The sequence below is a fragment of the Janthinobacterium sp. GW460-12-1-14-LB5 genome, assembly GCF_059423585.1.
In genome coordinates this window covers 125374-182684 of the sequence record NZ_JBWKYD010000014.1, presented here as the reverse complement: position 1 = coordinate 182684, position 57311 = coordinate 125374, and the positions used below count along the sequence as shown (strand labels likewise).

Annotated in this window: 55 protein-coding genes (1 of these 55 running past the window's edge); 21 read left to right on the top strand and 34 right to left on the bottom strand. The window is 63.8% G+C overall.

Annotation, left to right across the window (positions count from 1 at the left end; genetic code table 11):
* Together AC07X6_RS16425 and AC07X6_RS16420 are read left to right on the top strand one after the other, a co-directional pair.
* Window positions 1–2628: the 3' portion of a DUF2339 domain-containing protein gene (locus AC07X6_RS16425; RefSeq protein ID WP_494791647.1), read on the top strand. The gene continues 591 nt to the left of window position 1, outside the view; 2628 of the gene's 3219 nt are visible here — the last part of the coding sequence; its start codon lies beyond the left edge, outside the window; the stop codon is at window positions 2626–2628.
* Window positions 2625–4136 carry a DUF3999 family protein gene (locus AC07X6_RS16420; protein WP_494791646.1) on the top strand — a complete coding sequence of 504 codons (1512 nt, stop codon included), beginning with the start codon at window positions 2625–2627 and terminating at the stop codon, window positions 4134–4136. The genes AC07X6_RS16425 and AC07X6_RS16420 overlap by 4 nt, the downstream gene beginning before the upstream one ends.
* 88 nt (window positions 4137–4224) lie before the next feature.
* On the opposite strand, the gene AC07X6_RS16415 is transcribed toward AC07X6_RS16420, so the two are convergent.
* Complete coding sequence (locus tag AC07X6_RS16415; protein ID WP_230541043.1) at window positions 4225–4968, bottom strand: helix-turn-helix domain-containing protein; 744 nt, start codon at window positions 4966–4968, stop codon at window positions 4225–4227.
* A 147-nt stretch (window positions 4969–5115) separates the two neighbouring features.
* Here AC07X6_RS16415 and AC07X6_RS16410 point away from each other — a divergent pair, with 147 nt between their 5' ends.
* From AC07X6_RS16410 to AC07X6_RS16400, 3 genes are read left to right on the top strand one after another with little or no spacing between them, the layout of a single operon-like run.
* Window positions 5116–5538: a hypothetical protein gene (locus tag AC07X6_RS16410; protein WP_326456809.1), complete on the top strand. Its 423-nt coding sequence runs from the start codon at window positions 5116–5118 to the stop codon at window positions 5536–5538.
* A 19-nt stretch (window positions 5539–5557) separates the two neighbouring features.
* Complete coding sequence (locus AC07X6_RS16405) at window positions 5558–5971, top strand: hypothetical protein (RefSeq protein WP_230541045.1); 414 nt, start codon at window positions 5558–5560, stop codon at window positions 5969–5971.
* Window positions 5972–5976: 5 nt separating this feature from the next.
* Window positions 5977–6762 (top strand): DUF2145 domain-containing protein, encoded by a 786-nt coding sequence (locus AC07X6_RS16400; protein ID WP_494791645.1) that lies wholly within the window; start codon window positions 5977–5979, stop codon window positions 6760–6762.
* On the opposite strand, the gene AC07X6_RS16395 is transcribed toward AC07X6_RS16400, so the two are convergent.
* The 26 genes from AC07X6_RS16395 to AC07X6_RS16270 form a co-directional block, all read right to left on the bottom strand.
* Window positions 6759–7382, bottom strand: coding sequence for a 4'-phosphopantetheinyl transferase family protein (locus AC07X6_RS16395; protein ID WP_494791644.1), 624 nt, complete (start codon window positions 7380–7382; stop codon window positions 6759–6761). The genes AC07X6_RS16400 and AC07X6_RS16395 overlap by 4 nt on opposite strands.
* Window positions 7383–7514: 132 nt before the next feature.
* Window positions 7515–8111 carry a hypothetical protein gene (locus AC07X6_RS16390; RefSeq protein WP_230541048.1) on the bottom strand — a complete coding sequence of 199 codons (597 nt, stop codon included), beginning with the start codon at window positions 8109–8111 and terminating at the stop codon, window positions 7515–7517.
* Between the two features lie 103 nt (window positions 8112–8214).
* Window positions 8215–8664, bottom strand: a complete 450-nt coding sequence (locus AC07X6_RS16385) for an excinuclease ATPase subunit (protein WP_494791643.1) — start codon at window positions 8662–8664, stop codon at window positions 8215–8217.
* Window positions 8665–8737: 73 nt separating this feature from the next.
* The gene (locus AC07X6_RS16380; RefSeq protein ID WP_230541050.1) at window positions 8738–9970 is read right to left on the bottom strand and encodes a beta-ketoacyl-ACP synthase; all 1233 of its coding nucleotides are present in this window, start codon (window positions 9968–9970) and stop codon (window positions 8738–8740) included.
* Window positions 9967–10692 carry a 3-oxoacyl-ACP reductase FabG gene (fabG, locus tag AC07X6_RS16375; RefSeq protein WP_442908081.1) on the bottom strand — a complete coding sequence of 242 codons (726 nt, stop codon included), beginning with the start codon at window positions 10690–10692 and terminating at the stop codon, window positions 9967–9969. The genes AC07X6_RS16380 and fabG overlap by 4 nt, the downstream gene beginning before the upstream one ends.
* Window positions 10685–11158 (bottom strand): hotdog family protein, encoded by a 474-nt coding sequence (locus AC07X6_RS16370; protein WP_494791642.1) that lies wholly within the window; start codon window positions 11156–11158, stop codon window positions 10685–10687. The genes fabG and AC07X6_RS16370 overlap by 8 nt, the downstream gene beginning before the upstream one ends.
* The gene (locus AC07X6_RS16365) at window positions 11155–12345 is read right to left on the bottom strand and encodes a beta-ketoacyl-ACP synthase (RefSeq protein ID WP_494791641.1); all 1191 of its coding nucleotides are present in this window, start codon (window positions 12343–12345) and stop codon (window positions 11155–11157) included. Before AC07X6_RS16365 ends, AC07X6_RS16370 begins: the two co-directional genes overlap by 4 nt.
* On the bottom strand, window positions 12346–12900 hold the full coding sequence (locus tag AC07X6_RS16360) for a DUF3261 domain-containing protein (protein ID WP_494791640.1): 555 nt from the start codon (window positions 12898–12900) through the stop codon (window positions 12346–12348).
* On the bottom strand, window positions 12900–15284 hold the full coding sequence (locus tag AC07X6_RS16355; protein WP_494791657.1) for an MMPL family transporter: 2385 nt from the start codon (window positions 15282–15284) through the stop codon (window positions 12900–12902). The genes AC07X6_RS16360 and AC07X6_RS16355 overlap by 1 nt, the downstream gene beginning before the upstream one ends.
* 5 nt (window positions 15285–15289) lie before the next feature.
* On the bottom strand, window positions 15290–15901 hold the full coding sequence (locus AC07X6_RS16350; protein WP_230541055.1) for a LolA family protein: 612 nt from the start codon (window positions 15899–15901) through the stop codon (window positions 15290–15292).
* A complete protein-coding gene (locus tag AC07X6_RS16345; protein WP_494791639.1) occupies window positions 15898–16353 on the bottom strand; it encodes an acyl-CoA thioesterase in 456 nt (151 codons plus the stop codon). Before AC07X6_RS16345 ends, AC07X6_RS16350 begins: the two co-directional genes overlap by 4 nt.
* Complete coding sequence (locus AC07X6_RS16340) at window positions 16346–17914, bottom strand: HAL/PAL/TAL family ammonia-lyase (RefSeq protein ID WP_494791638.1); 1569 nt, start codon at window positions 17912–17914, stop codon at window positions 16346–16348. Before AC07X6_RS16340 ends, AC07X6_RS16345 begins: the two co-directional genes overlap by 8 nt.
* Window positions 17901–18872, bottom strand: coding sequence for a lysophospholipid acyltransferase family protein (locus tag AC07X6_RS16335; protein WP_494791637.1), 972 nt, complete (start codon window positions 18870–18872; stop codon window positions 17901–17903). The genes AC07X6_RS16340 and AC07X6_RS16335 overlap by 14 nt, the downstream gene beginning before the upstream one ends.
* Window positions 18869–19624 (bottom strand): glycosyltransferase family 2 protein, encoded by a 756-nt coding sequence (locus tag AC07X6_RS16330; protein WP_230541059.1) that lies wholly within the window; start codon window positions 19622–19624, stop codon window positions 18869–18871. The genes AC07X6_RS16335 and AC07X6_RS16330 overlap by 4 nt, the downstream gene beginning before the upstream one ends.
* Window positions 19617–20705: a class I SAM-dependent methyltransferase gene (locus AC07X6_RS16325; protein WP_494791636.1), complete on the bottom strand. Its 1089-nt coding sequence runs from the start codon at window positions 20703–20705 to the stop codon at window positions 19617–19619. Before AC07X6_RS16325 ends, AC07X6_RS16330 begins: the two co-directional genes overlap by 8 nt.
* Complete coding sequence (locus tag AC07X6_RS16320; RefSeq protein WP_494791635.1) at window positions 20699–22528, bottom strand: ApeI family dehydratase; 1830 nt, start codon at window positions 22526–22528, stop codon at window positions 20699–20701. Before AC07X6_RS16320 ends, AC07X6_RS16325 begins: the two co-directional genes overlap by 7 nt.
* Entirely contained in the window at window positions 22521–23066 is a 546-nt protein-coding gene (locus AC07X6_RS16315) for a COG4648 family protein (protein ID WP_494791634.1), read from the bottom strand. The genes AC07X6_RS16320 and AC07X6_RS16315 overlap by 8 nt, the downstream gene beginning before the upstream one ends.
* Before the next feature lie 3 nt (window positions 23067–23069).
* A complete protein-coding gene (locus AC07X6_RS16310; protein WP_494791656.1) occupies window positions 23070–23336 on the bottom strand; it encodes an acyl carrier protein in 267 nt (88 codons plus the stop codon).
* A 20-nt stretch (window positions 23337–23356) separates the two neighbouring features.
* Window positions 23357–23611: a phosphopantetheine-binding protein gene (locus tag AC07X6_RS16305; protein ID WP_230541064.1), complete on the bottom strand. Its 255-nt coding sequence runs from the start codon at window positions 23609–23611 to the stop codon at window positions 23357–23359.
* The gene (locus tag AC07X6_RS16300; RefSeq protein WP_230541065.1) at window positions 23604–24395 is read right to left on the bottom strand and encodes a lysophospholipid acyltransferase family protein; all 792 of its coding nucleotides are present in this window, start codon (window positions 24393–24395) and stop codon (window positions 23604–23606) included. Before AC07X6_RS16300 ends, AC07X6_RS16305 begins: the two co-directional genes overlap by 8 nt.
* A complete protein-coding gene (locus AC07X6_RS16295) occupies window positions 24388–25050 on the bottom strand; it encodes a beta-ketoacyl synthase chain length factor (protein ID WP_494791633.1) in 663 nt (220 codons plus the stop codon). Before AC07X6_RS16295 ends, AC07X6_RS16300 begins: the two co-directional genes overlap by 8 nt.
* A gap of 877 nt (window positions 25051–25927) precedes the next feature.
* A complete protein-coding gene (locus AC07X6_RS16290) occupies window positions 25928–27001 on the bottom strand; it encodes an ABC transporter ATP-binding protein (RefSeq protein ID WP_474292195.1) in 1074 nt (357 codons plus the stop codon).
* 20 nt (window positions 27002–27021) lie between these two features.
* A complete protein-coding gene (locus AC07X6_RS16285; protein WP_494791632.1) occupies window positions 27022–28812 on the bottom strand; it encodes an ABC transporter permease in 1791 nt (596 codons plus the stop codon).
* Window positions 28813–28881: 69 nt separating this feature from the next.
* A complete protein-coding gene (locus AC07X6_RS16280) occupies window positions 28882–29979 on the bottom strand; it encodes an ABC transporter substrate-binding protein (RefSeq protein ID WP_230541069.1) in 1098 nt (365 codons plus the stop codon).
* A 46-nt stretch (window positions 29980–30025) separates the two neighbouring features.
* A complete protein-coding gene (locus AC07X6_RS16275; RefSeq protein ID WP_494791631.1) occupies window positions 30026–31012 on the bottom strand; it encodes a Bug family tripartite tricarboxylate transporter substrate binding protein in 987 nt (328 codons plus the stop codon).
* 3 nt (window positions 31013–31015) lie between these two features.
* Entirely contained in the window at window positions 31016–32077 is a 1062-nt protein-coding gene (locus AC07X6_RS16270) for a porin (protein WP_230541071.1), read from the bottom strand.
* 214 nt (window positions 32078–32291) lie between these two features.
* Between AC07X6_RS16270 and AC07X6_RS16265 the strand changes: the two genes are divergently transcribed.
* Genes AC07X6_RS16265 through AC07X6_RS16255 form a run of 3 tightly spaced genes read left to right on the top strand, consistent with a single transcriptional unit; the run spans window position 32292 to window position 34926 of the window.
* Window positions 32292–33026, top strand: a complete 735-nt coding sequence (locus AC07X6_RS16265) for a response regulator (protein WP_230541072.1) — start codon at window positions 32292–32294, stop codon at window positions 33024–33026.
* Window positions 33027–33028: 2 nt separating this feature from the next.
* A complete protein-coding gene (locus AC07X6_RS16260) occupies window positions 33029–34537 on the top strand; it encodes a sensor histidine kinase (RefSeq protein ID WP_494791630.1) in 1509 nt (502 codons plus the stop codon).
* A 23-nt stretch (window positions 34538–34560) separates the two neighbouring features.
* Complete coding sequence (locus AC07X6_RS16255; protein WP_474292198.1) at window positions 34561–34926, top strand: ribonuclease E inhibitor RraB; 366 nt, start codon at window positions 34561–34563, stop codon at window positions 34924–34926.
* Window positions 34927–34987: 61 nt separating this feature from the next.
* On the opposite strand, the gene AC07X6_RS16250 is transcribed toward AC07X6_RS16255, so the two are convergent.
* Window positions 34988–36310 carry a homoserine dehydrogenase gene (locus AC07X6_RS16250; RefSeq protein WP_230541074.1) on the bottom strand — a complete coding sequence of 441 codons (1323 nt, stop codon included), beginning with the start codon at window positions 36308–36310 and terminating at the stop codon, window positions 34988–34990.
* A 72-nt stretch (window positions 36311–36382) separates the two neighbouring features.
* Window positions 36383–37612: a pyridoxal phosphate-dependent aminotransferase gene (locus AC07X6_RS16245; protein WP_077407489.1), complete on the bottom strand. Its 1230-nt coding sequence runs from the start codon at window positions 37610–37612 to the stop codon at window positions 36383–36385.
* A gap of 423 nt (window positions 37613–38035) precedes the next feature.
* On the opposite strand from AC07X6_RS16245, the gene AC07X6_RS16240 reads away from it, so the two are divergent.
* From AC07X6_RS16240 to AC07X6_RS16180, 13 genes are all read left to right on the top strand, one after another.
* The gene (locus AC07X6_RS16240) at window positions 38036–38428 is read left to right on the top strand and encodes an Mth938-like domain-containing protein (protein ID WP_070311121.1); all 393 of its coding nucleotides are present in this window, start codon (window positions 38036–38038) and stop codon (window positions 38426–38428) included.
* Window positions 38425–40098, top strand: a complete 1674-nt coding sequence (locus tag AC07X6_RS16235; protein WP_230541075.1) for a glycosyltransferase family 39 protein — start codon at window positions 38425–38427, stop codon at window positions 40096–40098. Before AC07X6_RS16240 ends, AC07X6_RS16235 begins: the two co-directional genes overlap by 4 nt.
* A gap of 205 nt (window positions 40099–40303) precedes the next feature.
* Window positions 40304–41440: a DegT/DnrJ/EryC1/StrS family aminotransferase gene (locus AC07X6_RS16230; protein WP_494791629.1), complete on the top strand. Its 1137-nt coding sequence runs from the start codon at window positions 40304–40306 to the stop codon at window positions 41438–41440.
* A gap of 11 nt (window positions 41441–41451) precedes the next feature.
* Window positions 41452–42447 (top strand): glycosyltransferase, encoded by a 996-nt coding sequence (locus AC07X6_RS16225; protein ID WP_230541077.1) that lies wholly within the window; start codon window positions 41452–41454, stop codon window positions 42445–42447.
* Window positions 42447–43364, top strand: coding sequence for a formyltransferase (locus AC07X6_RS16220; RefSeq protein WP_230541078.1), 918 nt, complete (start codon window positions 42447–42449; stop codon window positions 43362–43364). Before AC07X6_RS16225 ends, AC07X6_RS16220 begins: the two co-directional genes overlap by 1 nt.
* Before the next feature lie 21 nt (window positions 43365–43385).
* Window positions 43386–44438: a bifunctional UDP-4-keto-pentose/UDP-xylose synthase gene (locus AC07X6_RS16215; protein WP_230541079.1), complete on the top strand. Its 1053-nt coding sequence runs from the start codon at window positions 43386–43388 to the stop codon at window positions 44436–44438.
* Entirely contained in the window at window positions 44438–45397 is a 960-nt protein-coding gene (locus AC07X6_RS16210) for a polysaccharide deacetylase family protein (protein ID WP_494791628.1), read from the top strand. Before AC07X6_RS16215 ends, AC07X6_RS16210 begins: the two co-directional genes overlap by 1 nt.
* Before the next feature lie 75 nt (window positions 45398–45472).
* On the top strand, window positions 45473–45943 hold the full coding sequence (locus AC07X6_RS16205; protein WP_034750445.1) for a peroxiredoxin: 471 nt from the start codon (window positions 45473–45475) through the stop codon (window positions 45941–45943).
* Window positions 45944–46232: 289 nt separating this feature from the next.
* The gene (locus AC07X6_RS16200) at window positions 46233–48020 is read left to right on the top strand and encodes a PhoH family protein (RefSeq protein WP_494791627.1); all 1788 of its coding nucleotides are present in this window, start codon (window positions 46233–46235) and stop codon (window positions 48018–48020) included.
* A 139-nt stretch (window positions 48021–48159) separates the two neighbouring features.
* Window positions 48160–48834, top strand: coding sequence for a site-2 protease family protein (locus tag AC07X6_RS16195; RefSeq protein WP_494791626.1), 675 nt, complete (start codon window positions 48160–48162; stop codon window positions 48832–48834).
* Between the two features lie 60 nt (window positions 48835–48894).
* Window positions 48895–49305, top strand: coding sequence for a membrane protein insertion efficiency factor YidD (gene yidD / locus AC07X6_RS16190; protein ID WP_494791625.1), 411 nt, complete (start codon window positions 48895–48897; stop codon window positions 49303–49305).
* Window positions 49306–49573: 268 nt separating this feature from the next.
* Window positions 49574–50515, top strand: a complete 942-nt coding sequence (locus AC07X6_RS16185; protein WP_230541084.1) for a bestrophin family protein — start codon at window positions 49574–49576, stop codon at window positions 50513–50515.
* Between the two features lie 82 nt (window positions 50516–50597).
* The gene (locus tag AC07X6_RS16180) at window positions 50598–50798 is read left to right on the top strand and encodes a heavy-metal-associated domain-containing protein (protein ID WP_230541085.1); all 201 of its coding nucleotides are present in this window, start codon (window positions 50598–50600) and stop codon (window positions 50796–50798) included.
* Between the two features lie 49 nt (window positions 50799–50847).
* Here the strand turns inward: AC07X6_RS16180 and AC07X6_RS16175 are convergent, their stop codons facing one another.
* The 5 genes from AC07X6_RS16175 to AC07X6_RS16155 all read right to left on the bottom strand — a co-directional run.
* Entirely contained in the window at window positions 50848–51576 is a 729-nt protein-coding gene (locus tag AC07X6_RS16175) for a glutathione S-transferase (protein ID WP_494791624.1), read from the bottom strand.
* A 21-nt stretch (window positions 51577–51597) separates the two neighbouring features.
* Window positions 51598–52017, bottom strand: coding sequence for a Cu(I)-responsive transcriptional regulator (cueR, locus tag AC07X6_RS16170; protein WP_230541087.1), 420 nt, complete (start codon window positions 52015–52017; stop codon window positions 51598–51600).
* Between the two features lies 1 nt (window position 52018).
* A complete protein-coding gene (locus AC07X6_RS16165) occupies window positions 52019–54454 on the bottom strand; it encodes a heavy metal translocating P-type ATPase (protein WP_494791623.1) in 2436 nt (811 codons plus the stop codon).
* A 91-nt stretch (window positions 54455–54545) separates the two neighbouring features.
* Window positions 54546–55304 (bottom strand): FecR family protein, encoded by a 759-nt coding sequence (locus tag AC07X6_RS16160; RefSeq protein ID WP_494791622.1) that lies wholly within the window; start codon window positions 55302–55304, stop codon window positions 54546–54548.
* Window positions 55273–57311, bottom strand: a 2039-nt coding sequence (locus AC07X6_RS16155) for a YDG domain-containing protein (protein ID WP_494791621.1), incomplete at its 5' end; no start/stop codon positions are given. The genes AC07X6_RS16155 and AC07X6_RS16160, both read right to left, overlap by 32 nt.

The following is a 57311-nucleotide window of genomic DNA, read 5'->3' as shown; positions in this document are numbered from 1 at the left end:
CTGCTGGCCTGGGCCTGGCGCATCCGTCTCAGCCGCCCCGGCATCAGCTTGCCGCTGCAAGGCACGGCCCTGGCGATATTGATGCTGGTCACGTTCGGCGCCTTCCGCCTGTATGAACTGATCCCGGCGGGCCTGGCGTTTGCCGTGCTGTTCGTGCTGACGGCATTTACGTGCCTGCTGGCCGTGCTGCAGAACGCCGTGTGGCTGGCCGTCTTCGGCATCGTCGGCGGCTTTGCCGTGCCCCTGCTCGTCTCGACGGGCAGCGGCAACCATATCGGCCTGTTCAGCTATTACGCGCTGCTCAATGCGGGCGTCTTCGCCATCGCCCTGAAACGCGCCTGGCGCGTGCTGAATGTGCTGAGCTTTGGCTTCACCTTCGTCGTCGCCACCACCTGGGGCCTGCTGCGCTATACGCCCGAGCACTACCTGTCGACGCAACTGTTTTTGATCCTGTTCGTGCTGTTCTATATCGGCATCGCGATCGCCTACTGCGCGCGCCAGGCGCCGCGCCTCAAGCATTACGTGGATGGCACGCTCGTCTTCGGCACGCCGCTGGCGGCCATGGGCCTGCAATACGGGCTGGTCCGGCACTTTGAATTTGGCCTGGCGTTTTCCGCCCTGGTCGCCGGTTTGACGTACACGGGGCTGGCCGTAGCACTGTGGCGCAGAAACGGTTTCAAACTGCTGGCCGAAGCCTTCCTCGCGCTGGGCATTGTCTTCGGCACCCTGGCCATCCCGTTTGCCCTCGACGGCCGCTGGACGTCCGCCGCCTGGGCACTGGAAGGCGCGGGCATCGTCTGGGTCGGCTTGCGCCAGCGCCAGACCCTGGCCTGGGTCTTCGGCCTGCTGGTGCAGGCGGCCGCCTGGCTTGCCTTCCTCGGTACCATCCAGGAACTCAATACAGCAGCTGCCCTGCAAGCCAATATCTGGCTCGGCTGCACGCTGCTGGCCGCGGCCGCGCTGGTGATGGCGATCAACTTCCGCCGCCAGCGAGGCGTGGCGCATGCCAAATTGCCCGCGGAACTGATGCAAGGCCTGTCGGTGGTGTTCCTGAGCGGTGCCACCGCCTGGCTGCTTGGCGGCTTGTGGACCGAAATCATGCTGCGCACCGACGCCATCACACAGCTGAACCTGCTGACCATCAGTGCGCTGGCAGTTGCCGCTGGCCTGTTCTGGCTGGCGCAGCGATTGCAGTGGACCGCGCCGCGCCTGCTGCTGCTGCTGGTGCAACTGCTGGCCGGTGTCGTGTTGTTGCTGCGCATGGGCATGGACTGGAATGAGCAGTCGGCCAAGCTGTTCGACGGTACCTTTATCAGCGCGCTGCTGCTGGCCGCCGCGGCGCTGGCCAGCGCCTGGTTCACGCAGCGCCAGGCGCGCGTGGAAGCCGATGCGAAGCTGTCGCTGGCCGCGCTGCCGCTGCTGCAATGGAGCGGGCTGCTGTGGTTTATCGGCGTCCTGTTCCCGCTCTCCATCTCGCTGCTGCACCTGGTCGATGGCGACGAGCGCATGCATCCGCAAGCGGGCGAACACTTGCTGGCGCTGTATTTGATTGCGGTGAGCCTCACCACGCCGCTGTTCGCGCTGCTGGCGCGCCGCCTGGCCTGGCCGCAGCTGCGCTGGTTCACGGTGGCCGTCTGGCTCGGCCTGGGTTTGTGGAGCGCCAACATGCTGCTGGTGCTGTACCTGAGCGTGTCCGTGCCAACCGGCTTGTCCTGGCTGGCGCTGGCCTGCGCGCTGGCCTGCGGCGAGTTCATGTTGCATACCTGGCCGCGTGCCGGGTGGAACCTGAGCCTGCGCGTGCTGCGCCTGCTGCATACCGTGCGCACGGCCGGGCCATGGCTGATGCTGTGGCCGGTCGGAGCCATCCAGCTCGACGCCTGGCTGGCCGAGGCGGGGCGGGCCGGCGCCGTCAGCCCGGCCTGGTCGCGTTATCTGCCGGCCTGGGCCATGATGCTGGCACTGGCCTTGCTGATCCGCCGCTGCCGCGCGGGCGGCTGGCCGGTGGCGCCGATTGCCAGCTGGTATCAGCGCACCCTGATCCCGCTGGGAGCACTGGGTTCGCTGCTACTGATTGCAGTCTGGAATTTCATTGACAACGGCGCCATGCAGCCCCTGCCCTATCTGCCCCTGCTCAACCCGCTGGACCTGAGCAGCGGCTTTGCGATCCTGCTGGGATTTGCCGCGTACCGCCTGCTGCGTGCCGGCCAGCCGCTGTGGCTGGACCGATTCCAGGCACGCGTGCCGGTCATCGCCGCCTGCTGCGTGTATGGCTGGTTCAACCTGATGCTGCTGCGCACGGTGTCGAACTACCTGGGCGTGCCTTATACGGTGGAGGACATGATGGCCTCGCAATTCGTGCAAGCTATGCTCTCGCTGGTGTGGAGCGTCACGGCCCTGCTGCTGATGCGCCACGCGGCGCGCCACCAACGGCGCCAGCAATGGAGCCTGGGCGCCGTGCTGCTGGTACTGGTGGTCGCGAAACTGTTCCTCATCGACCTGTCGAACGTGGGCGGCATCGCCCGCATCGTGTCGTTTGTCGGCGTGGGCCTGCTGATGCTCCTGATCGGCTACCTGGCGCCGTTCCCCAGGGCAGAAACCGTAACCGAACCGACACCGGAGAACGCATGAAATTTCCCTTGCTGATCTGCGCCGGCCTGGCGTCCGCTGTGGCGGCCAGCATGGCGCTGGCGCAAAATGCGCCTGACCACCCGTCCAGCTATGGCTGGAGCATGCCGGTGAGCGTGCCAGCTGGCGCGGGCGTGGTGCGCCTGCCGCTGCCGAAGGAAGTCTATCTACATGCGCGCACCGGCAACCTGGCCGACGTGCGGCTGCTTGACCGCGACGGCCAGCGCCTCTCGTTTGCCATCAGTACGCCGCCAGCACAGTCCAGCACGCAGCGCAGCAGCGTTGCCGCGCGCATTTTCCCCGTGACGGGCGGCGCAGTGGACAAAGGCGGCTCGCAACATGTGGAAATCCGCACCGGCAACGACGGCCAGCTGCTGTCGGTCAGCGCCGGCGCAGGCAGCGGTGCTGCCGGCAAGGCCCTGCAGGCGCTGATCCTCGACCTCGGCCAGCAAGCACCGAGAAGCCGCATCGGCGCGCTGCGTTTGACGCCGCCGGCCGACGCCGGCGATTACAGCGCCCGGGTGCTGCTGGAGGCAAGCGACGACCTGAAGCAATGGGACGCGGTCGGCACCACCACCGTGAACTGGCTGCGCAGCAGCGATACGCAAACCTTGACCAACGACAGCATCGCCTTTGCGCCGCGCGCTTTCCGCTACGCGCGCCTGAGCTGGCAGGAAGGCCAGCCGCTGGTGTTTGCGGCGATTGCCGCGCAAGCCGTCAGCGAAACCGAGGTAGCGCCGCCACGCGCGAGCATCGTGCTGCGAGGTGCTCCAGACAAACTGACCTCCGATTGGGTGTATGCCACGCCGATCGCGATTCCCGCCGACAGCATTGCGCTGCAATTCAAGGAGAGTAACGTGGTGCTGCCCGCCACGCTGGGCGTGTATCGCCAGAATAGTTATGTGCCGCAGCGCCGGCTATCCCTGCACCGGCAAACGCGCGCGGCCAATGGCGAATATTTTGACCCGCTGCTGACCACCAGCTTTTACCGCATCAGCGAGGCGGGCAAGGAACGCGTCTCCGGCGACCTGTCCATGCCGGTGGTGCGGACGACGCAATGGGTGCTGCGGCCCGAGTCGCAAAGTACGGCCATGCCGACCAGCGCGCCGCTGTTGCGCCTGGGCTGGACGCCGGAAACGCTGGTATTCCTGGCCGGCGGCAAGGGGCCATATCGCCTGGTGTTCGGAAAAGCCGGCGCGCAGCCGGTGGCGCAACCGCTGTCACAGGTGGCGCCAGGCTATCGTGACGGCGAATTGCAGGCGCTGCCGATTGCCACATTGGGCGCCTTGACGGCGCACGCTGGCGCAAGCGATGCCGCACCGGCACCGGCTGGCATAAGCGCGCCATGGCGCCTGGCCGCGCTGTGGGCGGCCCTGCTGCTGGGCGTGGGCGTACTGGGCTTTTTTGCCTGGCGCTTGCTAACGCAGATGAAACAGGAGCAGATGAAACAGGAGCAAACGACGGAACAAACGGGCCAGCAGCAAACGGATGGCGAAAAACAGCGCGACTAGCGGCGCGGCTAACGGCGCGGCTAACGGCCAAGGGAAACCTTGCCAACAGCTTGCCGGCTGCTGGCTTGCTGACTTACCGACTTCTGGCTCACTGCCGCAGCAGCGCCTTGAACGTCTGCGGCATCCAGGGACGCGCCGCCAGCATGAAGCTGATGGCCAGGCGCTCGTCGCCAGGCAGGCGTGCGTCTTCCTGATGCTGTTGCGAAAACTCCACCGCCACTTGTTTCAGGCGCTCCAGCAAGGCCGCCGTGGATTTTTTCGACAGCATCACGTTCACCAGGCGCAACAATTCCGTCTCGCCATCGAATTGCGAATTCAAATAGTCGCCATAGGCTTCCTTTTTGAAATACGTGTGGATGGGACCATTCGGTATCCACGCAAACGTGCGCGCCACCAGCAGTTTGACCCGGTTATTCGGCAGCAGTTCCAGGAAACCGATCTTGTCGAGTCGCAGCAGGTATTTCACGGCTTGCGCCTCGCTGATGTCATAGATGGCGACGATCTGTTCCAGCGGCAGCAGGTTCAGGGCGGAGACGGCCACCACGAACAGCCGGGTGTCGTCGATGATTTCCTTTTCCTGCGCATACGTCAGCCCCGTGATCAGGGTGGGTGCCGCCTGGGCCGACTGCACCGCCAGCGCCAGCTGCTGGAAGTCGCTGCCGATGGCCACCAGGATCTGGTCCAGGCGCTGCAAGGAGAATTGTTTCAGGGAGAACATGCGCTTGACGCTGGCTTCGGACATGCCGATGCGCTGCGCCAGTTCGGCATAGGTAACGGAACGCGCTTTCAACAGACGTTTCAAGGCTTCGATCAAGGCGTGGGTTTGCGGCATTACTATCCTTTACACATGGCAGAGCAGCATAGTATCAAATAGTAATACTAAGAGTATGGCCCGCCACTACGAGTAGCGTTCTGATTGACTGCGGCGCTGCGTTCGACAATCATACCCTTGCCAATCAGGCACATAAAGGAGATACCCATGAAACGCTTGCTGCCCCTCTGCCTGTCCCTGTCGCTGTTGACGCTCTCCGTGGCCGCTCCCGGCCTGGTCCATGCCGCCGCCTCGGAGAACCTGTCGAAAGGCTCGCAAAACCTCAGCCAGGGCTCCGCCATCGTCGTCGCCGGTTCCATGTCGATGCTGGTCGCCTCCGGCCAGGTGGTAGTTGCCAGCGTGGAAACGGTGGGCGAAGGCATCGTCATCGTGCTGAAAGGCGCGTCCGAAGCGGGTGGCGCGTCCATCCAGATGAGCACGCAAGCGGCCAAGGGCCTGTCGCTGGCGGCCGGCACCGTGGTCAACGTGGTGGCGCTGTCCACCGGCCACATGCTGGTCCTGTCCGGCAAGGCAATCGCCTTCATCCCGAACGAACTGGGCAAGGCACTGCTGCACCACTCCAAAGCGTAATACCGACAACAGGACATCCATGAAACACCTACTCGCCATGACCCTGCTATGCGCCGCCAGCGTGGCGCCGCTGGCCCAGGCCAACTCCGATACCACCAACGCGTCCGACAACGCCAGCATGGCCTCGGCCATCGTGCTGATCGGCTCCATGTCCGTGCTGGCCGTCGCCGGCGACATCGTCATCGACAAGGTGGAAGATGTGGCCGACGGTAGCGTGCTCGTGCTCAAGAGCGCGGCCAACGGCGCCTCGCAGGCGGCCACGGCCTCCGTCAAGCTGAGCCAGAAGGCCATGCAAGGCCTGTCGCTGGCGGCCGGCACGGCCGTCAAGATAGTGGCCGTCTCGACGGGCCACATGCTGATGCTGTCGGGCAAGGCCATCGCCTATGTGCCGAACGCGGCCGGCAATGCCATCCTCCACCATTCGAAAGCGTGAACCCCATGAAACGTCTGACCGTGATTGCCATCAGCCTGGTTCTGGCCGGCGCCGCCCATGCGGGGCGCTCGTGCGAGGAAAAGCCAACGGATGCGACTACCCTCGTCAAATCGATGGACCTGGCGCAAAAGACCCTGCAGGCGCTCGATGCCTCGGGCGCGCAGGTGGCGCTGCTGGCGCGCGCCGGGCAAGACCTGTCGAAGTACAATTTGCGCTACTCGCACATGGCGCTGGCCTGGCGCGACCACCCGAAGGGCCGCTGGCTGGTGGTGCATGAGCTCAATGAATGCGGCACGGCGCAATCGTCGCTGTACAACGAAGGCCTGGGCAATTTCTTCATGGACGATGTGTTCATGTATGAAAGCATGATCCTGATTCCGGGCCAGGATATGCAGCAGCAACTGGCGCGCCTGTTGACGTCGAACACGCCCAAGCGCCTGCATGAAGCGCACTACAACATGCTGGCCTACCCGTTTTCCACCAAGTACCAGAACTCGAACCAGTGGGTGCTGGAAACCCTGGCCGCCGCCAGCAACGAGCCTGGCAAGATCGAAACGCGCGCCGAAGCGCAAGGCTGGCTGCGCAGCGCCAGCTACGCGCCGCAGACGCTGAGCATACCCGCCGCCACGCGCCTGGGCGCGCGCATGTTCCGCGCCAATATCGCCTTCGACGACCACCCGTTCGAGCGCCGCATGACGCGCCAGATCGACGTCGTCACCGTCGATTCCATCGTGCGCTTCATGCGCCAGCGCGAACCGCAGGTGCAGGAAATCGTCGTGCGGGGGAATTAGTCTGGCGTCAGGCCGGACAATAACAAGTCGGGCGCCTGCGCCAGCGGCGCCGCGCTGCACAGCACGATGGACAGCTCGGCATGCGCCAAGGTCACGCAGCTTGCCGCATCCATGCCCAGCTTGTAGCGCGCCTCCGCCTCGCTCCAGCGCTGGCAGAACAGCGCCAGCCGCTCATCCGCTGGCAAGCCTTCCAGCTCGGCGGTCACAGCCGCGCCAAACGCCTGGCGCGCCAGCGCCAGCACGTCGCGCTGCGGGTCGCGCAACTCAATATCGAGTCCCAGCCGCGTAGTACCGCTCAGCGCGCAGGCGATCCAGTGGCCGCTGTGCGAAATACTGAAGTAGGGACCGCCTGCGGGCGCCAGCAGCCGCGGCGCCTGGCCCGGACGCTCCTCGAGCGCGATGGCCGCCGGAGACAGCCCCAGCATCCATCCCATGGCCGTTCGCAGCAAGGCGCGCCCGAGCAGGAACTGGCGCCGTCGCAGCGGCCGCGCAAACCGCGCATAACGGTCCGCTTCCGTCGTACCCAGCCACGTTTCATATTGGCTGATCTCCGCGAGATCAATGCTGCGGGAATCGAGCAGCCAGATGCTGGCGCCGTTACCGGGGAAGGCTGGTGGCATGACAATATTTGGATACGTAAAGGCGCAGTCTGCCACAAATTGCCAGCATGCATGCGGCAAAAAAATGGCCGCGCGGTTGCCCGGCGCTGCCATTCTCAGCAGGTCTGCTGGCGCTTGCGCGCCGCGCCCATCTTAGTTCGTCATTGCTGCTTCGACCGCTTTATTATCGGCGCCAGTCGGGCCGCCTTCGGCACGTACATAGTTGGCCTTGATGTAAGCGCTGGTCAGGTTGGCGATGCGGGTCAGCATCAGGTTATCGTGCACGCCAAACGTGAATCCGGCCGCCATCGCGTCGGCGCGCTGGAAGAACTCTGGCGTCGCGACCAGGGCGCCCTTGTTGTCGCGGATCATGACGCGCATGCGCACGCCGGAGCTGCCGGCCAATGGTCCCAGGAATACACGCTTGGCGCCGCTCTTGAACTGGATTTCCTCGACGATAGGCTCGATGATCAGCACGCGGCCATTAGCCGGGGCGGCATTCCAGCTGGTCAGCGATTCGGCCAGGTCCTTACGAATATTCTCGTCGATTTTCGCCATGGCGGCCTGGTTGCCGTTGTAGCCCTCGGCAAAGACTGTTGACTTGACTTCAATGCGGCCAAATGACGAGAAAGCCTCGCTCGGCGGCGGATTGGCCGTCGACGATGCCTTGATGCGCGTGGCGCAGCCTTGCAACATGGTCAATGCCAGCAATGCGCCAGCCAGGACGACAGTTTTCGATACTTTTTGCATATTCTCTTTCTACTTTTTATTGGAATGGCTTCCAGGCGCCAGCCTACCTGCAAGCGGGCACCGGTTACCGATATGAACGAATTTCCTGCTACTTCTTTGCTGCCTACTTACTTGCCTTCAACTTCACGAACTCACCCTTCAAGGCCACGCCCGTCATCATCGTGCCTTCGTGGCATTCGAATTCCGTGGCGCTGGAATTTTCGATGTTTTTGTAATTGCTGACGATATTGACGACGGCATCGGCGCCCACCGACTGGGCGCGCTTTTGCAGCGCCAGCATGGCCGACAGGAAAGCCCAGTTGCAGGACGTTTCCGCGGACTTGCCGACGCCATTGGTTTTCTGGCTCGTCTTGTCGCTGCTGATGCGCGTGGCAATCGGCGGCGTTGCCTGGTCACCAAAATAGAATTTGACGCTATCGCCAAGACGGGCCTGGGCATCGTTGGCGGACATCGCATTGGCGATCGGCATCATGTGCCTGGTATCGCCTGCCTGGGCCGGCAAGACAACTGTCAGCGCTGCACTCATTGCTGCCAGGATCATCATTTTTTTCATGCTATTTCCCTCGATCAGTTAAAGATAGTAAAAAAGGAACCACACTTGCCACTTGCGCCAGCACAAGCGGGCGTCACGGCCGGTAACGCTTGAAAATCAGCGACGTGTTGATGCCGCCAAAGGCAAAATTATTCGACATCACGTATTCGCATTCGATGGCCCGGCCTTCGCCGGCGATGTAGTCGAGCGGCGCGCATTGCGGGTCCACCTGCTGCAAGTTGATGGTCGGCGCAAACCAACCTTCGCGCATCATCTCGATGCTGATCCAGGCTTCCAGCGCGCCGCAGGCGCCCAGGGTGTGGCCCATGTAGCTTTTCAGCGAACTGATAGGCGTGCGGTCGCCAAACACCTCGAACGTGGCTTGCGACTCGGCAATATCGCCCTGCTGCGTACCTGTGCCATGCGCGTTGATGTAGCCGATATCGGACGGCTGCAGGTCCGCGTCGGCCAGCGCCAGCAGCATCGCCTGGCGCATGGTGGCGGCATTCGGCTGGGTCACGTGGCAGCCATCGCTGTTCGTGCCGAAGCCCACCAGCTCCGCATGAATGGTGGCGCCGCGCGCCTGCGCATGTTCGAACTCTTCCAGGATCAGGCAACCGGCGCCTTCGCCGATCACCAGGCCATCGCGGCTGGCGTCGAACGGGCGCGGCGTCGTGTGGCCTGCGTCATTGCGCGTGCTGGTGGCGAACAGGGTGTCGAAGACGGCCGCCTCGGTGGCGCACAGTTCCTCGGCGCCGCCGGCGATCATCGCCAGCTGCTTGCCGCCGGCGATCGCCTCGTAGGCATAGCCGATGCCCTGGCTGCCCGAGGTGCAGGCGCTCGACGTGGTAATGACTCTTCCCGTGACGCCAAAGAACACGCCGATGTTGACGGGCGCCGTGTGCGCCATCATCTTGATGTAGGTGGTGGCGTTGATGCCCTTGGTGGTGCGCTCCTCCATCATGCGGCCAAAGTCGCCGATGGCGCTGGGCGTGCCGGCGGACGAACCGAAGGAAATGCCCATCTGCCCGCCTTTGACCACGGGGTGTCCGGCCAGGCCCGCGTGTTCCAGCGCCAGTTCGCTGGCGCGCGTGGCCATCAGCGCGATGCGTCCCATGCTGCGCACGGCCTTGCGGTTGTAGCGGTCCGTCAGCGCGAACGGCGCGGCCGGTGCGCCCAACTGGGTGTTCAAGCCTTCGTAGTCGGCCCATTCGTCCATGCGTACGACGGCGTTGCGATACTCGCCCAGGCGCTGGCGGATGGCCGGCCAGTTATTGCCGATCGGGCTGATACCTGCCATGCCGGTCACTGCGACCCGGCGGCTCATACCATGCCTCCATTCACGGAAATGACCTGGCGCGTGATGTAGCCCGCCTCCTCGCCGACGAGGAAACTGACGGCGGCGGCCACCTCTTCCGGCGTGCCGACTCTGCGCGCGGGGATCATCTTCAGCGCTTCGTCGAGCGGCACCTCGCTGATCATGTCCGTCTCGATCAGGCCCGGCGCCACGCAGTTCACGGTGATGGCGCGCTTGGCCAGTTCCAGCGCCAGCGCCTTGGTGGCGCCGATGATGCCGGCCTTGGCCGCGCTGTAATTGACTTGCCCCCGGTTGCCGATCAGGCCCGAAACGGACGCCATGGTGACGATGCGCCCCGGTTTGCGGCGCTGTACCATCGGCATTACCAGCGGGTTGAGCACATTATAGAAACCATCGAGGTTGGTCTGCAGGACGATGTCCCAGTCCTCGCCCGACATGGCGGGAAACGCATTGTCGCGCGCCACGCCGGCGTTGCACACGACGCCGTAATAGCAGCCATGTTCGGCGATGTCCGCTTCCAGCGCGCTAGCTGCCGCGGCACGGTCGCCGATATCGAACTGCAGCACGCGCGCCGCGCGTCCCAGCGCCTGCACCTGCTGCGCCACCGCGTCGGCTTCGCCGCGCGCGCTGCGGCAATGCAGCACCACGTCAAAACCGTCGCGCGCCAGTCGCAAGGCGATGGCCTTGCCGATGCCCCGCGACGACCCCGTCACCAATACACTTTTACTCATGCTGTGCTCCATTCATACTCTCCTGCAGAAATTGCTTTGCATCCTCGGGCTGGAACACCGTGATCGTCGCCTGCGCCAGCACGGCGCCAGCCATCTCGATACGGCACTCGAACGCACCCAGTCCATTCTCGCCTTGCAAGGCTTGCTGCACATGCACCTGCAGCACGCTGCCATCCACAAACAAAGGCACTTGCGCTTCGTAGCGCCGCGCCCCCAGCAAAAAACCGATCTTCACGGGCGCGCCGGCCAGCCGCGCCAGGTAGCCCGCATGCGCGGCGATCGCCTGCGCCATGTATTCGATGCCGACCCAGCTGCCCACACCGGCCGACGGCGCGTCATAAAACACGCTGCCGGCATGGATGGCCACTTCGGCGCACAGGTTTTCCGCATCGGCCGAGAGCACCCGGTCGAGCAGCACCATGGGGCCGGAATGCGGGACAAGGTCGCCGATATCCGGAAAACTCATGCTCCCCTCCCGAACAGCAAGGCGGCGTTCGAGCCGCCGAAGGCAAACGAGTTGCTCAGCGCCCAGTCGAGCGGACGCCCCAGCCGCGCGCCGGGCAAGGCCAGGCGCAGCGGCGGCAGGGATTCATCGGGCACGCCATCCCACAGGTGCGGCGGCAGCAAGCCCTCGGCGTTATCGTCCTGCATCGCCAGCCAGCACAGCGCGGCTTCGATGGCGGCCGCCGCGCCCAGCGCATGGCCTGTCAGCGGCTTGGTGGAGCTGCTCATCGCCGTGGCGCCGAACAGGTCGGACACCACGCGCGCTTCCATCGCATCGTTTTGCGGCGTGGCCGTGCCGTGCAGGTTCACATAGTCGACTTGCGACGCCGCGATGCCGGCGCGCGCCAGTGCCTGGGCGATGGCCAGCCGCGCGCCGCCGCCTGCAGGATCGGGCGCCGACATGTGGTGGCCGTCGGACGATTCACCCCAGCCGCGCAAGGCCACTGCAGCCGGCTGCGCCGTCATCAGGAACAGGGCCGCGCCCTCGCCGATATTGATGCCGTCGCGGTTCGCGCCGAGCGGATTGCAGCGCCGCGCGCTGACGGAAGCCAGCGCGGAAAAACCGGCCACGGTAAAGCCGCACAGGGTATCGACGCCGCCCGTCAGCACCGCGTCGCACAAATCCATGCGGATCAGGCGCGCCGCGCTGGCCATCGCCTTGGCGCTCGACGAACAGGCGCTCGAATGCACCAGGGCCGGGCCGTCGATGCCCATTTCATCGGCCAGCATCAGCGCCGGCGACGCCATCTCCTGCTGGCCGTAGTGGAAGGCATCCGGCAAGCCGTCGCCCGCCACATGCTGGCCGATCGCGCCTTCCGTCTCGGCGATGCCCGACGTGCTGGTGCCGATCACCACGGCCACGCGGTGCGCGCCGTAACGGGCGATGGCCTGCTCCACGGCGGGGCGGATCTGCGCCAGCGCCGCCAGCGCCATCCGGTTGTTGCGGCTGCGCGCGGCGAGGCCGTGATGCGCCACCGATGGCAAGGCCGCGTCGACCACGCCCAGCGGCACCATGCGCCCCGGCGTGTAGGTATCGACGGACACCACGCCGCTGTGCGCGGCAAACAGGCGCGCGCGCACTTCTTCGCGGCCGGCGCCCAGCGCGCAGACGATGCCGCAGTCATTCAGGTACACAGTCAGGCCGGTCATTCAGCTTCCTTCCGGGGCGTTCTGTATCGTCAGGCGATAGCGGTAGCGCAGGTTGTCGAGCACCACCGTGCCGCTCCAGCGCGGCATGCCGCTATAGTCGATCACCGTCACCGCCTCGTCATGCAGGAACAGGGTGCGGCGCAAGCCGCTGTCCTCGATGCGCCAGCCGGCCGGCAGGGCTTGCGCGATCGCCTCGCGCGGCCACAGGGTCAGCTGCATGTCTTCCAGCACGTCCTCGGCGCGCACCTGCGCCGGCAGCATCAGGTGGCGCCACGAGGTCATGTCCTTGCCGTCGTAATGCAGCGACAGCACGCGCTGGCCGAACGCCAGTCCCACCAGGTCGAGATGCGACGGTTCCACTTCCAGCGCCGCATCGAGTTCATCGATGCGCCCCGCTCGTTCGACGACCAGGTGCTGCTGCACGCTGACCGTGGCGCCCAGCGCCTGCGGCGCCAGTTTCAGGCCCAGGCGCGCCGGTGCCGAAGGCGGCACGCTGGCGCAGCCGGCCAGTGCCAGCAGCAGTGCCAGCGCCCATCGTTGACAGTGCAAAAACATCAGATTTCTCCTGCGGCATCGGCCGCGCTACGGTGATCGGCTTCGGCAAAGCACGGCGACAGCAGCCATACCAGCGCCGTGCCGATCAGCATGGTCAGGCCAAATGCCTGCAGGGCGGCCGTCTTGCTCAGCGCCAGCAAGCCGAAAGACAGAATGGTATTGGCTGCCGACAGGCCCACGGCCAGCCATGGCGTGTCGTTGCGGCGGTCAGGGTGCTCCTGCATGAAGATGCCGTAATCGACGCCCACGCCCAGCAGCAGCATCAGCGCCAGCACGTGGAACAGCTGCAGCGGCATGCCCAGGTAGCCCAGCAAGGCCAGGGCCGCCACGCTGGCCAGCGCCGTGGGCGCCAGCACGCGCCAGGTGCGGCGCCGGTAACGGGGCAGCAGCAAGCCGAAGACCACCAGATAGGCCCCCAGCACCACGGCGCCCATGTAGACGCGGTAGCGGCCCAGCACCGAGGAAATTTCACTCACCTTGTCGACCCACTGCACGCCGGGCATGCCCTCGCCCGCCTGCGCCAGCAGCGGGATGGCCGCGTACTGCATGCCGCGCAAGGCGACGATGGAGGCATGGCCGCCTTCCACCTTGCCCAGCCACAGATGGCGCCATGGCTCGCTGGCCGGCACCTTCAGGAAGGCATCGATCGACAGCGGCGCACCGGCTTGCGCCAACTGCGCACGTACCTTGCCGGCCCACTCGGGACCTTCATCGACCGACTGCGCCAGCAAGTCGAGCGCGGCACCCGGCTGCAGGATGGCCGTGTCGAGCAGCGTGCGCCGCGCCGCCTGCGTCTGCAGCGACGGCACCCAGTTCGACATGGCCTGGTAGCCGCTGATGTGCTTTTGTGCGATCAGCGGCAGCAGCCGCTGTTTCAACGTTTCCTCGCGCTGCAGCACGGCTTCCGCGCTATCGCCGCGCACGAGATAAAACTGCACGGGCGTGGGCCCATCGAGCAATTTGCTCAATTTGATCTGGTCGCGTATCAGGTGCGCGGGCGGCGTTTGCAGCAGACGGATATCGTCGTTGACGCCCAGGCGGCTGATGCCGAAGAGCGCAAACAGGGCAAACAGCACGCCGCCAATCAGGGTGGCGCGGTTGGCCCGCAACAGCGGCCAGCGCGCGCGCGCCGCGCCATACTGCCTGACCAGCGCGCCGCTCTTCAAGGTGCCGCCACCTATCAGCGCGGGGAACCAGCACACCACCGTCAGCCAGGCAAACACCAGGCCCAGGGCGGAAAACACGGCCATGTGGCGCAAGCCGGGGAATGGCGTCAGTGCCAGGCCCATGTAGCCGATGACGGCGGCCAGCAAGGTCAGGCACAGGCCCGGCAGCAGACGGCGCAGCAAGGTGCGCGAATCGAGCGCCGGGTCGGCGCCCAGGCGGTTGCATAGAAAATAGATGCCGTAATCCTGCGCCACGCCGATCAGGCTGGCGCCAAAGACCAATGTCATCAGGTGTATTTTGCCAAACAGCAGCCAGCACACGGACAGGGAACCGAGGCAGCCGATGCCGATCGACAGCAGGATCAGCGAGATCGGCTTGAATGAGCGGAAGGTGAACCACGTCAGCAGGATGATGCCGGCCAGGGAGCCCAGGCCGATGGTCGACATTTCGCCCGCCGCCTGGCTGCTGGCCGCCGCCGCATGCAGGATCACGCCGGCGCTGATGATTTCCACGCCGGGCACGGCTTGCCGCGCCGCCGCCTCGGCTTGCGCCAGCACGGGCAACACGCTTTCCTGGGCGCCCAGCGAAAAAGCGGGCAGGCTCAAGGTCATCGGCAGCAGCACATACTGGCGCTCGCCGTCGGCGACGAACAAATGGCCGTCGCGCGGACGCACGGGCGTTTCCTGCGCACGCTCCTGCACCCAGCCGCCAAACAGGCCAAACGGATCGTCCTGCCAGGCGCCCAGCTTCGGACCACCAAACGGGCTGTAGAGCTGACTGAGCGCCGAATCGCGCCAGAATGCGGGCGTCTCCTGGCGCAGCTGCGTTTCCTGCGGCGCCGTCAGCAAGGTCAATCGATGCTGCTGGAACAGCGCCAGCCAGTCGTTCTGCGTCTGCTCGTCGAGAGGCGTGGACTGGAACAGGCCCGCATGGCGCGCCAGCACGGCGCCGTAGGCGTCCGCCGCGCGCTTCGCATCGCTCCATTCGGCAGCGCCGACCAGCACCACCAGACGCTGCTGCGCCGCGTCGACCATGTGTGTAAACGACGCCTGCAGCACCGGATCGCGCTCCTGCACCGGCAGCAAGGCGAGAATGTCGGTTTCGGGCGCGATGCGCTTGCCCAGCCACAGATAGGCGTTATGCGCCAGCAGCAGCGCCACCACCAGCGCCCAGGCGATAGCCAGCAGACGCCCGGCGTTGCGGCCGCGCTTCGTCAGTGCGTTCAAAACAGGGCCGCCTCTTGCGCCGTGATGGCGGACGGTCCCGTCTCAATCGCCGAGAACACGATGCTGGTGCGGTCGCCGCTCGCCTCGCTGATGCTGATATTTTTCACGAAGGCGCCGCCATCGAGGCGGATGCTGCCGATGGCCTTGGCCAGCGCCGGCTGGCGCGCCTTCAGCGCCACCTGCCAGGTGCCGCCATCGATGCTGCCGTCCACTTCAAACAGCGTGTCGAGTTGCGCCAGGTCGCCGGCCAGCAGCGAAAACAGCACGCTGTTGATCATCTTGACCACCGGCTCCGTCTTCGCGTCGAGGCGCATGGCCACGCGCTCGCCCTGGAAATGCACGATCTCGTCGCGCGTCAGGCGCAGGGTATTCGGAAACGGCTGCAAGGTGCGCCACAGGACGCCCTTGCCGGCCACCACGCAAAAGCGGCCATTCGACGCCAGCGCCTTCTTCATGCCGGCCAGCTGCTTGCTCTGGTCGAAACGGCCGCACAGCTGCTGCGGCTTGGCCAGCATGGCCTCGATCTTCGCTACCGGCGCGGCCGCGTGCAGCGGCGTCATCGCCAACAGGCACAGGCCCGCCAGCAGGATTTTGAATTGTTTTTTCATACGGCCTTCAATCCCAATTTTTCAAACAAGATGGGCGGCGAGGCAAAGCACATCTCGCCGCTGGCGATATCGACGGCCACCTGTGTCGTGCTGGCGCGGTTCAGGCGCTTGCCCGTCGCGCTGTCGCTGACCAGGTACTCGATCTTCAGGCGGTCTTCCCACTCCACCAGGTCGGCGCGCAGGGTCAGGCGCTGGCCAAAGGTGGCTGGCGCCACATAGCGCAAGTGCATGTCGATCACGGGCCAGGCATAGCCGGACGCTTTCATGTCGACATAGTTGTAGCCGATGCTGTCGAGCAGCGCGCAACGCACCACTTCGAGGTATTTCACGTAGCGGCCATGCCAGACGATTTCCATCGGGTCGAGGTCGAAGAACTGCACCTGCATCTCCACTTCGGCGTGCCAGCGGCTGGGCATGGCCTTCTTGCCGCGCACTTTATGCGTCTCAGTCATTCCCGGCTCCGTACAGTGGCCAGGCTTGTGCGCGCATGCGTTCGAGCAGCACGCGCAGTTCCGGGTCGAGTCGGCGGTCTTCCTCGACGGGCGCGATATCGGCGGCCAGCGCCTCCATCATCGCCGCCAGCGCCGCTTGCGGCGGCACGTCGGGACTGACCTTGCAACGCAGCCAGACGCCCTGGCGCACGGTAATCAGCAGGGCCGCGGCGACCTGCTCGCACAGTTCCAGCACGCGCAGGCAGTCGCGCGCGGCGATGGTGCCCATGCTGACCTTGTCCTGGTTGTGGCATTCGGTCGAGCGCGAAAACACCGAGGCGGGCATGGTCAGCTTCAGCGCTTCGGCGGTCCAGGCGGAGGCGCTGATCTGCAATGCCTTCAGGCCGTGGTTGATGGCCGCGCGCGGGCCGGTGGCACCCGACAGGTTGGCCGGCAAGCCCTGGTTGTAGCGGCTGTCGACCAGCAAGGCCATCTGGCGGTCCAGCAGGTCGGCCAGGTTGGCCACCGTGTTCTTCATGCTGTCCATGGCGAAGGCGATATGGCCGCCGTAGAAATGCCCGCCATGCAGCACGCGCTCGCCTTCGGCATCGATGATGGGATTGTCATTGGCGCTATTGAGTTCATTCTCGATCGACGAACGCAGCCACGGCAAGGCGTCGGCCAGCACGCCGATCACGTGCGGCGCGCAGCGGATCGAATAGCGGTCCTGCAGCCGCTTGCCGTTGCGTTCCCAGCTATCGGTGGGCAAATCGGCGCGCAGCCAGGCCGCCACTTGCTGCATGCCGGGATGGGGCTTGACGGAAAACAGGGTTTCATCGAAGTGGTGCGCGTTGCCATCGAGCGCAAACGAGGCCATGGCCGTGATGCGCGTCGTCAGGCGCGTCAGATACTCGGCGCGCTCATACGCCAGGCAGGCCAGCGCCGTCATGACGGCCGTACCGTTCATGATCGCCAGGCCTTCCTTCGGACGCAGGCGCAGCGGCGTGATGCCCGCTTCGCGCAGCGCCTGTTCCGCCGGCACCTGTATCCCGTCGCGCCAGACTTCGCGTTCGCCGCACAGCACCGCCGCCAGGTAGGACAGCGGCGTCAGGTCGCCGCTGGCGCCGACCGAGCCTTCCGACGGGATCAGCGGCAGCAGGCCCGCATCGAGCAGGCGCGCGATCTGCGCCAGCAGTTCCACGCTGACGCCGGAAAAACCCTTGGAGAGCGACGCCAGGCGCGTGGCCATGATCGCGCGCGTCTGCGCCGGCGTGAAGAATTCGCCCAGGCCGCAGCCGTGATACGTGTACAGGTGGTGCGGCAGTTCGGCCACCAGTTCCGGCGGTACGGTCACGGTGCAGGAATCGCCGTAGCCCGTGGTCACGCCATAGATGGTGCCGTCCTCGCGCAGCAGGCGGTCGAGGAAATCGGCGCCGCGCGCGATCGCCGCCAGAAAGACGGGGTCGCTGGACAGTTCGGCGCTGGCCCGGCCATGCGCGATATCGGTAATGTCTTCGATGCGCAGGCGTTCGCGGTCGAAGCGGACGGCGCGCCGGGTGTTTTTCAGGTCAGCGAGGTGCATCGGGAGTATCCAGTCTTGAAGTATCGGGGAGTTGCCAAAAATCGTAGAAGTTGAACCATTCGAGCGGCGCGCGCAGGCAGTGGTGCTGCAGGCGCGCGGCATAGGCGGCCGCCAGTTCGGCCAGCATCGGCTCGCGCGCCTTGCGCGGCAGGTGCAGAGATTCGCGGAACAGTTCGAAGTGCACCTCGGGGCGCTGGCCCGTGCACGTCGAAAACAGCAAATACACGGGGCATTGCAGCACGCTGGCCAGCACATACGGACCGACCGGGAAGGCGGCCGGCTGGCCCAGGAATGGCGCCACGGCCACGCGCGGCTGGGGCGAGACGGAAACGCGGTCACCGGCGATCACCACGAACTCGCCCTGCGCCACTTTTTCCGCCAGCAGCATGGCCGTGGCAGGCGTGATTTCCGTCACCTGCATCAGATTGAGCTGGCTGTCGGGATTGAGGCGCTCCAGCATGCGGTTGAACGCCTGCGCATGGCGCGTGTGCACGAGCACCGTCAGCTTCAGGCGCGCATTGCGCTGCGACAGCACGCGGCACAAATCCAGGTTGCCCAGGTGGGCGCAGATCAGCAAGGCGCCACGCCCCTCGTCCAGGCAGCGGTTGACGCCCTCTTCGCCATCGACGCCGTGCAGGCTCACGCTGCGCGTGTCGTACAGCCCGCCCCATAGCAGCATCTTGTCGAGGATGGTTTCGGCAAACGTGGCGAAGTGCCGCAGCACGCTCAGGTTTGCCGGACCGCCGCAGGCCGCGACGCGACGCAGGTAGCTGCGCGACACGCGGCGCGCGCGCGGCTTGGTCAGCACGTACCAGGCCAGCACCGGGTACAGCACGATGCGGAAAGGCCAGCGGCCGAAGACGCGGCAGATCCAGAACAGCAGGCGCATGCCGGCCACGAAGCTGACTTCATTGAAGCCGGACCAGTGTCCGCGCGGCTGCTGCGACGCTGCCGTCATCGCGCGCGCCAGTGGCGGGCCAGCAGGCGCGGTGCGCGCCACAGCATGCCGAAAAACAGACGCGCATGCATGCGCGAAATAAGCACGTTGTCGCGCCACAGCTGAAAATGCGAGACGCCGTCGCTGGGGTAACCCACTTTCGTCGGCAGATTTTCCATCTCCAGGCCATCCCAGTACAGGCGCACCAGCACATCGGTATCGAAATTCATGCGCTGCCCCAGCACGCCACGCTGCGCCAGCGCCGTCAGCGGCGCCAGCGGATAGACGCGAAAACCGCACATGGAGTCGCGGATCTGCAGCGACAGGGTATTGATCCATACCCAGATATGCGTCGCATAGCGGCCATAGTAGCGCGCCCTGGGTACCGATTCATCGTACACGGGATAGCCGATCACCACGGCCGCCGGCGTGGCTTGCGCCTGCGCCAGGAAGCGCGGCACATCGTCCGTTTCATGCTGGCCGTCGGCGTCGATCTGCAGCGCATGGCTGTAGCCGCGCGCATGCGCGTGGCGGCAGCCCGTCAGCACCGCCCCGCCCTTGCCCTGGTTGTGCGCATGGCGCAGCAGGGTCACGCGCGACGGGTGCGCGGCGGCCAGTGCATCCAGGGTGCGCGCGCCGGCGCCGGCGCTGCCGTCGTCGACGAGGATCAGCGGCACGCCATGCGGCAGCAGGCGCTGCACCACGGCGCCGATCGCGTGTTCATGATTGAACACGGGGATCACGATGCAGGGTTGAAAACGCACTTCAGTCACTGCCGGCTCCGGCGCGGCCAAAGCGCAGCAGTGAATGACAATAGCCGATGCCGTCGCGCGTGGTCAACAACTCCAGGCCGGCCTCCTGCGCCAGGCGGATATAGTCGGCGCTCTGGTAAATCTTGCTGTTACCGCTGGCCATGGCCGTGAAGTACGGCGACGTGTTGATCAGGCAGTAGGCGGCGATATCGTATTGCTGGCGGTCCCAGAAGGTATCCATGATCAGCACCTGGCCGTTCGGTCCCAGCGCCTGCGCCACGCGGCGCAAAATGCTGGCGATGGCCGGCTCAGAAAAGCAGCTGAGGAATTGGCTCATCCAGATCAGGTCCATGCCGGCCGGCAGCGGCGCCGCATCGTCGAGCAGGTCGCAGGCGTGCAAATGGGCGCGCTCGCGCAGGCCCGCGTCGGTCAGGGTGCGGTCGGCCACCGCCAACTGGCGCTCCAGGTCGACCAGGTGCAGCTCCACGCCCGCATGGTAGGCCAGCGCGGCGCTGGCGAACTTGCCCGTGTTGGCGCCGATATCCATGATGCGGCGCGGCGCCGTGGCGAAGACGTCCGGGAAGATCTCGGGGAATGAGGTATCCGAATAGTGGTGGTCGAAGGCGAACCAGCTGCCCTTGGCCGGCTCCGACAGCGCCGACAGCCCCTGGTACAGGGTCGGCCAGTTGCCCAGCGCGGCCAGTCCCAGCGGCTGCTCGGCGTCGAGCGAGCGGTCCAGGTCGAACAAGCCCTGGTAGCAGACGTCATGCATGAAGTCCAGGTTGACCTGGGTGATGCTGTCCGTCAGCATGCAAAAGCCCACCTTGTCGAGCACATACGCGCCATCGCGCAGCGAGACGACACCGGCCGACAGGCACGATTCGAGCGCCACCTTCAACGCATACTCCGTCCAGCGGCCGCTGGCGGCCATGTCGGCGATCGTCAGGCCGCTGTGGCCCGTGTCGGCAAGCGCCTGCAGCATGCCGCGCTTCCAGGCATAGCGCACGCATTGAAAGACGACGGGACCGAAAGCGATTTTTTGCGCCTCGTAACGGGCGGCAAAGGCGGTCTGGCGTTCGGGTGAGAATTTTTTATCTAACATGCGCTCGCTGCTGGAATGGGTGTATCGGCGCCGCTACCGGGAACGGCAGCGGTATTCGGGTGAAACAGGATGCGGCCGCTGGCATGCTGGCCGGCGTCCGATAAATAACGAAACTGCAGGCTGGCCTTGAGCGCGTCATACTCCAGCGCCAGCCGCACCGGCCGGTCCGGCAGCACCGGCTGCTGGAATTTCAGGGCATGCATGGCGCGGAACCGTGCGGGCAGCGCCAGATGCTGGCGCGCAAAATGCAGCGCCCACTCCACCTGCACCACGCCAGGCAGCAAGGGCGCGCCCGTGAAATGGCCGTCGAAATAAAACAGATCCGCGGGCACGCGCAGCTCGATCAGCAGACTCGGCGTTTCGCCTTCGTCCGAACGCTCGATCAGCTGCGCATGCGGCAGCCGGGGTGGCTTGTCCTTCTGGTCCAGCAGGCCAAGCAGCAGCGCCTGCGTCGTCTTGCCCTGTGCATTGATGGGCAATTGTTCCAGGTAGCGCCAGCGGCGCGGCAAGGCAACGGCGTCGACCTGTCCAGCGAGCGCCAGTTGCAGCCGGCGGTTCATGGCCAGCTTGCCTTCTGCCTCGAACAGCGCGCGGCCGGCTGCGCTGCAGACGATAAAGGCGGCCACCTTCTGGCGCTCGCCCGCCGGCGCATCGCACAGCAGTACGCGCGCGTCCAGCACCAGCGGTGTGGCCAGCAATGCCGCTTCGATGGCGTTGAGAGAAATACGTTTTTCTTCGATCTTCACGATGCGGTCACTGCGGCCCAGCAGCTGGAAGCGTCCTGGCGCCGTTTGCCGCGCGCGGTCGGCCAAGCCTAGCCAGCCATCGTCGGCCAGGTGTGCGGAGCGCACTTCCAGCGCGCCGTCGTCCTGCAGGCGCCAGTCCACGCCGGGAAACCCTTGCCAGCTCTCGTCGTCAGGACGCTCCGGCGCGCGCTGGCGCCAGGCCACGCCGCCCGTCTCCGAACTGCCATAGATTTCGCGCGGCACGCAGCCAAGCAACTGCCCCACAGCTAGCGCACTATCCAGCGCCAGCGGACCGCCCGAGGAAAATACGGTGCGCAGCTGCGCCCGCGCGCCGGACCAGTCGATGTGTTCCGGCAGGCGTTTCAGGTGCGCGGGACTGGCGGCCAGCACGCACGGGCCGCGCGCCAGCAAGGCGGCCAGCTGTTCCGGGTAATCCACGCTGTGTACATGCACGGCACGCCCAGCAGCCAGCGGCCACAAGACCTTGAACAGCAAGCCGTAGATATGCTGGTGCGAGACGGTGGCGACGACGGCCGCGCCATCGGCATGTTCGCCAAACAGCTGCTCCAGCGTGGCCACCTCGCTGGCCAGTTGTGAGAGTTTTTTCGGGATGGCTTGCGCCGTACCCGTGCTGCCGGAGGTGTACACCACCAGCGCCGGGAAATCGTCGGCAAGCTGCATCCACGTACGCTCGGCAAGGCTGTCCGCTGGCAGCGGCAGCGGCGCATGCGCGGCCGGGAACTCCCCCAAGAACCCGTCCACCGACGCAGCCAGCGAGGCGCAGCTGACCGGCAGGGTATCGGCCGTCAGCCAGATGGTCTTGCCCGCCTGCCAGGCGCCCAGCAAGGCGGCGCCAAACTCGATGCTGTCATCGAGGTACAGGGCAAAATGGCGGCCTGCCTGGTGCTCCAGCAAGCCGGCCCACGCCTCCATGCGCGCGACAAAATGCGCGCGATCGAGCACGTCGCCATCGCGCCAGCCGACCAGCATGGCTGGTCTACGGCCATGCATGGCCAGCGCAAGGCGGGCAAGGGAATCAATCGGAGAATGGGTTTCCGGCATGAGGACTTCAGGCATGGTGCAAACGCTTAAAACGCAGGCGGACGAGATACTCGCCACCAAATAACAGGGCCATCAGGATATAGGCGATGACGCCCGTATACAGCGACCAGACGGCTTCGCTGGCCCAAAGCGCCGTGCCCAGCGCGATGCCGCCATTGACGATGAAAAAAACGCACCAGACCTGCGTCACGCGGCGCGTGTAGCGCACGGCCGCCGGCGGAAAGTCCTTCTCGCGCAGGCGCGCCAGGCGCTCCACCACGGATGGCGGCGCCCACAGGCTGTAGCCGAAGGTGGCCAGCAAGACGACGTTGACCAGCACCGGATACAGTTTCAGCGGCAACAGCAGGTTGCTCCACAGGGCGATGGCGGCCAGCAGCAGGGCGGCGGCCACCGACCAGCGCGCGGCGCGCTGCAGCTTCAGCGCGGGCAGGCGGCAGGCGACGGCCAGCAACAGCAGCAGCGCCAGCCAGCGCGGCTCGACCTGGCCGTAACCGAACCAGATCGCCAGCGGATACAGTACGGTCAGCAGCAACGCGACGGCATTGAGCAGCACGCGTTATGCCGCCTGTTCCGACACCGACATCGCGCGCAACGCTTCGACCACATCGTCGATGGTGCGAATGGTCTTGAAGACTTCCGGCTGCAGGCGCTTGCCCGTCAGCTGCTTCAGCTTGACGGCCAGATCGACCGCGTCGATGCTGTCGATATCGAGTTCGGTATACAGATTCGACTGCGGCGTCAGCGCCGCCGGATCCAGTTCGAACATTTCAGCCAGCAGTTGCACCACCCATGCGTACAGTTCCTCGCGGTTCATTGCGCTCATATCTACCATTTTGCTGCTCCTTACTTCTTTCTGTGAGTGTCAACCAGCGCTGCCAGCGCCCGTACCGAGGCAAAGTGGCGGCGCGTATCGGCCGAATCGGCCGACAGGGAAATGCCGTACTTTTTTTGCAGGGCGACGCCCAGTTCCAGCGCATCGATCGAATCGAGTCCCAAGCCCTCGACAAACAGGGGCGCATCCGTATCGATATCGGCAGCACTCATGTCTTCCAACTGCAGCGCCTCGATGATCAGTTCCTTCACTTCTTGTTCAAGCATGTTGTTCCTGTTTCCCGCTAAAGTAATGTTGCAAATGAGTGGTCAAAGTACGCGCCGCCATCACGTCGCTGGCGCCACCGCCGGTAAACTCGTCGATCGCCAGATCGTCCTCCACGGCGATCTCGAAATGCGCGCGGCGGGCCGGCACGCGCCACCACGGCTCGCCCTTGCCCAGGGTCCTGGGCAGGCAACGGATCAGCACGGGCGTGACGTCACGGCGGCCACGCACGGCGATATTGGCCGCGCCCCGCTTCAGGACGACCTCGCCGCTGTATGGCGTGCGCGTGCCTTCCGGGAAAATGATCAGGTTATTGCCGCGCGCCAGCGATGCCAGGCAGGCGTCCACCAGTTCGGCGCCGCCCGTGTTGTTGATATAGCCTGCCGCGCGCACGGGACCGCCCGTAAACGCGTTGTTCCACAAATCGGACTTGACGATGCAATCGGCCTGCTTGACATACGCCATCAGGAAAATCGTGTCGATCAGGGTCGGGTGATTGGCCAGGATCAGCAAGCCGCCCCGCTCCAGCTTGTCCAGGCCGCGCAAGTCATAGCGCAGCACGCCGAGAAAACGCATCAGGCCGATATACAGGCGAAAACTCCAGCGAATGATGAAGCGCGCGCACGCAATGCGCGTCTCGCGCCGCCACACCAGCACCTGTAGCACGGGGAACACCAGCACGCGCAGCAGCAAGCCACCAAGACCGAAGGTGGCAAAACTGACCGCGGTCGCGATGGTACGCCAGCCTATCGATATACCGGTGCGGACAGCCTCCAGCTTACGCATGGCGGCTCCAGCGCCATGCCTGGCGGTTGGCCACATGCTCGAACGTGCGGATCCCGCCGAGCATGAATCGCAACACGGCTAAGCTGCCAGGCATGCCGCCAGAGTCCACCGCCAACGCGTCATCGCTGCCGCGTGCGCGCCACGTCAAACTAAAAGCCGCGCCAGGGTCTGCCTCGGCCTGCAGCAGCCAGGCAAACGCATGCGGCTGCTCATGGCAATCTTCAAAGGCCTCGAATGGATCCGGCAAGGGACACTCCGCCAGCACAAGCAATACCTGCGCCGCGCCATCGGCCAGCAAGCCGCACGCCTCAATCACCGCAGCCTCAAGGCTGGCCGCACCGGCGGCAATGGCCAACTGATTCGCCGTATCGGCGCGGGCGATGGAAAACAGACCGGCACTGGCGTTATGCACGGCCATGCCGAACGCCGTCGGCGATAGGGGTTCGCCTTGGATCAGCGCCGACAGCAGTTCGACGGCGCGCGCCACCTCGCCATGACGAGAACAGAAGACGAGCGGAATATCGCGCTGTTCGCCGAGGCAAGTGTACGCCACCTCGAGCGCCATCTTGCCCAACTGGCCAGCACGGCGGCGTAGCATCGGCGCCATCGCGCGCACGCCAGGCTCGCCGGCGACGGCTATCGACGCGACGGGCAAGGTGCTTTGCGCCCACGCTTGCCATTGCTCCGGTGCTTCCAGGCCTGGCGCCCAGGCGGCATGTCTGATAATTGAAAAACGGACACCATCGGTGCACATATGCATTTTCCTGAGCTCAAAAAAAGGGCGAACTCACGTCAAAACTGCGCAAAAAGCCCCGCCGGCGTTCTTTTCAAATTATAAACGAAGGAAGTAAAAATAACTAAAATAAATGGCCGTGAAGCAACTTTTTAAATGCAAATACAAAAATTACGTTTTAAAGAATGCCCCGTTCCAGTTACTATTTGTAACACTCCCATCCATTATCGTCCAATGGAAATCGGCACTCTTCCGCAAACCGCCGGCATTCCAGGAAATGGTATATTTTTATCAATAAGCAAAACAAGCTGCGCATGCCTACCTTCAGAGCGTTGTTTTTAGATAAAACCTGCTGCGTGGCGCAGCAGCGTGGCAAGCGCGCCCATCGGGCATGATTGCCCCTCGCGCCTCCGAGGCGGAAAACCCAAAACAACCGCTATCGACATATTGCCAGCACATGGCGACGGCAATGCACCTGCATGCGTCGGCGGCAATTAAAGCGGCTGCGCAGCAAAGGCAATACAGAGCGATTGCTTTATGCCAGTCCCGCAGGCAGATTCAACTCCGGCGGCGCTGTTTTGGCAGCATGAGAAAAGAATGGGCCGATCAGCCATACTGGCACCGGCATGCGCGCCGCGTGAAGGGCCGTGGCGATGGGCGCGCCCGGAGGAAAGGTCTTGTGGCCGCCAGCACCAACATGAGCATGGCACCTACCGAGGGCAACGCTGGCGATGCGGCAAGGCGCCGCATGCAGGAAGGGGGCCGAAGCGGGTAGATGACCCCGGCCACCCCACCACCGTTAAAACACCCAGAGCTTGTCGGCCGGCATGTGCAGCCAGTACTTGCCCGCCTCAAGCTTGTGGCGCGAATACGCGCGCAGGCTGATGTTGTCCGCGCCGCCCCGTTCGAACAGGCACTCCCAGCGGTCGCCCAGGTACATGCAGGTCAGCAGTGGCAATTCGATGGCGTTGTCCACCTGCGTGGCGCTGATCTTGACTTCCTCGACGCGTATCATCGTCGTCACTTCCGTGCCCACGTTGGCGCCGCGCGCCACGCCCTGCAGGGAAGCGCCATCGACCAGCAGGCGCACCTGCTTGCCATCGCGCTGCACCACCTTGCCCGGCAGACGGTTATTGCTGCCCATGAATTCGGCCGTAAACAGGGTGTCCGGCGTTTCATACATGCTTTGCGGCGTGCCTTGCTGCTCGATCTTGCCGTTATTGAGCAGCAAGATGCGGTCGGAAATGGCCATCGCCTCGCCCTGGTCATGCGTCACCATCAGCGCGGACAGGCCCAGGCGCACGATCAGTTCGCGCAGGAAGGCGCGCGCTTCCTCGCGCAGCTTGGCATCGAGGTTCGACAGCGGCTCGTCGAGCAGGATCACGGGCGGGTTGTACACCAGCGCGCGGGCGATCGCCACGCGCTGCTGCTGGCCGCCGGACAGCTGGTGCGGATAGCGCTCGCCCAGGTGCCCCAGGCCCAGCTGCGTCAGCACTTCCTTGATGCGCGCGGCGATCTCCGTGCTGCCCATCTTGCGCAACTTGAGGCCGTAGGCGACGTTGTCGAAGACGGTCTTGTGTGGCCACAGCGCGTACGACTGGAACACCAGGCCCAGGTTGCGCTGCTCGGCCGGCATCTCGAAGTGCTTCGCGCCGTCGAAGACGTTGCGCTCGCCGATCTGGATGGTGCCCGCCTTCGGGCTTTCCAGCCCGGCCACGGCGCGCAGCAAGGTGGTCTTGCCGCTGCCCGAAGGCCCCAGCAGGGCAACCACTTCGCCTTTTTGCAGGTGCATCGAGACACCCTTCAGGATCTGGTTGGCGGAGGCGCCGGTGCCATAGTCCAGGTGCAATTCATTGACGGTCAATTCATTCATGATGTGGTCTCAGTCTTCTATTAATTATGGAGTTTCACGCCAAAACGCAAGGCGATGCCCAGGCCGATGGCCACCAGGGTGATATTGATGAAGGACAGGGCCGCCACCAGGTCGGTCGAACCGCCCGCCCACAGCGATACCAGCATGGCGCCGATCACTTCCGTGCCTGGCGAGAGCAGGTACACGCCCGTCGAGTATTCGCGCTCGAAGATCAGGAACACCATCAGCCAGGCGCCCAGCAAGCCGTATTTGATCAGCGGCAGGGTGACGTCGCGCGTCACCTGGCCGCGGCTGGCGCCGACGGCGCGCGCCGCCTCTTCCAGCTCCGGGCCCACCTGCAGCAGCGCGGTGGAAATGAGGCGCATGCCGTAGGCCATCCACACCACCGAATACGCCAGCCACAGGGCGAAAATCGTCGAGCGCACTTCGCGCAGCACGGGGATCACATGACCACTGAGCCACAGGGCCACGCCGTTGTCCATGCCCTTCAATATGCCGTCGAGCCAGGCCGGCACGAACAGGAACACCCACAGGAACGACAGGCCGGCCAGGAGGCCCGGCACGGCGCGCGGCACCAGCACGCTGTAATCGAGCAGGCGCGTGATGCCGTCCTGCTTGCGGTGCATGGCCAGCGCGATAAAGCTGTAGCAGCCCACGGCCAGCGCGCCGCCGACGACGCCGATCAGGATGGTGTTGACGATGCCGCGCACCAGCGAAGGCTGGTCGAAAATGTCGCGGAAATGCTGCAGGGTCAATACGTCGGCCAGGTGCACGCCCTCGCCCCAGTACTGCACGAAGGAGCGCAGCACGATGCCCGTCAACGGCAGGATGATGGTGAAGATCAGCCAGCCCGCCAGCAGGGCGAACGCCAGCCACTTCCAGCGGCCCAGCGGCATGGCCTTGCTGCGCGCGCCCTTGCCCTTGATCGATACATACTTGTTGGCGGATTTCAGCAGCCAGCGCTGTATCATCACCAGCGGCATGGTCACCATCACAAGGCACACGGCGACGGCGGCCATCAGGTGGTACGACGGCGTACCGAGCTTGTTCGTCAGCTTGTACAGATAGGTCGGCAGCACCAGGTGGCCTTCCGGATCGCCGAGCACCAGCACCAGCCCGAACACCTCGAAGCCGAGGAAGAACACCAGCACGCCCGCATACGCCAGCGCCGGCATGATCATCGGCAGCGACACGTTCAGCATCACCTGGATCGGCGAGGCGCCGGCCACCCGGGCCGCTTCTTCCACGTCCGAGCCCAGGCTTTTCAGCGCCGACGAAGCGTACAGGTAGACGTGTGGCACGTGCGTCAGGCCGGCGATGATGACGATACTGGTGAACGAGTAGATATTCCAGGGCACGAAACCGAGCAACTCCTTGGCCCAGGTCGAGTAAAAGCCCACGGGCCCCATCGAGACGACGTAGCCAAAGCCCATCACCATGGGCGAAACAAAAATCGGCACCAGCAGCATGGGCGCTACCCAGCCGCGGCCCGGCAAGTCCGTGCGCACCATCAGGAAGGCCAGCATGCCGCCCAGCGGCACGGCGATGACGGTCAGGCCAAAGGCCAGCATCAGGCCATTCTTGAAGGCCATGGCGAAATCGGGATCATCGAAGATGAAACGGTAGGAGTCAAAGCCGAATTCGCGCATCGGCATGAAGAACGGCGCGTTCAGAAAGCTCTGGTAAAAAATCAGGAACAACGGCAGGAAGATGGCGACCAGCGTGATCGCCACGACCACGCCGCGCGACCAGTTCAGGCGTGACAAGGGAGAGCGCGACCGTGCAGGCAGCGGCAAGATAGCAGTTTGCATGATGAATCCAATGAATGAAGGGTACGGCATCCGTCCGCGGGCACGCGCCTGCGGACGGCCAGGACGGCTTTACTTCTTGCCGGCTGTTTCTTTCCATTGCTTCAGGAAGGCCATGCGCTTGGCTGGTCCCAAAAATTGCAGGATGATCGGATGCACGGGAATCGGCTTGACGTTGGCCGCGCCGATTTCCTTGATCAGTTCCGCCGACGTGGTTTCGCCCGTGACGTCGGCGCGGATGGCGAACAGCTTGGCGCCGTTGGCGATGATGGTCTGGCCGCGGTGCGACAGGATGTAATCGAGCCACAGCTTGCTGGCGTTGACGTTCTTCGCGTTCTTGTTGATGAACTGCACGCGCGACAGGATCAGCGTGTAATCCTTGGGCAGCACCACGCCGATCGACGGGTCGGTCTTGGCGCGCACCAGGGCATACGAACCCAGCACGTTGTAGCCGATCAGGTTTTCACCGGACGAGATGCGCTCCATCATGGTGCCCGTCGACGACTGCACGCGCACCTTGGCCGCACCAAACGCATTTTCCAGCGCCAGGAATTGCGGATATTCCTTCGCGTCCTGCGCCATGAACATGAAGCCGACGCCCGACTTTTCGATGTCGTAGGTGGTGACCTTGTCCTTGAATTTCGGCGTGGCGATCAGCTTGACGAAGTCGTCGTGATTCTTCGGCACTTCCTTCGGATCGAGCAATCGCTTGTTGTAGACGATGGCGGCCGGCTCGAACGTGGTGCCGTAGGCCTGGTCATCCCACATGGCCCAGCCGGGAATCTTCGCCGCTTCGACCGACTTGTATTTCAGGGCGTAGCCGTCCGAGGCCAGGCGCATCTGCAAGTCCATCGCGGACGACCACATCACGTCGGCCGTGTTGCCGCCGGCGGCTACTTCGGAAATGAAGCGGTTGTACACTTCGGTGGAATTCATGTCGTTGTATTCGACGGAAATGCCGGGATACAGGGCGCTGAAATCCTTGATCAGCGGAGCGGCGGCCTTGCTGTCGGTGGCGCTGTAGATCACCACCTTGCCTTCCTTCTTGGCCGCGTCGATGATCTTCTGGTAGTCGGCCGGATAGCCGGCTGGCACTTGCGCGAAGGCGGCGCCGGCCAGGCTGGCAAACGCGGTGGCTATGGCGGCTTGAAGCAGGGTCTTGGTTTGCATGGGGTTGTCTCCGTCTATGAATAGGTTTTTTTAAATGTGATGCCGTTCAGCGCATTAATCCGAGTTCGGTGGCTTGCCGCGCATACTCGTCGACCGCTTTTCTGACGTAAGCGGTCAGCTTCGGCCCCGTCAGGGCGAATGGATACAGGCCGGCCTGCGCGCGCCATCCGGCGAACTGCGGCGTGGCCATGGCGCGCTCGAACGTAGCCACCCAGCGCTGGTAGTCCGCATCCGGCACCTGCGGGCCCATCCAGACGCCGCGGATGATGGGCCAGACCACGTCGACGCCCTGCTCGCGCGCCGTCGGCACGCCGGCCAGCACGCCGGGCAGGCGCTTTTCCGACAGCACCGCCAGCACGCGCGCGTGATTGGCGCTGGCGTTCAGGGTCGCTTCGGACGTATCGCCCGAGACCACCTGCACGTAATCGGCCTGCATCGCCGTAAATACTTCACCGCCGCCTTCGAGGGCGACGAAGCGCAGCACTTTCGGGTCGATGCCGGCCTGGCGCGCCACCAGCGCCATCTTCAGCCAATCCTGGCTGCCGATGGTGCCGGAGACGCCGATCAGCACTTTGTCAGGATGCTGGCGCAACGCGGCGATCAGGTCGGCCAGGTTCTTGTAGGGCGAATCGCTGCGCACGGCGATCATGCCGTAATCGGCGCCCAGCGCCGCCACCCAGCGCACGTCGCCCGCCTTCGCATTGCCGAACTTGCCTTGCGCCAGATTGAGCAGCGAACCGCCCGAAAACGCCACCAGGGTATTCGGCTCCGCGCGGCGGCGCTGCGAGCCCATCGAATGCCAGGCGACGGCGCCGATGCCACCGGGCAGATAGCTGATGCGCATGGCCGCTCCCGCAGCCGCGGCGGCCACGCCCTCCTGCGCCAGGCCCTTTTTCGCCAGCTTGCAGGTCAGGTCCATGGCGCCGCCCGGTTTGGACGGCACCACGCACTCGGCCGACACCTGCGCCTGCGCCGCCGCGAGGGCGGGCAGCAGGCACAGCAGCGACAGGAACAGGGAGCGCGGCATCGTCATGGCTTAGAAGCGGTGCTGGATGCCGGCGATCAGGCCGCGCTGTGTGTCGCCGAAACCGGCATCGTCGCGCGACAGGCTGACCAGCTGGTTGTGCTTGGCCTTGGCATACGCGCCGGCCACGTACAGGTCGGTGCGCTTGGACAGGGCATAGCGCACGCGCGCCACGTACATGATCGGATCGGCATTGAGGTTGGTGGCCACGTTTTTCACGTCCTGATAGTAGATCACGCCCGTCAGGGTGATCACCGGCGTGGTCTTGTAGCTGACGCCGCCCCAGTACAGGGTGCCGCGCACGTCGGCCTTGCCGGAGGCAGCCGGATCGAGCTTGTAGTCGCGCGCCGCCGCCTGCACCTTCCACGGGCCGTCGTCGTACATGGCGCCCAGGTGGTACACGGTGGTCTTGTCGCGCGCGCCGCCGGCGATGGTGTTGCCGTTCACCTGTTCATACGTGGCCAGCAGGCTGACAGGACCCGTCTTGTAGGTGACGGCCGTGGACAGCTTGGCGCTGTCCGAGTTGCCCGTCGACTGTTCGCCGAAGCCGTACGATGCGCCGTAGCTGAAGTCGCCCGTCTTGCCCGAGTACTTGACCATGTTGTCGAAAGCGGTCGTCATGCCGTATTTGCTCGGGCCCGTCGCATTGGCCGAAGTGGCCCACGAGTAGAACGGCGCATAGGCCATCGGGTCGAACGGCAGCACGAAGTCGTACACGGTGGTGAACGAGCGTCCCAGCACGACGCGGCCAAACGCGCCTTCCAGGCCCACGTTGGCCTGGCGCTTGAACAGCGCGCCGTCGGCCGCGCCCGTATCGACCAGGATGCCGCCTTCCAGATTGAAAACGGCTTTCAGGCCGCCGCCCAGGTCTTCGCTGCCCAGGATGCCCCAGCGCGAGGTGTTCATGCCGCCGGAGCTCACCTGCGTCATCGAGCTTTTGTTCGGGCCGGCGTTGCTGGTGTTGCTGATGCCCGCGTCCAGGCGGCCATACAGGGTGACGTTCGACTGGGCTTGGGCGCTGCCGGCAGCAGCGAGTACCGCCAGGGCGGCCAGCGAGAATGCAGTTTTTTTCATGTAAAGTATCTCCCTTAGATATAGTTATTGGTGATATGCCTGATCAATTTCATGAATCAGGATCACACTATATGAGCGCGATCCTTTCAATTGGCTTTCAGCATGACAGGTGTCGCCGGACAGCCACAAGGGGAACACACATATTCATCGCCGCCCCTGTTGGCGCGGCGCCGGCAGGCTTACACTGCACCAATTCAAACGAATGGCGGAGACCATGCGCATATTATTAGTGGAAGATCATCTGGAGCTGTCGCACTGGCTGGCCAAGGCCCTGCGCGACGCGCACCTGACAGTGGAGACAGCCCACAACGGCGCCGATGCCGACGCCCTGCTGCACACGCAGGAATATTCTTTGGTGCTGCTCGACCTAAGCCTGCCGAAGATGGACGGCCTGGACGTGCTGCGCCGCCTGCGCGCGCGCGGCGGCACGCGCGGCAAGACTCCTGTCATGATACTCACGGCGCGCGGCGGCCTCGATGACAAGGTGCAGGGCCTGAACCTGGGCGCCGACGACTACATGGCCAAGCCGTTCGAGCTGGCCGAGCTGGAAGCGCGCGTAAAAGCCCTGCTGCGCCGCAGCCAGGGCAACGAAGCCCTCGTGCACAGCTGCGGCGCCCTCAGTTTCGACACAGTCACGCGCATGTTCAGCTATGGCGGCGCGGCGCTGGCCCTGACGCCGCGCGAGCATGCCGTGCTCGAAGCGCTGATCACGCGCTCGGGGCGCGCCGTATCGAAGGAAAAGCTGTTCGATGAAGTCTTCGCGCTGGCCGACGACGCCAACCTGGACGCCATCGAACTGTATATCCACCGCGTGCGCAAGAAGCTGGAAAGCAATGTTGAAGGCGGCGTGGAAACCGGTTCGCCCGACGGCGCCGTCATCACCACCCTGCGCGGCATCGGCTACCTGCTGCAGCCGCGCAGCGCGATGGCACCCGCCGCCTCAAAATGACCGTGCGCGCGCCACGCCGGCCCCTGTTCGAGCGCCTGCGCCGGCGCTGGGCGCCGGGCCGGCCGCTGGGCAGCCTGCGCAGCCAGCTGCTGCGCTGGCTGCTCATCCCGCTGGTGATGCTGGTGCTGCTCGATGCCGTTTTTGTGTACCGCAACGCGCTCGACGCGGCTGACATGGCCTACGACCGCTCCCTGCTGGCGTCGACGCGCGCGCTGGCCGAGCGCGTCTCCATCGTCGGCGGCAAGGTGGTGGCCGAAGTGCCCTACGTGGCGCTCGACAGTTTCGAGACCGATACTCTGGGCCGCATCTACTACAAGGTCACGGGCATCAACGGCGAACTGGTATCGGGCTATGGCGACTTGCCGCCCGTGCCGAAAAACGTACCCCGCTCGCAGAACTATCCGGCCCTGGTGCGCTTTTACCACGCCGACTACCACGGCAAGCCGATACGCATCGCCGCGCTGCTGCAACCCGTGTATGACGACTCGATGCGCGGCATCGCCCTGATCCAGGTGGCCGAAACGCTCGATGCGCGGCGCGGCCTGTCGAACCAGATCCTGTTCGACACCCTGAGCTGGCAGGCGGCGATGATACTGGTGATGGGCGCCCTCGTGTGGTTTGCCGTGCGCCTGGTGCTGCAGCCGCTGATGCGCCTGAAGACGGAAGTCGAGACGCGCGCGCTGTCCGACCTGTCGGACGTCGATCCCGCGCTGGTGCACAAGGAAATGCGCCCGCTGGTGAGCGCCATGAACGGCGCCATGTCGCGCCTGCAGCAGCTGATCGCCAGCCAGCGCCGCTTCATCGCCGACGCCTCGCACCAGCTGCGCACACCACTGACGGTGCTGAAAACCCAGGCCGAACTGGCCTTGCGCGAATGCGACCGCCAGGGTGCGGCGCCGCAGGACATGGCCGCCCTGCGCGACATCGTGCGCTCGATTGCCGCCACCACCGATTCGACCGTGCTGCTGGCCAACCGCCTGCTGACGCTGGCGCGCATCGAGCATGGCGGCGACAGCCTGGCCATGGACAGCGTGCCGCTGCGCGACGTGGCGCAGCAGGTGGGACTGGAAATGGCCATGGCTGCCGTCGGCAAGCATATCGACCTGTCGCTGGAAGCGCCCGACGAAGCGCCCGTGCATGGCCAGGCCCTGCTGCTGCACGAACTGGTGGCGAACCTGGTCGACAACGCCCTGCGCTACACGCCGCAGGGCGGCAGCGTGATCCTGCGCGTGCGCGCGGGCGGTCATGGAAACGAAACGGTGCTGGAAGTGGAAGACAGCGGCGCCGGCATCCCGCCGGCCGAGCGCGAACGCGTATTTACGCCGTTCTACCGGGTTGGCGCGGCGCTCGAGAGCAACCCGGGCGGCGCCGGGCTGGGCCTGGCCATCGTGCGCGACATCGCCGCTCTGCACGGCGCCAGGCTGGAACTGGCCACGGCGGCGAATGGGCACGGTCTGAAAGTCAGCGTGCATTTCACCGCAGCGCCAGTCGATGCTAAGATCGCGTCCTGAAATTTCAAAGAAAGCCCACAGCCATGATGACCAAAGAAGATGTGACCGAACTGTTTGCCAATATCGCCGAGAACGCGCCCTGGGATTTGTCCCAGCCGCTGCTGTGGGGCTATTACTTCACCAACCCCACGTCCGAACCGCTGGAACAGGCCGCCACCTTGCTGGCGCTGCAGGGCTACCGCCCCGTGGAACTGTACCAGCCGGAACTCGACGATCCGGCGGCACCGCCCGTGTGGGTGCTGCACGTGGAAAAAGCCGAAGTGCATGGCGTCGACAGCCTGCACGCGCGCAATGGCGAACTGATGGCGTTTGCGCAGGACAACCAACTGGCCAGCTATGACGGCATGGACGTGGGCCCCGTCGGCGCGCCCGACGTGCCGCAACTGTAAGACAGTCATCGGATGAAAAAACGGCGCCCGCGGGCGCCGTTTCGCATGGGTCGCTGAAAACTTAGCTGAGGTTTTCCAGGCGGATCTTGGTGACCGTGCCCACCACGCTGTTGAGGGCTTCCATCTTCTCGATGGCGGCCGTGACGTTCTTTTCCTGCGTCTGGTGCGTCAGCATTATGATGTCCGTGTGCGTCTCGCCCTCGGCCGGCTCTTTTTGCAGCATGGCGTCGATCGAGATGCCGCGTTCGGCCAGGATGCGCGTCAGGTCGGCCAGCACGCCCGGCTGGTCGGCCACGTGCATGCGCAGGTAGTAGCTGGTGGTGATTTCCGACATCGGCAAGATGGCGATATCGGTCATCGCGTTCGGCTGGAACGCCAGGTGCGGCACGCGGTGTTCCGGATCGGCCGTGGCCAGACGGGTGATGTCGACCAGGTCGGCGATCACCGACGAGGCGGTCGGCTCGGCGCCAGCGCCGCGGCCCGAATACAGGCTGGCGCCGACGGCGTCGCCATGCACCAGCACCGCGTTCATGGCGCCTTCCACGTTGGCGATCAGGCGCTTGGCCGGGATCAGGGTCGGATGCACGCGCAGCTCGATGCCTTCCACGCCGTTGACGGTGGCGCGCTTGGTGATGCCCAGCAGTTTGATGCGGTAGCCCAGCTGCTCGGCGTAGCGGATGTCGACGGCATTGAGGTTGCTGATGCCTTCCACGTAGGCCTTGTCGAACTGCACCGGGATGCCGAAGGCGATGGCCGACATGATGGTGGCCTTGTGCGCCGCGTCGACGCCTTCGATGTCGAAGGTGGGGTCGGCTTCCGCGTAGCCGAGTTCCTGCGCCTGCTTCAGCACGGTGGCGAAATCGAGGCCCTTGTCGCGCATTTCGGACAGGATGAAATTGGTAGTGCCGTTGATGATGCCGGCGATCCATTCGATGCGGTTGGCCGTCAAGCCTTCGCGCAGCGCCTTGATGATGGGAATGCCGCCAGCGACGGCCGCCTCGAAAGCCACCATCACGCCCTTGTCCTGGGCGGCGGCGAAGATTTCGTTGCCGTGCACGGCCAGCAGGGCCTTGTTGGCCGTGACCACGTGCTTGCCGTTGGCGATGGCTTGCATCACCAGGGTTCTCGACAGGTCGTAGCCGCCGATCAGTTCGACGACGATGTCGATCTCGGGATCGTTGACGATCAGATAAGGGTCATTGACGACCTTGCAGCCGCCGGCGACCAGCGCTTCGGCGCGCGCCACGTCGCGCACGGCGACGGCGACGACGTCAATGCCGCGGCCAGCGCGGCGCTTGATTTCTTCCTGGTTGCGTTTCAGGACGCTGAACGTGCCGTAACCGACGTTGCCCAGGCCCAGCAGGCCGATCTTGATGGATTTCATAGTTGTGCTTGACTGCTCATAAGTGGCGCCCCCTTGGGCGGCGCCAGGTTGATCGGTATTGCTACTGCCGGTTCAGCCCCGGCTATGGCGCTTGCGGTAACCTTCGAGGAAGCGCGCAATGCGGCCCATGGCCTCGGTCAGGTCATCGGAGTTGGGCAGGAAGACGACGCGAAAATGATCGGGCGCAATCCAGTTGAACCCCGTGCCCTGCACGATCAGGACCTTGGCTTCGGCCAGTAATTCATAGGCAAACTGCTGGTCGTCGGCGATCGGGTAGATCTCCGGGTCCAGGCGCGGGAACATGTACAGCGCAGCCTTCGGCTTGACACAGGTGACGCCCGGAATATCGGTCAGCAGCTTGTGCGCCAGGTCGCGCTGTTTCAACAGGCGCCCGCCGGGCCCCACCAGGTCTTGTATGCTCTGGTAGCCGCCAAGCGCCGTCTGGATGGCAAACTGCCCCGGCGCGTTGGCGCATAGCCGCATCGAGGCCAGCATGTTGAGGCCCTCGATGTAATCTTTTGCGTGGCGCTTTTCGCCCGAGACCACCATCCAGCCGGAACGGTAGCCGCAGGAGCGGTAATTCTTCGACAGGCCGTTCATGGTAATGAACAGCACGTCGTCGGCCAGCGAGGCGATCGACACGTGCTCGGCTTCGTCGTACAGCACCTTGTCGTAGATCTCGTCGGCGAAAATGATCAATTGGTGCTGGCGCGCCAGTTCGACGATCTGCAGCAGCACGGAAACCGGGTACAGCGCGCCCGTCGGATTGTTCGGGTTGATGACGACGATCGCCTTGGTCTGCGGCGTGATCTTACGGCGCATGTCCTCGATGTCGGGATACCACTCGTTCTGCTCGTCGCACACATAATGCACGGGATTGCCGCCCGACAGGCTGACGGCAGCCGTCCATAGCGGATAGTCGGGCGCCGGCACCAGCACTTCGTCGCCGCTGTTGAGCAGGGCGTTCATCGACATGACGATCAGTTCGGAAGCGCCATTGCCCAGGTAAATGTCATCGATGGTCACGCCGGCGATATTCTTGCCTTGCGTGTAGTGCATGACGGCCTTGCGTGGCGCGAACATGCCTTTCGAATCCGTATAGCCGGCCGCGTTCTGCAGGTTGAGCATCATGTCGCGCACGATCTCGTCGGGCGGATCGAAGCCGAATACGGCCAGGTTGCCGATATTGAGCTTGGTGATCTTGTGGCCTTCTTCTTCCATTTGCCTGGATTTTTCCAGGACCGGGCCGCGGATGTCGTAGCAGACGTCCGCCAATTTATTCGATTTCTGAATCGGTCGCAAAATAAATCCCTGTCGTGATGCGGCGCGGAGACCTAAGCTTGCAGCATGATAGCCGCGCCAGAACTATGAACCCGTGAAACTGCGATGCGAAAGACTGCAAGGCGAAAACAACCATTCTCGCCGAAAACAGGCCATTTTATCAAATTAAACATGGCCAACCCCAGCATTTGACGCCGATTCTGCCACGCCGGCGCCTCCGGAGGACAATCGGACTGGCGCCATCTTCATCTTCCCTTAATCTTGCAGCACTACCATGGCGCAAGCAGGCATTGCCACTGTGGCGCCGAACATTGCAATTTGGAAAGGATGTTGCTTTTCAGTCGCTCTTTTCTGTCATTTATGGCATGCTTACGCCCTTGGCCGCGGCACCCAGTTTGGCCGCGCGCGCACCGATCAACCGACACGACCAGCCCCGATATCGCCATGAAACTCCACGCCAGCAGCACCCAACAATACCAGACTGTCACCGGCTATGACGAAAACGGCGTCGAGATCAATGCCCAGCCGTACAACTACAGCCTGATCGTCATGCCGGAAACACCGCCGCGGGCGTGGGAAGTGGACAGTTTCGAACAATTGAACGAGGCGCATTTCGCGCAAATCCTGGCCGATGCGCCCGACGTGGTCATCCTCGGCACGGGCGAGCGCCAGCGCTTCGTGCACCCGAAGCTGACGGCCGCGCTGACCATGCGCCGCATCGGCGTCGAATGCATGGATAGCCAGGCCGCTTGCCGCACTTACAATATCCTGATGGGCGAAGGCCGCAAGGTCACCCTGGCCTTGATCCTGGCCCCGGCCGCAGGCAAGGCCGCATGAAAATCAATGTCAACGAGCTGCACTCTTCCCGGGTACTGATGTGGTCCCTGCTGGGCATCTTCATCGTTGTCACCCTGTATGCGCTGGGCGTGCGCACCCTGGTGCCGCCCGACGAAGGCCGCTACGCCGAGATGGCGCGCGAAATGTTCGTCACGGGCGACTGGATCACCACGCGCCTGAACGGCATCAAGTACTTTGAAAAGCCGCCGCTGCAAACCTGGATGAATGCGCTGACCTTCGCCGCCTTCGGTCTGGGCGAATGGCAGGCACGCTTGTGGACTGGCCTGTGCGGCATCATCGGCGTATGCATGACGGCGTATGCCGGCAAGCGCGTCTTCGGTCCGCGCGTGGGCCTGTACGCGGGCCTGGTACTGGCATCGAGCCTGTTCTGGCTCGCTTCCGGCCAGATCAATTCGCTGGACATGGGCCTGTCGGGCATGATGACGATTACCCTGGCCAGCCTGCTGATCGCCCAGCGCGACGAGGCGACCCAAGCCGAGCGGCGCAACTGGATGCTGGTGTGCTGGGCAGGCATGGCGCTGGCCGTGCTGGCCAAGGGCCTGATCGGCATCGTGCTGCCGGGCGCCGTACTGGTGCTGTATTCGCTGTGTGCGCGCGACTGGCGCATCTGGACGCGTCTGCACCTGGTCAAGGGCTTGCTGGTGTTCTTTGCCATCGCCACGCCCTGGTTCGTGCTGGTGGCGCTGCGCAATCCGGAACAGCCGCATTTCTTCTTCATTCACGAGCATTTCCAGCGCTTCCTGATGAAGGGGCACAAGCGCGAAGGCGCCTGGTACTACTTCCTCGTGCTCTTGATTCCCGGCATCCTGCCATGGATAGGCGTGCTGCCGCAAAGCCTGGCCGCCGCCGTCCAGCGCCAGCACGGCGCCTTCCAGCCCCGCTTGATGCTGCTGGTCTGGGCCGTCTTCATTTTCTTCTTCTTCAGCTATTCCACCTCGAAGCTGCCCGGCTATATCGTGCCCATCTTCCCGGCGCTGGCACTGCTGGTGGCGCTGTACCTGGAATCGGCCTCGCGCCGCCAGCGCCTGTTCGCCGCAGGCCTGCTGTGCGTGCTGGGCGCGGCCATCCTGATCGGCGGACCGATCGCCTTCGGCAAGGCCAGCGCGCGCGACGCGGAAGCCTTGATCGCGCTCAAGGGCTATCAGCCATGGCTGATGGCGGCCGGCTTCTTCGCTCTCGCTGGCGGCGCCCTGGCCTTGCTGCATGCGCGCCAGTTGCGCCGCGACATGACCGTGCTGACGATCGCCGGCGCCGGCTTCCTGGCCACGCACTGCATCCTGGCCGGCTCCGAACTGTACGGACAGAACCGCGCCGGCACCGACATGCTGCCGCAGATCCAGGCCGAACTGAAGGCCGATACCAAGCTCTATTCGGTCGGCATCTATGAACAGTCGCTGACGTATTACCTGCAGCGGCCCGTGATCCTCGTCGATTACTGGGATGAATTCACGTTTGGCCTGAAACAGCAGCCCGAACTGTCCATCCCGAGCATCGAGCCTTTCATCACGCAGTGGACGAACGATGCCAATGCCGGCGTGCACGACATGGCCATTATCAGCCTGAACCGTTACAAGGAATTGCAACAACGTGGCGTGCCCATGCGTATCGTTGCCGAGGATGCGCGCCGCATGGTCATTGCCAACAAATAAATGTTTACAGGGACGCGAGGCAGTACGGCTCGCGTCCCCGGCCAGCTTGCCCCGCCCCCGCATCGGCAGGATTTTTCACCGCCGAACCGGCTGCGCCGCCATACTGACGATATAAAATAGCCATGCCTGCCGGCGGTATTGACCGAACTGGCAGCCTCGGCGACACCGATACCCTGACACCATACAGACCCAAGAACCGCGCCCCATGACCTCTACCCTGCCCTTTTTGCCTTTTTCCAAACCCACCATCGATGAAGCGACCATCGCCGCCGTCGGCGAGGTGCTGCGCTCGGGCTGGATCACCAGCGGCCCGAAAGTGCAAGCCTTCGAAGCCCAGCTGTCCGAGTATTTCGGCGGGCGTCCCGTGCGCACCTTCAATTCGGGTACCTGCACCATGGAAATCGCGCTGCGCATCGCCGGCATCGGCCCGGGCGACGAAGTCATCACCACGCCCGTGTCGTGGGTCGCGACGGCCAACGTCATCATCGAAGTGGGCGCCACGCCCGTGTTCGCCGATATCGATCCCGTCACCCGGAATATCGACCTCGACAAGCTGGAAGCGGCCATCACCCCGCGCACGAAAGCCATCATCCCCGTCTACCTGTCCGGCTTGCCCGTCGACATGGACCGCCTGTACGCGATTGCCGAAAAGTACAATCTGCGCGTGGTGGAAGACGCGGCGCAAGCCTTCGGCTCCACCTGGAAAGGCAAGCGCATCGGCGCATTTGGCGACTTTGTCTCGTTCAGCTTCCAGGCCAACAAGAACATCACCACGGGCGAAGGCGGCTGCCTCGTCCTCAACAACCTGGAAGAAGCGAAGCTGGCCGAGAAATACCGGCTGCAGGGCGTCACGCGCAGCGGCGTCGACGGCATCGATGTTGATGTGCTGGGCGGCAAATACAACATGAGCGATATCATGGCCGCCATCGGCCTGGGCCAGTTCGCTAATATCGACGCGATCACGGCCCACCGCCGCGCGCTGGCACGCCACTATTTCGCGCAATTCGGCAGCGACTTCGAAGCGCAGAGCGGCGCCCAGTTGCCCGTGCAGGACTTTGAAAACAGCAACTGGCATTTGTTCCAGATCATCCTGCCCGACAATGGCCCCGGCACCCGCGCCGCCTTCATGCAGGCCATGGCGCAGCAAAACGTGGGAACGGGCTATCATTACGCACCGATCCACCTGTTTACCATGTACCGCGAACGCGGCTTTACCGAGGGCATGTTCCCCGTCTCGGAAAAGATCGGCCGCCTGACCGTGACCCTGCCGATGTTCTATGCCATGACGAAACAGGATGTGGAACGTGCCGTCGCCACCGTCAAATCCATTCTCATCAAATGAGCAGCGCGCCGATGAAACCTGAACTGTCCATTATCATTCCGATCTACAACGAGCAGGATGGCCTGGCCAGCCTGTTCGCCCGCCTGTATCCGGCCCTCGACGCCCTACAGACGAGCTACGAGATCATCTTCGTCAATGATGGCAGCCGCGACAATTCGGTGGCCATCCTGGCGGAACAGTTCCGCCAGCGCCCGGACGTTACGCGCGTGATCTTGTTCAACGGCAATTATGGCCAGCATATGGCCATCCTGGCCGGTTTTGAAGCCTCGCGCGGGCAGATCATGATCACGCTCGATGCCGACCTGCAGAACCCGCCAGAAGAAATCGGCAACCTGGTGGCAAAGATGCGCGAAGGCTACGATTACGTGGGTTCGATCCGGCGCAAGCGGCAAGACTCCGCCTGGCGCACCCTGGCCTCGAAGATGATGAACCGCCTGCGCGAGCGCATCACCAACATCAAGATCACGGACCAGGGCAATATGCTGCGCGCGTATGGCCGCAATGTGATCGACCTGGTCAACCAGTGCGCCGAAGTCAACACCTTCGTGCCCGCCCTGGCCTACACGTTTGCCCGCAAGCCCACGGAAATCACCGTCGAGCACGAGGAACGGGCCGCCGGCGAGTCGAAATACTCGCTGTACAGCCTGATCCGCCTCAATTTCGACCTGGTCACGGGCTTTTCGCTGATTCCCCTGCAAATCTTTTCCATGCTGGGCATGCTGCTGTCGGTCAGCTCCGCCCTGCTGGTGATCTATTTGCTGGTGCGCCGCTTCCTGCTGGGAGCCGAGGCGCAAGGCGTGTTCACCCTGTTCGCCATCGCCTTCTTCCTGATGGGCGTGATCCTGTTCGGCATCGGCCTGGTGGGCGAATACGTGGGCCGCATCTTCCAGCAAGTGCGCGCCCGTCCCCGCTACGTGGTGCAAACCATCTTGCAGGACGGCATGACCCAGGCAGAAGCCGAGGCGCCATCGTATGTGCGCCTGGAAAAACGCCAGGTGGGCCGCTGATGGGCGCCCCGCGCGCCGTCGTGTTCGGCTACCACAACGTAGGCGTGCGCTGCATCAAGGTGCTGCTGGCCGGCGGCGTCGATATCGCCCTCGTCGTCACGCATGAAGACAGTCCCACGGAAAACCTGTGGTTCGAATCCGTCGCCAGCCTGTGCCAGGCCGAAGGCATCCCGTACATCACGCCATCGGATGCGCGCGCGCCCGAACTGCTGGCGCAGGTGCAGGCAGCCAGGCCGGACATGCTGTTCAGCTTTTACTACCGCCACATGTTGCCGGCTAGCATCTTGGAAGTCGCGCCCGCCTACAATATGCACGGTTCGCTGCTGCCGCAGTTCCGCGGCCGCGCGCCCGTCAACTGGGCCGTGCTGCATGGCGCCACGCAGACGGGCGCCACCCTGCATGAAATGACGGTCAAGCCCGATGCGGGCGCCATCGTCGCGCAAACGGCCGTGCCCATCCTGCCCGACGACACGGCCTTCGAAGTCTTCGGCAAGGTCACCGTGGCGGCGGAACAAACGCTGTGGGGGGTGCTGCCGGCCTTGCTGGACGGCACGGCGCCGCGCCAGCTCAACGATTTGCGCCAGGGCGGCTATTTTGGCGGCCGCACGCCGGAAGACGGCCGCATCGACTGGAAGTTACCTGCGCAGCAGGTGTACAACCTGCACCGGGCCGTCGCGCCGCCCTATCCCGGCGCCTTCGCCGAAGTCAACAATGTTATTTACACCATCGAAAAAGCCCGTTTAAGCAAGCATTCAGCAGGAAGTTTGCCACCGGGCTTGACGGTAGTGGATAATTGCATCTTTGGCGTCTGCGGAGACGGCCGCATGCTGGCCATTTCCGTGCTGAGGGCTGCCGGGGAGCCGATTTCGGCTCAGCAATTGCAAGCAAGTCTGACCGCCCGCGTCAGCACACATTGATATCACTCAAGAGAATCTCACATGAAAAAAGTCCTCATCTTAGGCGTCAACGGCTTCATCGGTCACCACCTGTCCAAGCGCATCCTGGAAACCACCGACTGGCATGTCTACGGCATGGACATGAACACGGACCGCATCACGGAATTGCTGGAAGATGACAACTACAAGTCGCGCATGCACTTCTTCGAAGGCGACATCACGATCAACAAGGAATGGGTCGAGTACCACATCAAGAAATGCGACGTGATCCTGCCCCTGGTCGCCATCGCCACGCCGTCGACCTACGTCAAGCAGCCGCTGCGCGTCTTCGAACTGGACTTCGAAGCCAACCTGCCTATCGTCCGCTCGGCAGCCAAGTACGGCAAGCACCTGGTCTTCCCGTCGACCTCGGAAGTGTACGGCATGTGCCATGACGAGGAATTCGATCCGGAAAACTCGGAACTGATCTGCGGCCCGATCAACAAGCCGCGCTGGATCTATTCGAACGCCAAGCAGCTGATGGACCGCGTAATCTGGGGCTACGGCATGGAAGGCTTGAACTTCACCCTGTTCCGTCCATTCAACTGGATCGGCGCCGGCCTCGATTCGATCCACACGCCGAAAGAAGGTTCCTCGCGCGTCGTGACGCAGTTCTTCGGCCACATCGTGCGCGGCGAGAACATTTCGCTGGTCGACGGCGGCGCGCAGAAACGCGCGTTCACCTACATCGACGACGGCATCGATGCATTGATCCGCATCATCGCCAACAAGAATGGCATCGCCAGCGGCAAGATCTACAACATTGGCAATCCGACCAATAACTACTCGATCCGCGACCTGGCCGGCATGATGCTGACCCTGGCCGCCGAGTACCCGGAATACGCCGAAGGCGCGAAACACGTGAACATCGTGGAAACGACCTCGGGCGCCTACTACGGTGCCGGCTACCAGGACGTGCAGAACCGCGTGCCGAAAATCACGAATACCTGCGAAGAGCTGGGATGGGCGCCGATCACCACCATGGCCGATTCCCTGCGCAATATTTTCGACGCCTACCGCAGCCAGGTAGCCCAAGCCAAAGCCTTGATGGATTAATGTTGAGCAAGCCGTTCCTGACCCTGAAAATCGACGTCGATACCTATCGCGGTACCCGTGAAGGCATGGGCAATCTGGTACGCATGCTGAGCGCGCACCAGGCCAAGGCCACCTTTCTGTTCTCGCTGGGCCCCGACCACACGGGCTGGGCCCTGCGGCGCGCCTTGAAGCCCGGTTTTTTCAGCAAGGTGTCGCGCACCTCGGTGGTCGAGCACTACGGCTTGAAAACATTGATGTACGGCACCTTACTGCCGGGACCCGATATCGGCAAGCAATGCGCGGCGCAACTGCGCGCCGTGCGCGATGCCGGTTTCGAGTGCGGCATCCACACCTGGGATCACACCCTGTGGCAAGACAACGTGGCCAAGCGCAACGCCGCCTGGACCATCAACATGATGCGCAAAGCCGCCAACCGCTATGAACAGGTGTTTGGCATAGCGCCGCACACGCACGGTGCGGCCGGCTGGCAAATGAATGTCAGCGCCTTTGCCGAACACGACACGGCGGGCTACCGCTTTGCCTCCGATGGCCGCGCCATGCTCGACGCGCGCGGCACCATGTTGCATCCGGGCAATGGCCCGCACCGCGTGCGCAACGGCAACACCATCCTGCAATGCGTGCAATTGCCCACCACCCTGCCCACCCTGGATGAATTGCTGGGCTGCGAAATCGACGGCAAGCTGATCACGACCGGCAATGTTGCCGCGCATATATTGTCGCTGACGGCGGACAATCCGCGCGACCACGTCTATACCTTGCATGCCGAACTTGAAGGACAGAAACTCGCCCCCATTTTCGAACAACTGCTCGCTGGCTGGAAAGCCCAGGGCTACCAGTTTGCAGCGATGGGCGATTATTATGAAAAGATAAAAGATACGGACTTGCCCGTTTGCCCCATCACCTGGGATGAGTTGCCCGGGCGTTCGGGACGCCTGATTGTGCAGGGCAAAGCGGCCTGAATGCTGTATCGTTGCACCTGGATGCGTTGCCAGATTAAAAACCAGCGCTGATGATCACCGTTCAGGAGAAAACCTGTGGCTGATAGCCAATCCCTCGTTAGCATACCCGACTTTAGCGCCGCCATGACCAGCGGCAAGACCTTTCAGTTGCTGGGCCGTCCGGCCAAGGCCACGGTGCTGTTTTTCTATCCGAAGGACAACACTCCTGGCTGCACCACGGAAAACATCGCTTTCCGCGACGCGTATCCGCAATTTGTTGCCGCCGGCGTGGAAATCTACGGCATCAGCCGCGATTCCCTGCGCTCGCACGAAAGCTTCAAGGCCAAGCTGGAGCTGCCGTTCGAGCTCATTTCCGACCCGGACGAAGCCGTTTGCCTGCTGTTTAACGTCATGAAGATGAAACAGATGTACGGCAAGACGGTCCGCGGCGTCGAGCGCAGTACGTTTGTGATTGACGCCCAGGGCCGATTGGTGAAAGAATGGAGAGGCGTGAAGGTCGCAACTCACGTGGAAGAAGTGCTGGAATTCGTAGCGCATCTGAATTGATCGTCCATTTTGATCCAATGCGCGTTGTCGGCTTCCAGCGAGCCTGGTTCAACCGCAGTTCAGTTCACGGTACCTATCGCCATTTTGAGTCAACGAAGCGCCTCCATCCACTGCGTCAGGCGGGCCTGCAGCCCGCCGATGGCGTCCATGACCGGCCATGCTGCCGGCCCTCCGGCAGTTTCTCGTCTTGTAGCATTGTTGTTCCCCCGCATCCACCCCATGAGTAGTGCCGCCAGAAGCTGGCAGCCCATGGGCGATTCATTCCAGAAATTTTTTGATTGAGATCCTGATGCCACTGCCAAAATTACCGAGCAAGCCAGCCACCATCCTGGCCACCCAAGATTACCCAACCGCAGGCGCGGCGCGCCCGGCCACCAAACCCCCGGCAGCCAAGAAAGTGGCTGCACCTGTCATTGAAGCGGCGCTCGCCGAAGTTGCCAAGCCGGTCCGCAATGCGGCCACGAAGATCAAGCAAGTGGCCGCCCTGATGGTCGCCAAGCCGACGCCCGCACCGGTTGCGGCCGCGCCTGCGGCAAAAGCCAAGCCGGCGGCAAAAGGCAAGGTCACGCCGATCAAGCCCGTCAAGCAGGCCGAGCAGCCGCATCCGGCCAAGCACAAGCCCGTCGAAGTGCAGCTCAAGTCGTCCGCCAGCCGCGCCGCCGACCAGCGCGGCATCAGCAAGCTGTTCGTGCTCGACACGAACGTGCTGATGCACGATCCATCGTCGCTGTTCCGCTTCGAGGAACACGATGTGTACCTGCCGATGATGACCCTGGAAGAGCTGGACAACCATAAAAAAGGCATGACGGAAGTGGCGCGCAATGCACGCCAGGTGTCGCGCACCCTGGACGCCCTGATCAGCAACACGGATGACGATGCCATCGAACACGGCATCCTGCTGTCCAAGCTGGGCAACAAGGATGCCAAGGGCCGTCTGTTCTTCCAGACGCGCCTGCAGAGCGCCGACCTGCCGGCTGGCTTGCCAGTGGGCAAGGCCGACAACCAGATCCTCGCCGTCGTGCGTTCGCTGGAGTCGGAACAGGAAGGCCGCCCTGTCGTGCTGGTGTCGAAAGACATCAACATGCGCATCAAGGCGCGCGCCCTGGGCTTGCCGGCCGAAGATTACTTCAACGACCATGTGCTGGAAGACACGGACTTGCTGTACTCGGGTATCGTGCAATTGCCGGACGACTTCTGGAACAAGCACGGCAAGGACATGGAATCGTGGCAGGAAAGCAAGAACGGCTATAGTTCCACCTTCTACCGCGTGACGGGCCCGTTCATTCCATCGCTGCTGGTCAACCAGTTCATCTACCTGGAACCGAAAAACGGCGAAACGCCGTTCTACGGCCAGGTGAAACAGATCAACGGCAAGACGGCCGTGCTGCAAACCCTGCGCGACTTCAGCCACACGAAGAACAATGTGTGGGGCGTGACGGCGCGCAACCGCGAGCAGAACTTCGCGCTGAACCTGCTGATGAATCCGGAATGCGACTTCGTCACCCTGCTGGGCCAGGCCGGTACCGGCAAGACCCTGCTGGCCCTGGCCGCCGGCCTGGCACAAGTGCTGGAAACCAAGCTCTACAATGAGATCATCGTCACCCGCGTGACGGTGCCGGTCGGCGAAGATATCGGTTTCCTGCCGGGCACGGAAGAAGAAAAGATGTCGCCATGGATGGGCGCCTTCGACGACAACCTGGAAGTGCTGAACAAGTCCGACTCGGATGGCGGCGAATGGGGCCGTGCGGCAACGCAAGACCTGATCCGCTCGCGCATCAAGATCAAGTCGCTCAACTTCATGCGCGGCCGCACCTTCGTCAACAAGTTCCTGATCATTGACGAAGCGCAAAACTTGACGCCGAAACAGGTCAAGACCTTGGTCACGCGCGCCGGTCCCGGCACGAAGATCCTGTGCCTGGGCAACATCGCCCAGATCGACACGCCATACCTGACGGAAGGCTCGAGCGGCCTGACCTACGTGGTCGACCGTTTCAAGGGCTGGACCCACAGCGGCCACGTCACCCTGGCCCGCGGCGAGCGTTCGCGCCTGGCCGATCACGCCAGCGAAGTGCTGTAAATTGTAGCGGGCGGCGCAAGCTGCCTCAGTGATTCAAAAGCCCCGGCTGCAGCGATGCAGGCGGGGCTTTTTTCATGTGCGCAACTTTTTCCTGCGACATGTTCTAATACCGCTCTTTTCTTCCTGGACAACCCGCCCCATGCATCCCGCCCTGCAGTTGCTGCTCTGCTTCATTGTCTTCATGTTCATCCACATTTCCGTCATGGCAGCCTGCGCCAGGCTGTTCGGCATCACGGTGCGCAGCATCCGCTACGGCGTCGGTCCCACCTTGCTGACCTGGGGCAAAGTCCACATCAAGCTTCTGCCGCTGGCCGGCGATCTGGTGCTGAAAGATACGCGCGAGGAAACCTTGTATGACGACGATCCCTGTCTTGACGCCTACAACTTCCAGCCGCTGTGGAAGCAGGTGCTGCTGCCCTTGAGCGGCGTGGCCGTACTGCTGGCCTTGTCGCTGGGCATCATGGGAGCCTCGGGCTGGGAGCGCTTTATCGCCGCCTTCGGGCAAATCATTGACGGTGCGCTGGCACCATTGTCGATGGCGCAGCAATTGCTGGCTGACGGGGAAATCTTTGCTCGCACGCACGGCTTTGCGCTGGTATTCGCCCTGTTTTCCTTGAAGCTGTGCGCGTTCAACCTGCTGCCGTTTGCCGGCTTGAACGGCGGACAGGCGCTGCTGGCCATCGCACGCGGCGGCCAGCCCTACGTGGCGTGGGAAGAGACCGTGACGAAATGGCTATTGCTGCCGGGACTGGCGATCATGCTGGCGTGGCTGGCGGCATTCGGCTGGTATGGCTGGAAAAGCATGGGCGCCTAGGCCGCTGGCGCTGTTATTTTTTGCATACCTATCGTATGCTGACAACACTGCCCTAATCCAATGACCGCGACCGGCCAAGGAGATCGCATTTTCTCACTCGACACCTGCGGCAAGCACCTGGCCCTGTGGGCCATCCGCATCTACCAGCGCTACCTGTCGCCCCGCAAAGGCTTTCGCTGCGCCTACCGCGTGCTGACGGGGCGCGACAGTTGCTCCGCCTATGGCTACAAAGTCATCGCGCGGCATGGCTTGCGCGCAGGCTTGCCCTTGTTGCAACGGCGCTTGCGCGCGTGCGGCGAGCGCCATCGCCAGTATCGGGAACTGCATCCGCAGCAGCGACGTCACGGCAGGCACCTGGCCCAGGCGGGCTTTTGCGACTGCGACATTCCCTCGCCGGACTGCCAGCATTGTTCCTGCGATCCATGCGACTTGCTCGATTGCGACTGGCCCAGACGAAAAAAAAGGCAGTAACGTCAGCGAACACGGGAATTTAAGTTATAAATGAAATATTCATTCATAAAATGAATAACGCCTATCGCCACTGTGAATTGGCTGGAAGCGGGCCTGCGGCCTATACTCATGCCGTCTCCCCTACACTGCTTCCCATGCACACCCAGCTCAGCCCGCACGCACTGCGGGCTTTTTGTTCCCGGCACTTGCCACTTCGCATTTCCCCATTTTTAATCACTCGCCGGGCCAGCGTTTCGCCGCTTGTCCGGCACCCGGCAGGGAGACCAGCATGATCGTGCGCGAGCGTCCTTCGGCGCTACGGCTGTTCCTCGTGGTACGCGGCTCCGTTCTGCCGCGCATCCGCACCACGCTCATCGTCAATACCCTGATCGCCACCCTCGTCACCTGGTGCCACGGCACCCTGTTCGATCACAAGGTCATCCTCACCACCATCCCGTTTACGCTGATCGGCTTGCCGCTGGCCATCTTCCTGGGCTTTCGCAACACGGCCGCCTACGACCGCTACTGGGAAGCGCGCAAGCTGTGGGGCGAACTGGTCTTGCGTAGCCGTAATTTCTCGCGCCAGTGCCAGACCATGATACGCAGCGACACGCCGGCCCACGCCAGGCTGGGCCTGGAAGACGTGCGCGTGCGCATGATTTACCGCACCATTGCCTTTTGCCATGCGCTGCGCCACCAGCTGCGCGACACGCGCGGACCGGCCGACTTGCAGCCTCTGCTGCGCCCGGCAGAATGGGAAGCGGCTTGCCAGGCATCGAATCCATCCGACTACCTGATGCTGCAGATGGGCCACGACCTGGCCGACTGCGTCGGGCAAGGCCGCATCGACAGCATCCTCACGGCACAGATCGATAACACGATCTCGGCCATGGTAGCGGCGGGCGCTTCGTGCGAACGCATCCGCAGCACGCCGATTCCGTTTTCGTATTCGCTGCTGCTGCACCGCACGGCCTATCTGTACTGTTTCCTGCTGCCCTTCGGCCTGGTCGACTCGCTCGGTTTCATGACGCCGTTCGTCGTCGCCATCGTCGCCTACACTTTCTTTGGCCTCGATGCGCTGGGCGACGAGATCGAGGAGCCGTTCGGCGAAGATGCCAACGATCTGCCGCTGTCGGCCATGTGCCGCGCCATCGACATCAGCTTGCGCGAATCCGTGCAGGATGACAAGGTGCCGCCGCCCATGCAAGCCGTCGACTTCCTCCTCCATTAATACGCGACAACGCTTCCGCTTGACCTTCCCACCGGGGCAAGGATTACAGTGGAGGCACTTAATCATTCAAGGAGTGCTTGCCATGTATCAGTTACAAGTTGAAAACATGAGCTGCGGCCATTGCGTCGGCTCGGTCACGAAAGCGGTGCAAGCCATCGATCCGCAAGCCCAGGTGCAGATCGACCTGGCCAGCAAGCGTGTCACGGTGGAATCTCCCGCCGACTTGGGCGCCATCAGCGCCGCCATCGTGGAAGCGGGCTACCCCGTTACCAGCGCGCAATAACAACCACAGCAGTATCGAGACAGCCGGCCTTTGCGCCGGCTGTTTTCATTTACCCGTCCAGTTCGGGGTAATAGCGGAAGATGCCTTCCTCATTGAAGGCGATTCTGCGCTTCGACTGCAGGTAGCGGGCGATGTTCGGCCGCGCCGCCACCATATCGTGCAACTCGGACAGGAAGGGATATTCGGGCGCCAGGCGCGCCATGGCTTGCGGAAACGCATAACGCAAGCCGGCCAGCATCTGGAACAGCGACAGGTCGCCGTACGTGAGCCGCGCGCCCACCAGATACTGGCCGCGGCTGCGATTATTCAGCAAGACCTGGGTGAAATAATCGAGAAATTTCGGCAGGCGCGTGGAACGGAAATCCGCGCTGCGCAACAGGGCCGCCTGTTTCTGTTCCTCATAATATTGATTCATCGACAGCGGGTGGTGCGTGTCATGCACTTCCGTCAGCCAGTCGGCCATGGTCAGTTGCAGCTGGTTCAGCCATAAACGGCCGCTTTCCGCGCGCGGCGCCAGGCCCAGGCGGCGGCCCAGATACAAGAGGATATTCGTCGTCTGGCCGATCAGCATGTCGCCGTCGCGCAACACGGGCGGCGCGTAGGCGGCCCGTGGCGTGCCGTCGCCATCGAGGCAGGCCAGCATGGCGGGAACGCCTTGGCCCTTGCGTTCAGGCAAACGGGCGATATCGCGGTAGTCGGCGCCCGCCTCTTCCAGGGCCAGGCGGATGAATTCGCCGCGCCCCTGTATCGTAGGCCAGTAGTACAGTTCGTAAGCCATACCCACCTCCGTTGATTTACCTCAATGGCAGCAAGCCTTCGCTTCCGTGTCGCCGGCCAGCCCCAGGCTTTGCAGGATGGGGCAATCGGGCTTGTCGTCGCCGTGGCACGATTGCGCCAGATGGGCCAGCGTGTCGCGCATTTCCGTCAGTTCGGCGATGCGCTGGTTCAGATCCGCGACATGGGCCAGGGCGATGCCTTTCACGTCCGCGCTGGCGCGCTGGTCGTTTTGCCACAGCGACAGCAGTTCGCGGATTTGCTCCAGCGAAAAGCCCAAGCCCCGCCCTCGCTTGATAAAACGCAGGGCGTGCAAGTCGTTCGGCGTGTAGATGCGGTAGCCGGCGTCGCTGCGCGCGCTGGGTTTTAATAAGGCAATACTCTCGTAGTAGCGTATCATTTTTGCCGATACGCCCGTTTCACTGGCTGCCTGGCCGATATTCATCCTATGACTCCTTGGTATGCGCGCTGCCTGCATGACTGCGGGCTTTCCAGCGGCGCAGCAACAGGGCATTGCTGATCACGCTGACGGAACTGAAGGCCATCGCCGCGCCCGCCACCATGGGGTTGAGCAAGCCGAAGGCGGCCAGCGGAATGCCGATCAGGTTATAAATGAAGGCCCAGAACAGATTCTGCCGTATCTTGCTGTAGGTGCGGCGCGAGATATCGATGGCGTCCGCCACCAGGGCAGGATCGCCGCGCATCAGCGTGATGCCGGCCGCGTGCATGGCCACGTCCGTGCCCGTCGACATGGCGATGCCCACGTCGGCAGCGGCCAGCGCGGGCGCATCGTTGATGCCGTCGCCCACCATGGCCACTTTCGCGCCTTCGCCTTTCAGTGCCGTGATTTTAGCGGTTTTATCGGCCGGCAGCATTTTCGCCGCCACCGTGTCGATGCCCAGGGCCTTGCCGACGGCGTCGGCGCTGCCCTGGTTGTCCCCCGTCAACATCACCGTGCGGATGCCTAAACTGTGCAAATGGGCAATGGCCGCCTGCGCATTCGGCTTGACCTGGTCGCTGAAGGCGAACAGTCCCAGCAGTTCCGTTCCCGAGGCCAGCCACGAAATCGTGTTGCCCGTGTTTTCCAGCGACAAGGCCTGTGCCGCCAGCGGCGCCATATCCACGTGCAACTCCTGCATCAGGCGCGTGCTGCCCAGTTTCAGGTCCAGGCCATCGACCTGGGCCGCCAGCCCGCGGCCCGGCAAGGCCGACAAGGCCGTGGCCGGCAAGGGTTCGATGTGGCGCGCGCCAGCTGCATCCAGCACGGCCGTCGCCAGGCTGTGTTCGCTTCCACGCTGGATGCTGGCCGCCAGCTGCAACAGCCGGGCATCGTCGATGCCGTGCGCATGCAGGGCCGCCAGCGCAGGCTTGCCTACCGTCAGAGTGCCCGTCTTGTCGAACACGACGGTATTGACGGCGTGCGCCACTTCCAGCGCTTCCGCATCCTTGATCAAAATGCCGTAACGGGCGGCCACGCCCGTACCGGCCATGATGGCCGTCGGCGTGGCCAGGCCCAGCGCACATGGGCAGGCAATGACCAGCACGGCCACGGCATTGATGATGGCGTTTTCCAGTTCGCCGGTCGCGAACCACCAGCCCAGCATGGTCAGCAGCGCCAGCACCAGCACCACGGGCACGAAGATGGCGCTGACCTTGTCGACCAGGTGCTGAATCGGCGCCTTGGCCGCCTGCGCATCTTCCACCAGGCGGATGATGCGCGACAAGGTCGTCTCGCCACCCACGGCTTGCGTGCGCACCAGCAACAAGCCATCGGCATTGATGGCGCCGCCCGTCACCTTGTCGCCCGGATGCTTATCGACTGGCAAGCTTTCACCCGTGATCAGCGACTCGTTGACCTGGCTGGCGCCTTCCACCACCACGCCATCGACGGCCACCCGCTCGCCGGGGCGGATGACCACCAGGTCGCCCACTTTCACCTGTTCCACTGGCAAGTCGATCTCGACGCCGTCGCGGCGCACGCGCGCCGATTCCGGACGCAAGACCTGCAGCGCACGGATGGCCGAGGCCGTCTGGCGCTTGGCGCGGCTTTCCAGCCATTTGCCCAGCAACACCAAGGTGATGACGACGGCCGACGCCTCGAAGTACAGGTGCGGCAGCATTTCGCCCGCCGTCAGCCATTGATAGACGGACAAGCCATACGCGGCGCTCGTCCCCAGCGCCACCAGCAAGTCCATGTTGCCGCTGCCGGCACGGGCCGCCTTCCAGCCCGCCTTGTAGAAACGCGCGCCAAAGTAAAACTGCACGGGCGTGGCCAGGGCGAATTGCAGAGCGCCGGGCAGCATCAGATGGATGCCGGCCCATTCCAGCAGCATGGGCAGCATCAGGGGGAAGGCCAGCACGGCCGCGAACGCCACTTTCAGGCCGTCGCGGTTCGGTGCGGCAATGGGCGCGCTGGCCTGGCTGGCGGCGGGCACCGTGGCGGCATAGCCGGCCTTGTCGATGGCGGCGATCAGGGTACCCGCTTCCACGCCGCCCGTCACCTTGATGCGCGCGCTTTCCGTGGCCAGGTTGACGCTGGCAAGCAGCACGCCCGGCACTTTCAGCAAGGCTTTTTCCACCCGCCCCACGCAAGAGGCGCACGTCATGCCGGCGATATTGAGGTCGATCTCGCGCTGCGCCACCGTGTAGCCGGCCTTTTCCACGGCCGCCTGCAAGGTGGCCAGGGGAATCGGCGTATCGGAACTGATTTTGGCCAGTTCGGTGGCCAGGTTGACGCTGGCCTGGGTCACGCCCGGCACGGCGGCCAGGGCCTTTTCCACGCGGCCCACGCAGGAGGCGCAGCTCATGCCTTCGATGGCCAGCGCCTGCGCGTGCGCGGCGGCGGGAGGGGAAGCGGCGGGAGCGAGTGCACTCTGGTTCATGGCATATCCTGTACGAAAGATTAACTAATGTGTACAGGATCTGCTATCCCATGATGGGAAGGTCAAGCCCTATTTCAGCCTGCAGCACACCTTAGCGCACCACGCAGTCGATGGTGGCAGGCTTGCTGCCGCCTGCCGCGCTGCCTGGGCCCGGTGACGACGATGAAAAGACCGGCGGCGGCGTGAATGGGATGCCGGGGTTGACGGGCAAGGGGGCGGGCGGCTGCCTGAAGTTGGGCGTAAAACCAAATTGCCCGGCAGCAAAATTACTTGTACCCGCTGGATTCGTCACATGAATCAGGCCATCGAGCACCTGCACATACAAACCGGGTGGCAGCGCCACGGGCGCCGGTGCATTGGGCAGTGCTGGCCCGCCAGGTGCCGCCGGCGGCACATAGCTGGCAATGAAAGTCGTGCCGCGAATGCCGATGGTGGCGGCCGGCGTCTTCATCTCGAAGCGCTCCTTGTTGCGCTTGCCCAGCAAGCCCGTGACGGAACGCAAGCCGCCCTTGAGCAGGCTGAAGACGGCGTGGTCGCCATCGGGCTGCTCGGCCGTGTAGCTGAATTGCTCGATCACGAAACTGGTATTCGGTTTCAGGGTGATTTCGCTATTGTCGATCAGCTTGATCAAGGCATAGGTCTCCTTTTCCGTCAGCAAGGTGTCACCCTGCTCGACTTCGGACCTGATGGCCAGTAATTTCACCTTGCCATCAGCCTTTTTCGCCATCAGCGGACCGCTCAATTGCATGACGGTACCGGCCACCTGGCCGGCCCAGGCGTGGGCGCCCACGCACATCAGGGCCAGCCACAAGAAGGCCTTAATTGCAGTACATTTTTTTAGCGGCATCATCGTATTTGTATCCTGTCGGTTTATCTGTGGCATCGATAACATCCTTGTCATCCGTCACCTTGTCAGCAGGCTTGGCTGGCAGTTTGGAAGCGAGCGGGGCGTTGGCATGGTCGGCCTGCTTGATAATGCGCAAGGCGTCATTGATGGCCAGGCTCGTGGCGGCGTCGATCACGGGCTGCTCGACGGTCGTGGCGGGCAGGAAGATGGCGTCCGCCATATTTACCGTGCCGGTCGGCGCCAGCAGGGTCACGCCGCTGCGCTGGCGGTTGATGCGCACACCCGAGTCGCCCGTGATGCTGCCCGTTCTTGCCAGCACGCTCATGCTGGCCGCTACCGGCAAAATGAAACTTGCCGTGTCCGCAAAGCGCACATTGCCTTGCGCGCTGGCGGTAAAATTGCCGCCGCTGACCACGCGGGAGTTGCCTTTGATACTGATGTCGCGTCCCGCCGCCAGGCTGATGTCGCGTACCGCCAGCAACTGCGCGCCATCGCCCAGCAGCACGTCCGTGCTGGCATCGAGCGCGATGTCATTGCCCGCGATCTTGCCGTTGACGGTGACGGGGCTGTGCGCCTTCACGCTCACATTGCCGCCATTCGCATCGATATTGCCGGCCATGACGCCGCCCGTGTTGTCGATGGCGATATTGCCCGCACCAGTGGTCAGTGTTCCCAAGGTCAAGATGCCCGGCGCCGAGGTATTGTTCAGCGCAATGCCGCCCCCTGCACTATTGCTGGCGGTAAAACTGCTTACCTGATTGCCCGCATTACTCAACACGATGCCGTCGCGCGCCTGCGCAGTCAGGTTGCTGGCAAGCAGCGCACCGTCCTGGCCGATGGCGCCGTTCAGGGCGCTCAAGCGTACTTCCTTCGCCGCCAGGCTGGCGAAGCGCAAATCGCCAGCCGCTTGCGTGATGGCCAGCTGGCCGGCCAGCCGGATGGCGCCGGCAGTCTGATTAAAACTGTTCGCGACGAGCAAGTTACCGTTGCCACTCAGCACACCGCCGCCTTGCGCGTAGCGGTCCGCCGACAGGCTGCCGTTCAGCAGCAAGCTGCCGCCGTCGATTTCCAGTCCGGCCAGTCCGCTCAGCACGGAGAGGTCCAGCGCGCTGTCTCCAAGAGTCAGGCTGCCGCCCGTCAACAGCAAACCCGTCGCGGAAGTCAGGTTTTTCAGGATGGTATTGCCGGCCGCCGCACTGTAGGTGACGATGCCGTTGCTGCGGGAAAAGTCTACTGCCAGCACGTTCGCGCCTTCCGGCACCACGCCGCCATCCCAGTTGGCGGCATCGCTCCACAAACCGTTGCCGCTGCCGATCCAGGTCGACAATTGCTTTTGCGCAATCGTTGCCTGCGTCGTGCCGCCCGTTGTTTCCAAAGTGTAGTTGCCCGCGTCGGCGCCCGCCAGGCGGAAGCCGCTGGCCGTTACCAGCTTGCCCGCACCCGCGTTCTTGTCGGCAAACCTGCCGCTGCCGCCCACCACGCTGACCATGTCCTGGCCCAGCACGCCGTTCGCCGACGCGCTGACCGTCGCGGAAGTCGTGCCGTCATACACCTTGCCGGCAGCACTCAAACCTGCCAGGGTCAGGCTGGCGGGCGTGATGCTGGCCAGCAAACCTGTCGGCAAGACGATAAAGTAATTGCCTGCATCGGCGCCCGTCAGCGCTACGCCGCTCAGTTGCACTGCCTTGCCCGCGCCCGCGTTCTTGTCCGCAAAGTTGGCCACTGCGGAGGCCGTCAAGCTGTCGCCGCCGATACGGTCATCGCCCAGGCTCAGCTGCGCACCCGTCGTGCCATCGTAGACTTTGTTGCTCGCCACGCCGGACAGGTTCAGTGCGCGTGCGCCGATGTCGGCCGTGGTGCTGCCCGCATTGCTGCTCAGCACATAGTTGCCCGCGTCATCGCCGCCCAGCGCCACGCTCGTCACCGTGACAGCCTTGCCGGCACCCGCATTCTTGTTGCCAAACGCGGCATTGCCGCTCACGCTCAAGGCGTCGCCCTGCAGGCGGTCGT

Coding starts and splice junctions, on each gene's coding strand:
- AC07X6_RS16300 (WP_230541065.1), bottom strand. CDS start 24,395: ATGCGTAAGCTGGAGGCTGTCCGCACCGGTATATCGATAGGCTGGCGT.
- AC07X6_RS16195 (WP_494791626.1), top strand. CDS start 48,160: ATGCATCCCGCCCTGCAGTTGCTGCTCTGCTTCATTGTCTTCATGTTC.
- fabG (WP_442908081.1), bottom strand. CDS start 10,692: ATGAGTAAAAGTGTATTGGTGACGGGGTCGTCGCGGGGCATCGGCAAG.
- AC07X6_RS16250 (WP_230541074.1), bottom strand. CDS start 36,310: ATGAAATCCATCAAGATCGGCCTGCTGGGCCTGGGCAACGTCGGTTAC.
- AC07X6_RS16230 (WP_494791629.1), top strand. CDS start 40,304: ATGACCTCTACCCTGCCCTTTTTGCCTTTTTCCAAACCCACCATCGAT.
- AC07X6_RS16350 (WP_230541055.1), bottom strand. CDS start 15,901: ATGAAAAAACAATTCAAAATCCTGCTGGCGGGCCTGTGCCTGTTGGCG.
- AC07X6_RS16240 (WP_070311121.1), top strand. CDS start 38,036: ATGAAACTCCACGCCAGCAGCACCCAACAATACCAGACTGTCACCGGC.
- AC07X6_RS16290 (WP_474292195.1), bottom strand. CDS start 27,001: ATGAATGAATTGACCGTCAATGAATTGCACCTGGACTATGGCACCGGC.
- cueR (WP_230541087.1), bottom strand. CDS start 52,017: ATGAATATCGGCCAGGCAGCCAGTGAAACGGGCGTATCGGCAAAAATG.
- AC07X6_RS16285 (WP_494791632.1), bottom strand. CDS start 28,812: ATGCAAACTGCTATCTTGCCGCTGCCTGCACGGTCGCGCTCTCCCTTG.
- AC07X6_RS16395 (WP_494791644.1), bottom strand. CDS start 7,382: ATGCCACCAGCCTTCCCCGGTAACGGCGCCAGCATCTGGCTGCTCGAT.
- AC07X6_RS16325 (WP_494791636.1), bottom strand. CDS start 20,705: ATGTTAGATAAAAAATTCTCACCCGAACGCCAGACCGCCTTTGCCGCC.
- AC07X6_RS16370 (WP_494791642.1), bottom strand. CDS start 11,158: ATGAGTTTTCCGGATATCGGCGACCTTGTCCCGCATTCCGGCCCCATG.
- AC07X6_RS16235 (WP_230541075.1), top strand. CDS start 38,425: ATGAAAATCAATGTCAACGAGCTGCACTCTTCCCGGGTACTGATGTGG.
- AC07X6_RS16420 (WP_494791646.1), top strand. CDS start 2,625: ATGAAATTTCCCTTGCTGATCTGCGCCGGCCTGGCGTCCGCTGTGGCG.
- AC07X6_RS16160 (WP_494791622.1), bottom strand. CDS start 55,304: ATGATGCCGCTAAAAAAATGTACTGCAATTAAGGCCTTCTTGTGGCTG.
- AC07X6_RS16385 (WP_494791643.1), bottom strand. CDS start 8,664: ATGAAAAAAATGATGATCCTGGCAGCAATGAGTGCAGCGCTGACAGTT.
- AC07X6_RS16405 (WP_230541045.1), top strand. CDS start 5,558: ATGAAACACCTACTCGCCATGACCCTGCTATGCGCCGCCAGCGTGGCG.
- AC07X6_RS16305 (WP_230541064.1), bottom strand. CDS start 23,611: ATGCTTGAACAAGAAGTGAAGGAACTGATCATCGAGGCGCTGCAGTTG.
- AC07X6_RS16275 (WP_494791631.1), bottom strand. CDS start 31,012: ATGACGATGCCGCGCTCCCTGTTCCTGTCGCTGCTGTGCCTGCTGCCC.
- AC07X6_RS16255 (WP_474292198.1), top strand. CDS start 34,561: ATGATGACCAAAGAAGATGTGACCGAACTGTTTGCCAATATCGCCGAG.
- yidD (WP_494791625.1), top strand. CDS start 48,895: ATGACCGCGACCGGCCAAGGAGATCGCATTTTCTCACTCGACACCTGC.
- AC07X6_RS16360 (WP_494791640.1), bottom strand. CDS start 12,900: ATGTTTTTGCACTGTCAACGATGGGCGCTGGCACTGCTGCTGGCACTG.
- AC07X6_RS16165 (WP_494791623.1), bottom strand. CDS start 54,454: ATGAACCAGAGTGCACTCGCTCCCGCCGCTTCCCCTCCCGCCGCCGCG.
- AC07X6_RS16200 (WP_494791627.1), top strand. CDS start 46,233: ATGCCACTGCCAAAATTACCGAGCAAGCCAGCCACCATCCTGGCCACC.
- AC07X6_RS16400 (WP_494791645.1), top strand. CDS start 5,977: ATGAAACGTCTGACCGTGATTGCCATCAGCCTGGTTCTGGCCGGCGCC.
- AC07X6_RS16335 (WP_494791637.1), bottom strand. CDS start 18,872: ATGACGGCAGCGTCGCAGCAGCCGCGCGGACACTGGTCCGGCTTCAAT.
- AC07X6_RS16340 (WP_494791638.1), bottom strand. CDS start 17,914: ATGCACCTCGCTGACCTGAAAAACACCCGGCGCGCCGTCCGCTTCGAC.
- AC07X6_RS16280 (WP_230541069.1), bottom strand. CDS start 29,979: ATGCAAACCAAGACCCTGCTTCAAGCCGCCATAGCCACCGCGTTTGCC.
- AC07X6_RS16215 (WP_230541079.1), top strand. CDS start 43,386: ATGAAAAAAGTCCTCATCTTAGGCGTCAACGGCTTCATCGGTCACCAC.
- AC07X6_RS16365 (WP_494791641.1), bottom strand. CDS start 12,345: ATGACCGGCCTGACTGTGTACCTGAATGACTGCGGCATCGTCTGCGCG.
- AC07X6_RS16220 (WP_230541078.1), top strand. CDS start 42,447: ATGGGCGCCCCGCGCGCCGTCGTGTTCGGCTACCACAACGTAGGCGTG.
- AC07X6_RS16415 (WP_230541043.1), bottom strand. CDS start 4,968: ATGCCGCAAACCCACGCCTTGATCGAAGCCTTGAAACGTCTGTTGAAA.
- AC07X6_RS16345 (WP_494791639.1), bottom strand. CDS start 16,353: ATGACTGAGACGCATAAAGTGCGCGGCAAGAAGGCCATGCCCAGCCGC.
- AC07X6_RS16180 (WP_230541085.1), top strand. CDS start 50,598: ATGTATCAGTTACAAGTTGAAAACATGAGCTGCGGCCATTGCGTCGGC.
- AC07X6_RS16210 (WP_494791628.1), top strand. CDS start 44,438: ATGTTGAGCAAGCCGTTCCTGACCCTGAAAATCGACGTCGATACCTAT.
- AC07X6_RS16320 (WP_494791635.1), bottom strand. CDS start 22,528: ATGCCTGAAGTCCTCATGCCGGAAACCCATTCTCCGATTGATTCCCTT.
- AC07X6_RS16225 (WP_230541077.1), top strand. CDS start 41,452: ATGAAACCTGAACTGTCCATTATCATTCCGATCTACAACGAGCAGGAT.
- AC07X6_RS16265 (WP_230541072.1), top strand. CDS start 32,292: ATGCGCATATTATTAGTGGAAGATCATCTGGAGCTGTCGCACTGGCTG.
- AC07X6_RS16185 (WP_230541084.1), top strand. CDS start 49,574: ATGATCGTGCGCGAGCGTCCTTCGGCGCTACGGCTGTTCCTCGTGGTA.
- AC07X6_RS16380 (WP_230541050.1), bottom strand. CDS start 9,970: ATGAGCCGCCGGGTCGCAGTGACCGGCATGGCAGGTATCAGCCCGATC.
- AC07X6_RS16390 (WP_230541048.1), bottom strand. CDS start 8,111: ATGCAAAAAGTATCGAAAACTGTCGTCCTGGCTGGCGCATTGCTGGCA.
- AC07X6_RS16310 (WP_494791656.1), bottom strand. CDS start 23,336: ATGAGCGCAATGAACCGCGAGGAACTGTACGCATGGGTGGTGCAACTG.
- AC07X6_RS16175 (WP_494791624.1), bottom strand. CDS start 51,576: ATGGCTTACGAACTGTACTACTGGCCTACGATACAGGGGCGCGGCGAA.
- AC07X6_RS16270 (WP_230541071.1), bottom strand. CDS start 32,077: ATGAAAAAAACTGCATTCTCGCTGGCCGCCCTGGCGGTACTCGCTGCT.
- AC07X6_RS16410 (WP_326456809.1), top strand. CDS start 5,116: ATGAAACGCTTGCTGCCCCTCTGCCTGTCCCTGTCGCTGTTGACGCTC.